Below are 57,671 nucleotides of genomic sequence, written 5' to 3'. Positions count from 1 at the left end.
TCCATGGCCCGCGACGGACAGCTGCCCTTCGCCCGCCGCCTCGCCAAGGTCAGCCCGCGCACCGGTATGCCCGGCGCACCCGCCCTGGCGGTCGGCGCCCTCGCGGCCGCTCTGCTCCTGCTGAACCTCGCCTCACCGGAGGCGTTCCTGGCCATCGGCACGACGTGCATCGTGATGCTGTACCTGGCGTACGCGATGGTGACGGGACCGCTGCTGATCCGCCGCCTGCGCGGACAGTTCTCCCCGACGGGCACGGACGAGACGGGCGCCGGGCTGTTCTCCCTCGGCCGCTGGGGCATCCCGGTCAACGCCCTCGCCCTCCTCTACGGCCTGGCGATGACCGCCGACCTGGCCTGGCCGCGCGCGGCGGTGTACGACCCGGTCGGCGGGCACTGGTACTTCCAGTGGTTCACCGCACTGTTCCTGCTGGTCACGCTGGTGCTCGGGGTCCTGTACCGGGCTGTGCGGGCACAGCGTGCGCGCGTGACGGTCGGCGGGACAGCCGTGGCGGTGTCCACGGAGTCGGCCTGAGGCGGCCCCGGCCCCCGCCCGCGGCGCCCGTACCCTTGACCCTGATGAGACGCCGTACCCCGCCCCCGCCCGCCCCGCTCCCCCAACGCGACGGTGTCGACCCGGTGCGGGTGCGGCTGCCGTTCGGCGGGGTGTGGGGGACCGTGCGGGAGCATCTCGTGGAGCGGCTGACGGGGGCCGGGCCCGGCGCGGTCGAGGCGATGTTCGACGCGGGGCTGGTCTTCGGGTCCGACGGGCGGGCGGTGGCACCGGACGCGCCCTACGAACCGGGGATGTTCGTGTGGTTCCACCGGGAGCTGCCCGCCGAGGTGCCGGTGCCGTTCCCGATGAAGGTCGTCCACCAGGACGCGCACATCGTCGTGGCCGACAAGCCGCACTTCCTCGCCACGACCCCGCGCGGCACGCATGTCGCCCAGACCGCGCTGGCCCGGCTCCGGCACGAGCTGGGCATCCCCACGCTGACCGCCGCACACCGGCTGGACCGCCTCACCGCAGGCCTGGTGCTGTTCACGGTCCGGCCCGAGGAGCGCGGCGCGTACCAGACGCTGTTCCGGGACCGCCGGGTCCGCAAGGAGTACGAGGCCGTCGCGCCGTACGCTCCCTCGCTCGCCCTGCCGCGGACCGTGCACAGCCGGATCGTCAAGGAGCGCGGGGTACCGGACGCACGGGAGGTCGAGGGCGAGCCGAACGCGCTGACCCGGGTGGAACTGGCCGAGCACCGGAACGGGCTGGGCCGGTACCGGCTCTTCCCCGAGACCGGGCAGACCCATCAGCTGCGGGTCCATCTGAACGCCCTGGGCGTGCCCATCCTCGGGGACCCGCTCTATCCGGAGGTGACCGCCCCCGGACCGGCCGGCGACTTCCGACGTCCGCTGCAACTGCTCGCACGTAGGCTCGAGTTCTCCGACCCGGTCACCGGGACGGAGCACACGTTCACCAGCGGGCGGACACTCCAGGCATGGTCCGCCCCGCAACGCTGGGCCGACGGCGAGCCGTAGTCACGCACCCGACCGGCAGCCGTGGCCGCGGGCCCCCTGCCAGAAGCCGTACCCGAATCACGCGACCGGCCGCTGCGAGCCCCCGGTCGGGCCCGCAACCGTCAACGCGCACCCGGCCAGGAGCGCGGCTACCGGCCACCCACAAACCACATCCACGCGGCCCGGCCAAAAGCCACTGCCCGACCGGCGCCGACCCTGGAAACCCGAACGCGGGCCAACAGCCGTGGCCGCAGGGCACCCGGCCAGAAGCCGTACCTGAATCACGCGGCCGACAGCTGCGAGCACCCACCGGCCGCAACCGTCAACACGCGCCCGGCCGGCAGTCGTAGTCACGCGACCCGGCTACGAGCCATGGCCGCCCGGCCCGGTCACGGCCCGCGGGCCGGCCGGCCCGCGGCCGTTTCCGCGGGGCCGGGCGGCAGCCGTCGGTGTGCAGGCGGCCTGCGGCGATGAGCGTGCCGTCGACGCTCAGTCGCCCCGCCACCAGCGCAGCAGGCGGTGCCAGAGGTTCCCGCGGCGAGCGGGCTCCGGTGCCGCGGGCGTGGGCTCGGGGGCGGGGGCCCGGGCGGGGGCCGGGGCGGTCGGGTGGGGTGCCGGGTCCGTGCGGAGGGTGCCGACCTGCCAGGTGGAGCGCTGGGGCGGGATGGGTGAGGGGCTGGGCGGCAGGCCCACGTCCTGCTGGGGCTTCGGTTCGAAGCGGACCGGCAGGGCCACCAGGTGCCGGGAGGCGATGGAGGACCGCCAGCGCAGGTCCTCCTCGGGGCAGTCCAGCTGGATGTCCGAGTGCCGCATCAGCAGGGCGTCCACGCCGACGTCGGCGATCGCACGGCCGATGTCCTGGCCGGGGCACTCGTGCGGACCGCCGCCGAAGGCGAGGTGGGAGCGGTTGCCCTGCATGTTCGCGGACAGGTCGGGCCGCACCCGCGGGTCGACGTTGCCCGGGGCGGGCGCGAAGAGCAGTCCGTCGCCCTTGCGGATGCGCTGGCCGCCCAGTTCGGTGTCCTGCTTGGCGAAGTAGCCGAAGACGGTGCTGAACGGCGGCTCGTCCCACAGGGACTGCTCGATCGCCTCCGGCACGGTCATCTGGCCGCCGTTGAGCTGGGCGCGGAAGCCCGGCTCGGTGAGGACCATGCGCAGCGCGTTGGCGAGCAGGTTGGCGGTGGCCTCGTAGGCCGCGAAGAGGACGAGGCGCAGGTGTTCGCGGACCTCGTCGTCGGTCAGTCCCGCGGGGTGGGTGATGAGGTGACTGGTGAAGTCGTCGTCGGGCCGGGCGCGCCGGCGGGTGGTGAGCCGGCTCAGCGCGTCCATGACGTAGGCATGGCTCTGGATGGCGGTCTCGGTGCCCTTGAGGGCGTCGCGGGCGGCCTGCACCATCCGGTCGTTGTACTCCTCGGGCATGCCGAGGATCTCGCACATGACGGCCATCGGCAGGTGCTCGGCGAACTGGGACACCAGGTCGGCCCGGCCCCGTTCGCAGAAGTTGTTGACCAGCTCCTGGGTGTAGCGGCCGATGTGGCGGCGCATGCTGCGGTGGTCGATGGTCGACATCGCGCCGGTGACCGCGGCGCGCAGCCGCTGGTGCTCGTCGCCCTCGGCGTGCGAGCAGATGGGCTGCCAGGCGATGTGCGGCATGAGCGGGTGCTCGGGCTTGACCATGCCCTCCTGCAGCGGGGTCCAGATCCGGCTGTCGCGGCAGTACTGGGAGGGGCTGCGCACCAGGTGCAGGTTCTCGGCGTGCCCGAGGACCACCCACATCGGTACGTCGTCGTGGAGCAGCACGGGCGCGACGGTGCCGTGCTCCTCCCGCAGGCGCTCGTAGAGGTCGCCGAGGTCCTCCGCGTCGGGGCCGTAGAGCCGGTGCAGTCCCCCGGGGCCGAGGCCGTGCGCCGGGCAGCCCGGCGGCGGGCCGGAGGTGGGGTCTGTGCCGGTCAGGGATTGGGGTTCAGGCGTCACTGTCGCTCCGGGACGGATGGTGTGGGGGTCGGTCGGTTGCCGGTCAGATGAGGGCGCCGGACAGGGCGAGCGAGTGCAGGAAGCGCATCAGGGTCATCAGCACGTCCCTGCTGGAGGCCCGGCGGCGCACGTCGCAGTCGAGGATCGGGATCTCCGGGGCCAGGTCCAGCGCGGTGCGCAGCTCCTCGACCGCGTAACGGGGCGCGTCCGGGAAGGAGTTGACGGCGACGACGAAGGGCACGCCGCGTTCCTCGAGGCGCCCCATGACGTCGAAGCTGACTTCCAGGCGCCGGGTGTCGACCAGGACGACCGCGCCGAGCGCGCCTTCGAACAGGCCGTTCCACAGGAACCAGAAGCGCTCCTGGCCGGGGGTGCCGAAGAGGTAGAGCACCAGCCTGTCGGTGATGCTGATGCGGCCGAAGTCCATGGCCACGGTGGTGGCCGTCTTGGAGTCGGAGCCGTAGTTGTCGTCGACCCCGATGCCGGCCTGGGTCATGGTCTCCTCGGTGGTCAGCGGTCTGATCTCGCTGACGGAGCCGACCATGGTGGTCTTGCCGACACCGAAGCCGCCCACGATCACGATCTTCACCGCGGCCTGGGCCGTGTGCGGGAGATGGTCCTCGGTACGTGGGCCGGGGACCGTGTCAGAGCCGTTGAAGTCCATGCATCACCGCTTCGAGGAGTGAACGGTCGGGGAGCGCCTGGCGGACGATCGGGGCGCGCGCCTGCACCAGTTCGGTCGTGATCAGCTCGGTGATCAGGACGGTCATCGCGCTGAACGGCAGGTTGAGGTAGGCCGAGAGCTCGGCCACGGACAGGGGGGCGGCGCAGAGCCGGAGCACTGCCGCCTCCTCCGGTGTGGCGGACGGCGGCGGGGCGGACCGGGCCACGATCAAGGTGACCAGGTCGAGTTCGGCCCGGCCGCCGTCGGCGGTGCCGGCGATGGTGTACAGCCGTTCCGGGTTCCTGGGCGTCTCCTCGCCGTCCGCCGGTTTGGGGGGTGGCGGCGGTGGGGGCGGCAGTTGTCGCGGCTGGCGCCTTTTGCGTCGCGGAGGAGTCATACGGTCTGCCCGTTCCTCCGGGGCGGACTGGTGAGGTGGGCGCCGATCCGGACGACGAGGTCGCGCATCATGCCGCTCATCCGGCCCGGTTCGCAGGTCACGTCGGCGAGCACGGCGAGGTAGGCGTTGGCGCCGGCGTTCATGAGGTAGAAGTAGCCGCCGTCGATCTCGATGACCACGAGCTTCATGTCACCGGCACCCGGGATCTCCTGGATGATGGCACCGGCCAGGCTCTGCACGCCCGCGCAGGCGGCGGCCACCCGGTCGGCGGCGTCGGGGTCGCCGCCGTAGCGGGCGATGCGCAGTCCGTCGGCGGAGAGGACCACGATCATCTCGATGCCCGGCACACCGTCGTTCAGCTGCTTGAGCATCCAGTCGAAGTTCGCTCGCTGCTGGATCACTTGAGGTTCCCCTCGTCGTCGGCCTCGGTGGCGTCGGTGGCCGTGTCCGAATCGTTGAGCAGGTGCAGATACGCGGTCGGGTTCCGCGTGAAGTCGGTCAACTCGGCCGCGGTGGCGTCCTCGGGCATGCCCTTCCTCAAGCCGTCCCAGAAGGCGTCGACCCACATGCCCGGTGGCCGGTCCATGAGCTTCTTGCGCTCGGGGTCGATCTCGGGCACGGGTTCCGGTTCGGGCTTGGCCTGCGACCAGATGGTCGGCCTGCCCTCGCGCTCGGCGCGCTCGATGGCGGCCTGTTCGGCGAGCCGCTGGCTGAGCGGGGTCTTCACCCGGCTGCGGCGCTGCGGCAGACCGCCCGGCGTCCACTCGGTGACCTCGGGGACGTCGTCCTCCATGGAGATCCCGGCGGGGATGCGGGGGCTGGTGGGGCGGCGCTTCTTGGGCGGGCGCTTCGGGCCCTCCACGGCGCCGAGTTCGGGCTGCGGCACGGCGGTGGCACCGATGCCGTGGGCGGCACCGACGCCGGGCTCGGTGGTGGTCATGACGCTCGGTACGACGAGGATCGCACGGACGCCGCCGTAGGCGGAGGCGCGCAGCGAGACCTGCATGTCGAAGGCCTTGCAGAGCCGGCCGACGACGGCGAGACCGAGGCGCGGGTTCGAGCCCAGGTTCTCCGCATCGTCGCCCGCCATGGCGTCCGTGATCGCCTTCTCGATGCGGGCGCGGGACTCCTCGCTGAGGCTGACGCCGGCGTCCTCGATCTCGATGACGAGACCGGTCTGCACCTCGGCGGCGGTGACGTGCACCTTGGTCGACGGCGGCGAGTAGCGGGTGGCGTTGTCGAGGAGCTCGGCGGCCGCGTGGATGATCGGCTCGACCGCGGTGCCCTTGATGTTGATGTTGACGATGGAGTTCAGCTCGATGCGCCGGTACTCCAGGATCCGGGACATGGCACCGCGCAGCACGCTGTACAGCGACACGGGCAGGGGCCACTGACGGCCGGGGCGGCCGCCGCCGAGCACGGAGATGGAGTCGGCGAGGCGGCCGATCAGCGAGGTGCCGTGGTCGAGGCGCAGCAGGTCGTCGAAGACCTCGGGGTTGCGGCCGTGGTCCTCCTCCATCTCGCGCAGTTCGTTGGCCTGCTGGTGGACGATGGCCTGGACGCGGCGGGCGATGCTGACGAAGGAGCGCTCGGTGGCGTCGCGCATCGAGATCTCGTGATCGGCACCGCGCAGCGCGTTGTACAGCAGGGTGCGCTGCGACTCGGGGATGTGGCGCGGTTCGGGGTCGAGGTCGATGGCCTTGCGCATCACCTCCCTGAGCGGTTCTCCGGCGCGCAGCCGACGGAGGCCGAGGGGCAGGACTTCGGTGGCGAGGCGGACGATCTCCTCGTCGTGGGCGGCGAGGCGGCGTTCCAGATACGCGGTGTGACGGGCGTGCTCGGCCTGGGCCTCGCGCAGCTTGCGTCCCCGGCGGACGGCTTCGGCGGCCGTGGCGAGGACCAGCAGCAGCGCCACGGCCCCGCACCCGCCGACGGCGATCCGGGCCGGGGCCGGCGCCAGGGCGACAGCGGCCCCGGTCGCGGCGGCCATCACTATGGCCGGCAGCAACAGCACACGCGCATAAGGACGTTCGCGGCCGCCGGGAGGCTTTTGAACACTCACCATGGATGCCTTCTGAGACGAGTCGGCTGGGTGTCGGGAGAGCTTGCGGGGGGAAGGTTCATGGAACTGGCGGGATCTTCCGGAAGTTTGGGAACAGGCGCACGAATTCACCTCAACTTGGTGCGCCGCGGGCGAGCTTAGTCCGACCGGATCATCGCCGTGTCATATTCAGCAAGCACCTGAAATAGCCCGCGCCCCAGGAGTACGCTCAGCTACATTTCCACGCTCGGCTGCCATTCGAACACGCGCCATGATGGCGCACAGGTGTACGAAAGTAACTCACCGTGATGAGTGAATGCGGCGCTCCGGCGGTCCTCAGACCCCCGCGATCCGCAGTGCCGCGTCGGCCGTGGCGCGGGCGAACTCCGCGACGGAGCGGTCCGGTTCCGAGCGGTGCACCAGGATGACACCCTCGATCAGACCGAAGACCAGATCCGTGCGCAGCTCCAGCTCGCTCTTGGCGAGCGCCCCGCCCACCGCGGTGGCGGCCAGCAACTGCCGGTAGGCGTCCTTGAGTTCCGCCCGTACGGCATGGAAGCCGGCGAACCGCTCGGTGCGCACCTCGGGCAGCAGGTAGAGCCCGCCGAGGTTGTGCGGGCCGCCGCACAGCAGCTGCACGTCGGTGCGGCACAGCTCCCACAGCCGGTCCTCGGCCGGAGCGTCGCGCTCGGCGTTCTCGGCGAGCAGCTCCCGGGCCCGGGCCAGCGAGGGCGTGACGGTGGACTCCAGCAACTCGGCGAGCAGTTCCTCCTTGCCGGAGACGTAGTGGTACATCGACGCCTGCCGCATACCGGCGCGCTCGGCGACGGCCCGGGTAGTGGTGGCCGCGTAACCGCGGGTGGTGAACAACTCGGCGGCCGCGGCGAGCAGTTCGGCGCGCGGCTCCAGGCCGCTGTCCGGCCGCTGCGCGGCCCGCGGCCGGCCGACCCGGCGACTGCTGCCCGTTCCCATGCGTTCGATCCTCGCACACCCCGCAGGACGGTCCCGCGTCCCGCACCACAACAACCGGCCCGGCCATCCCGGTGAGGGCTCGGTAACCACCCGGCAACGCACGCGCAATGCCGGGGACCCGGCCCGCCCCTAATTTCTGTCGCGCGACAGAAACTCACTTCTTCTTCCGGCGAGAGGTCCCGCGATGGCAACAGCGACCCCCTACGGAGCCCGTGCGCATGCCCGCGCCCAGGACGGCACCCGTGCCGAGGCGATGCCCGTCGTACCGGCCCGGGACTGGCCCGAGCCGCCCTGCGAGGCCGGCCGTCTGGTGTGGGCCGAGACGGTGGCGGGCGGCACCTGCACACACCGGGTGCTGGCGCGCGGCACCGAGCTGCGGCTGACCGATCCGCACGGGGACGCCTGCGCGCATCTGCTGCTGTACGTGGACGGCCGCCCCTGGGAGCGGCTGAACGCGGCCGACACGGTGAAGGTGCAGTGGAACGCCTACCTGGGTGAGGGGCGGCTGCTCCTGTCCGACCAGGGCCGGGTGCTCGCCAGTGTCGTCGCCGACACCTCCGGGCACCACGACGCGCTGTGCGGCACCTCCACCCTGGTCCGCAACACCGCGCGGTACGGCGACGGCACCCCGCAGGGCCCCTCCCCGGCCGGCCGCGAGCTGCTGAAGCTGGCTGCCGCCAAGAACGGCCTGGAGCCGCGCGACCTGCCGCCCTCCCTCTCCTTCTTCCAGGGCGTCGAGGTCCGGGACGACGGCGCGCTGGAGTTCACCGGCTCGGCCGGCCCCGGTGGCAGCGTCTCGCTCCGGGCGGAGCAGGACGTGACCGTGCTCATCGCCAACGTGCCGCATCCGGTGGACCCGCGCCCCGAGTACGTCAGCACCCCCCTGGAGGTCCTCGCCTGGCGGGCCGCGCCGACCCGGCCCGGCGACCCGCTGTGGGAGGCCACCCCCGAGGGCCGCCGTGCCTTCCTCAACACCGCCGAATTCCTCGCCTCAAGGGGGCTCGCATGAAGACCGTGGTTCCGGCCCGCGCCGCCTGGTCGTCCGTCGTCCGCGCCGGCGGCACGCTCACCCTCACCGACCTGCACGGCAACCAGGCCGTCGACTTCCTCGTCTACGACGCCCACGACACGTCCGTCCGCTACAGCGCCCCGGACACGATCCACGCGCAGGGCAACATCTTCCTGACCACCGGCAGCGTGCTGCTGTCCAACGAGCACACCCCGCTGATGTCCGTCGTCGCCGACGAGGTCGGCCGGCACGACACGGTGGGCGGTGCCTGCTCCAAGGAGTCCAACACCCTGCGCTACGGCCACCACACCTGGTCGCAGCACGCCTGCGTGGACAACTTTCTCGCGGAGGGCGCCAAGTACGGCCTGGGCAAACGGGACCTGGTCTCGAACATCAACTGGTACATGAACGTGCCGGTCGAGAAGGACGGCACGCTCGGCATCGTCGACGGCATCTCGGCGCCCGGCCTGTCCCTGACCCTGCGGGCCGAGCGGGACGTGCTCGTCCTGGTCTCCAACTGCCCCCAGATCAACAACCCGTGCAACGGCTTCGAGCCGACGGCGGTGGAGACGGAGATCCTGGAGAGCGGAGCCCGGCGATGACCTTCGACACGCTGCTGGTCGCCAACCGGGGCGAGATAGCCGTCCGGATCATCCGCACGGCCCGCGAACTGGGCCTGCGCACGGTCGCGGTGTACTCCGACCCGGACCGCTCGGCACCCCACGTCCGGCTGGCGGACGAGGCGGTGCGGCTCGGCCCGGCGCCCGCGAAGGAGTCGTACCTCGACGCGGACCTGGTGCTGAAGGCGGCCAAGGACACCGGGGCCGGCGCGATCCACCCCGGCTACGGCTTCCTGTCCGAGGACGCGGCCTTCGCCCGGCGCTGCGAGGACGCCGGGATCGTGTTCGTGGGACCGACGCCCGAGCAGCTGGAGCTGTTCGGCGCCAAGCACACGGCACGCGCCGCGGCCGAGGCGGCCGGGGTGCCGCTGGCGCCGGGGACGGGGCTGCTGGACGGCCTGCCGCAGGCCCTGCGCGAGGCCGAGCGCATCGGCTATCCGGTGATGCTGAAGGCGACCGGCGGGGGCGGCGGTATCGGCATGTCGGCGTGTCGCTCCGCCGCCGAGCTGACCGAGGCGTGGGAGCGGGTGCAGCGGGTGGCCGCCGCGTCCTTCTCCTCCGCCGGGGTGTTCCTGGAGCGGCTGGTGGAGCACGCCCGCCATGTCGAGGTGCAGGTCTTCGGCGACGGCGCCGGGAAGGTCGTCGGCTTCGGCGACCGCGACTGCTCCCTGCAGCGCCGCAACCAGAAGGTGGTCGAGGAGGCCCCGGCACCCGGACTGCCCACGCATGTGCGCCGGCAACTGACCAGGTCCGCCCGCGACTTGTGCGCCGCCGTCGGCTACCGATCCGCCGGCACGGTCGAGTTCGTGTACGACGCGGCCCGCGAGGAGGCGTACTTCCTGGAGGTCAACACCCGCCTCCAGGTGGAGCACCCGGTCACCGAGGAGGTCTACGGCGTCGATCTGGTCGCCTGGATGCTGCGCCTGGCCCGCGGCGAGACGGACGTCGTCCGCGACCCGGGCCCGCCGCGCGGCCACGCCGTCGAGGCACGCCTCTACGCCGAGGACCCCTCCCGCGGCCACCGGCCGAGCGCCGGCCTGCTGACCCGGGTGGAGTTCCCGGCCGGGGTGCGTGTCGACGGCTGGGTGGAGACCGGCACCGAGGTGACGACGTCGTACGACCCCCTGCTCGCGAAGGTCATCGCCTACGGCCCCGACCGCGCGCACGCCCTGCGCCGGCTGGACGAGGCGCTGGCCCGCACCCGCGTGGACGGCATCGAGACCAACCTCGGCCTGGTGCGGGCCGCGCTCGCCGCACCCGAGTTCCGGGCCGCCGCCCACGCCACGGCGACCCTCGCCGGCATCAGCGATCCCACCCCGCGCATCGAGGTGGTCTCCGGCGGGACGCTGACCACGGTCCAGGACTGGCCGGGCCGCACCGGACACTGGCAGGTGGGCGTGCCGCCGTGCGGACCGATGGACGACCGCTCCTTCCGCCTCGGCAACCGGGCGCTCGGCAACCCGGAGGGCGCGCCCGGACTCGAATGCACGCTCCAGGGACCGTCGTTGAGGTTCAGCCACGCCACGACGGTCTGTGTGACCGGCGCCCCGGCCCCGGTCACCGTGGACGGCACGCCTGCCGGGCAGTGGGAGCCGGTCACCGTGCCGGCGGGCGGGGTCATGGAGATCGGCGCGCCCCTCGAACACGGCCTGCGGACCTACGTCCTCTTCGCGGGCGGCGGCCTTGACGTACCTCCGTTCCTGGGCAGCGCGAGCACCTTCACGCTGGGCCGGTTCGGTGGTCACGGCGGCCGGGCGCTGCGCACCGGCGACGTGCTGCACGGCGGAGCGGTGGCCGAGGCCGAGCGCACCCCCGTGGCGGAACGCCCCGAACTCACCGGCCGGTGGCACATCGGCGCGGTCGAAGGGCCGCACGCGGCACCGGAGTTCTTCACCAAGGACGACATCCGCGACTTCTACGCGGCCGACTGGAAGGTCCACTTCAACTCGGCGCGCACGGGGGTCCGCCTCGTCGGCCCCAAGCCCCGCTGGGCCCGTGCCGACGGCGGTGAGGCGGGCCTGCACCCGTCCAACATCCACGACACCCCCTACTCGGTCGGCGCCGTCGACTACACCGGTGACATGCCGGTGCTGCTCGGCCCGGACGGTCCCTCGCTCGGCGGGTTCGTGTGCCCGGCGACCGTGCTGAGCGGCGAGCGGTGGAAGCTGGGACAACTCCGGCCGGGCGACACCGTCCGCTTCCTGCCCGTGGACGTGACGGGCGCGCCGCGCCCGGAGATCGCCGACGGCGGGGTGCTGGCCCGCGACGGGGACGTCACCTACCGTCGCAGCGGCGACGACAACCTGCTCGTCGAGTTCGGCCCGATGCAGCTGGACCTGGCGCTGCGTATGCGGGTGCACGCCCTGATGGAGGCGGTGACGGCGGCGGACCCGGCCGGGGTCAGGGACCTCACCCCGGGCATCCGCTCGCTGCAGATCCAGACGGATCCGCACGTGCTGCCCCAGCATGAGCTCCTCGCCGCGGTGCGGCGGATCACGGCGGCGCTGCCGCCCACCGCCGAACTGACCGTACCCTCCCGCACGGTCCATCTCCCACTGTCCTGGGACGACCCGGCCACCCGCGAGGCCATCGCCCGCTACATGGCGGGCGTCCGCGACGACGCCCCCTGGTGCCCGTGGAACATCGAGTTCATCCGCCGGATCAACGGCCTCGCGTCGGTCGAGGACGTGTACCGCACGGTCTTCGACGCGGAGTACCTCGTCCTCGGCCTCGGCGACGTCTACCTGGGCGCCCCGGTGGCCACCCCGCTCGACCCGCGACACCGGCTGGTGACGACGAAGTACAACCCGGCACGCACCTGGACCGCCGAGAACTCGGTCGGCATCGGCGGCGCGTACCTGTGCGTCTACGGCATGGAGGGCCCCGGCGGCTACCAGTTCGTGGGCCGTACGACCCAGGTGTGGTCGGGCTGGCAGCAGCGGGGCGCGTTCGAGCCGGGCTCGCCGTGGCTGCTGCGCTTCTTCGACCGGATCAAGTGGTACCCGGTGAACCCGGACGAACTCCTCGAACTTCGGGCCGACATCGTCTCCGGCCGGTTCGTGCCGCGCATCGAGGAGGGCACCTTCTCGCTCTCCGCGTACGAGACCTTCCTCGCCGCACACGCCGGTTCCATCGAGGAGTTCCAGGCCCGCCAGCGGGCCGCCTTCGCGGCGGAACGGGACGCCTGGGAGGCGGCGGGCGAATTCGCGCGGGCGGGCGCGGCGGCCGCACCGGCCGCACCGCCGGCCGAGATGGTGGTACCGCCGGGCGGGCGGCTGGTCGAGGCCGAGTTCGCCGCGTCCGTGTGGCAGGTGAACGTGGCCCCGGGCGAGGCGGTGACGGCGGGGCAGCCGCTGCTCGCCCTGGAGGCGATGAAGATGGAGTCCAGGGTGGCCGCACCGGCCGACGGCGTGGTGACCGAGGTCCTGGCCCGGCCCGGCGACCAGGTGGAGGCGGGGACGGCACTGCTCGTCCTGGCGCCGCCCGCGAACTGAACGAGGAGCACCCATGTCCCCCACCGCTGTCAGCCGTGTCAGGGCGGCCTACGCCCGCATCGAGGCCGTGGACCGGCCCGAGCTCTGGATCGGACTGCGCCCCCGTGAGGACGTCGAGGCGGAGGCCCGCACGGTCGACGAGCGGGTCGCCGCGGGCGAACGCCTCCCGCTCGCCGGGCGGCTGCTCGCCGTCAAGGGCAACATCGACGTGCGCGGTCTGCCCACCACCGCGGGCTGCCCGGCGTACGCCTACGCCCCTGCCGCCGACGCCCCGGTGGTGGCCCGGCTGCGCGCGGCCGGCGCGGTGGTGCTCGGCACGACGAACCTGGACCAGTTCGCCACCGGCCTGGTCGGCACCCGCTCCCCCTACGGCGCGGTCCGCAGCGCCCACGACCCGGCCCGGGTCAGCGGCGGCTCCAGCTCCGGCTCGGCCGTCGCCGTGGCCCTGGGCATCGCGGACCTCGGGCTCGGCACGGACACCGCCGGCTCGGGCCGGGTGCCGGCCGCCTTCAACGGCATCGTCGGCCTGAAGCCCACGCGTGGCCTGGTGCCGACGGCGGGCGTGGTCCCGGCCTGTGCCTCCCTCGACTGCGTGACGGTGTTCGCCCGCACGCTCCCGGAGGCCGGGCCGGCCCTCGCGCTCATGGCCTCGCCGCCCGACCGCGCCCTGCCGCCCCTGCCCCAGCGCGCCCCCGGCCCCTGGCGCATCGCGGTCCCTTCCCGGGACGCGCTCGGCGAGCTGGACGAGGGGTGGGCCGAGGCGTACGACCGTGCGGTGGAGCGGCTGAGGGAGTCGGGCGCGTCGGTGCGGGAGATCGACCTCGCGCCCTTCACGGAGGCCGCGGCGATGCTGTACGAGGGCGCGTTCGTGGCCGAGCGCTACACGGCTGTGGGCCCCTTTGTCGACACGTTGATCTCCCAGGGCGGGGACGGCCTGGACCCGACGGTCGCCGGCATCATCACCCGCGCCCGTGACGTCCCGGCCCACCAGCTCTTCACCGACCGGGCCCGCCTGGCCGGCCTGCGCACCCGGGCGCTGGCCGCACTGGCCGACGCCGACGCCCTGCTGCTTCCCACCGCGCCGGGCCACCCCACCCTCGCCGAGGTGGCCGCCGACCCACTGGGGGCCAACGCCCGGCTGGGCCGCTTCACCAACTCCACGAACCTCTTCGACCTGGCGGCGGTCGCCGTACCCGCGGGCGAGGTGGACGGCCTCCCCTTCGGCGTGATGCTGATCGGCCCGGCGTTCACGGACGACCGCCTGGCCACGATCGCCCGCACCCTGGAGCCGGAGACCCGCCTGGCGGTGGTCGGCGCCCATCTCTCGGGCGGGCCGCTGAACCCGCAACTGCTCTCTCTGGGCGCCCGCCTGGACCGTACGACGACCACGGCCCCGGTCTACCACCTGCACGCGTTGCCCACCGACCCGCCGAAGCCGGGGCTGGTGCACGTGGGCGAGGATGGTGCGGCGATCGAGACGGAGGTCTGGCGCCTCCCGGCGGAGGGCTTGGGCCGCCTCCTGACCGCGCTCCCCCGTCCGATGGCGCTCGGGAGCGTGGAACTGGCCGACGGCGGCAGGGTCCCGGGCTTCCTGTGCGAGCCGGACGCCCTGACGAACGCCGAGGACATCACGCGGTACGGCGGCTGGCGGGCGTACCTGGGCCGCTGAGCTGTGGCTGGGCACCCCGGACCGTCTGTGAGCAGGGCCGGGGCAGCCGGCCCGAGGGGGCGGGGAACCGCGCCGGGCAACCATGCACCACCCCGCCCGCAACCGGACATCACCCCACGGACGAGTAGGCCACCACGCCCCGCAGCAACTGATCAACCGCCTTGCGCGCGGCCTTCGCCACCGTCGAGCCCTCCGCGGCAGAGGCCGCGGAGATCTGCCCGAGGACGTCGATCACCTGCTTGCACCAGCGCACGAAGTCGCCCGCCGGCATCTCCGCCTCACGCAGCACCTCGTCGAGCCCCTTCCCGGAGGCCCACATGTAGGCGGCCCAGGCGAACCCGAGATCGGGCTCCCGCTGCCCCACCCCTTCCGTCTGGTTGATCCGGAACTCCTCCTCCAGGGCGTCCAGGCGGCCCCAGATCCGGACCATCTCGCCGAGCGCGGCCTTCGCCTTGCCGGAGGGCAGCTTGGGCGCCATGGCGTCGTCGCCGACCCGGGCCTCGTACACCAACGCCGAGACGCAGGCGGCGAGTTCGGCCGGCCCCAGGCCCTCCCAGACGCCCTCGCGCAGGCATTCGCTGGCCAGCAGGTCGAGTTCGCCGTAGAGCCGGGCGAGCCGCTTGCCGTGCTCGGTGACCTCGTCACCGCGCAGGTAGTCCAGTTCGGTCAGCAGGGCCACGATCCGGTCGAAGGTCCGCGCGATGGTGTTCGTACGGCCCTCGATACGGCGTTCCAGCTGCGAGGTGTCGCGCAGCAGGCGGTGGTACCGCTCGGCCCAACGGGCGTGGTCCTCACGGTCGTCGCAGCCGTGGCAGGGGTGGGCCCGGATCGCCGTGCGCAACCGGGCGATCTCACGGTCGTCGGCGGCCTGCGAGCGCTTCTTGCGAGCCCGCTCCGGCGGGATGTGCCCGGCCTTCGTGCGCAGCGCGGAGGCGAGGTCCCGGCGGGACTGCGGAGAGCGCGGGTTGAAGGACTTCGGGATGCGCATCCGGTCCAGCGCCTCGACGGGGACCGGGAAGTCGATGGACGCCAGCCGCTTGACCTGCCGTTCGGCGGTCAGCACCAGCGGGCGCGGGCCGTCGTGCTGGTCGAAGCCGCGGTGGCCGTTGGAGCGGCCGGCGGGCAGGCCCGGGTCGAGTACCAGCGCCAGACCGGCGTACTTGCCCGTGGGCACGTGGATGACGTCGCCCGGCTTGAGCCGCTCCAGGGCGACAGTGGCCTCCGCACGCCGCTGGTTCGCGCCCTGCCGGGCCAGTTCGGTCTCCCGGTCCTTCAGCTCGCGGCGCAGCCGCGCGTACTCCTCGAAGTCGCCCAGGTGACAGGTCATGGAGGCCTTGTAGCCCTCCAGGCCCTCCTCGTTGCGCTGCACCTGCCGGGAGATCCCGACGACCGACTTGTCGGCCTGGAACTGCGCGAAGGAGGTCTCCAGCAGCTCGCGCGAGCGGTGCCGGCCGAACTGCTCGACCAGGTTGACCGCCATGTTGTACGACGGCTTGAAGCTGGAGCGCAGGGGGTATGTGCGCGTGCCCGCGAGACCGGCCAGGTGCTCGGGGCTCATGCCCCGCTGCCACAGCACGACCGCGTGGCCCTCGACGTCGATCCCCCGGCGGCCGGCACGGCCGGTGAGCTGGGTGTACTCGCCGGGGGTGATGTCGGCGTGCTGCTCGCCGTTCCACTTGACGAGCTTCTCCAGCACCACCGAGCGAGCGGGCATGTTGATGCCGAGCGCCAGGGTCTCGGTCGCGAACACGGCCTTGACCAGGCCGCGTACGAACAGCTCCTCCACGACCTCCTTGAAGGTCGGCAGCATGCCCGCGTGGTGGGCGGCAATACCGCGCTCCAGGCCCTCCAGCCACTCGTAGTAGCCGAGGACGTGCAGGTCCTCGGACGGGATGGAGGCGGTGCGCTCCTCGACCAGCGCGCGGACCTGGTCCCGCGCCTCCTCGTCGTTGAGCCTGAGGCCCGCGTACAGGCACTGCTGGACGGCGGCCTCGCACGCGGCGCGGCTGAAGATGAAGGTGATCGCGGGCAGCAGGCCCTCGGAGTCGAGCCGCTCGATGACCTCCGGGCGGCCCGGCGTCCACACCCGCGAGCGCTGTCTGCGCTCCCGCTCCCGGTCGGCCTCGCGCATCGCGCGGCCACGCCTGCGGTCCTGGTACGACGGGCGGGTCGCCTCCATGCGGGCGAGGCGGACGAGGTCGGGGTTGACGGCCTTCTTGTGGCCCTCGCCCTCCTCGAAGAGGTCGTACATCCGGCGCCCGGCGAGCACGTGCTGGAACAGTGGCACGGGCCGGTGCTCGGAGACGATCACCTCGGTGTCGCCACGGACGGTGTCCAGCCAGTCACCGAACTCCTCGGCGTTGGACACGGTCGCCGACAGGGACACCAGGGTCACCGACTCGGGCAGGTGGATGATCACCTCCTCCCAGACGGCGCCGCGGAAGCGGTCGGAGAGGTAGTGCACCTCGTCCATGACCACATAGCCGAGGCCGAGGAGGGTCTGTGAGCCCGCGTACAGCATGTTCCGCAGCACCTCGGTGGTCATCACGACCACGGGGGCGTCGGAGTTCACGCTGTTGTCGCCGGTGAGCAGGCCGACCTTCGCCGCACCGTAGCGTCGGCACAGGTCGGCGTACTTCTGGTTCGACAGCGCCTTGATGGGTGTCGTGTAGAAGCACTTCTTGCCCTGCATCAGGGCGAGGTGGACGGCGAACTCGCCCACGATCGTCTTGCCCGAGCCGGTGGGGGCTGCCACCAGCACACCCTTCCCCGCTTCGAGTGCCTGGCAGGCCTCGATCTGGAAGGGGTCGAGGCCGAAGTCGTACATCTCGCGGAAGGACGCGAGGGCGGTGGCCTGCTCGACTGCCCGTCTCCGGGCTGCCGCGTACCGCTCGGCCGGTGAGAGGTCCTCTGTCATCGTGCTTTCGAGCGTACCGGGCCCCACTGACAACAGGACGATCATTATCCGGAACGTGGGCTGATCGGCAAAGACGGATGCCCCCGTCCTCGGGGGCATCGCGCGTCAGCTCGGGTCGGGTCGGGTCGGGTCGGGTCGCCTCAGGTGACGTCGTCGTAGCCGTTGACCCGGTCCGTACTCGCCTGCTCCGGGAGGGCACGGGTGGCCGAGACGGGCTCGATGGCGCCGATGTCCTCGGGCGTGAGATCCAGCTCGGAGGCCTCGTCGTCGGCGGGGCCGTCGGCCTCGCGGCGGGCCCGGCGCCGATCGTTGAGCAGGGCGATGGCCACGGCGATGAAGTAGAGCGCCCAGATCGGAGCCGCCAGTGCCAGCATCGTCATCGGGTCGGGGCTGGGCGTGGCCACGGCCGCGAACGCGGTGATGCCGACGACCATGCCACGCCACCAGCCCAGCATCCGCCGCCCGGACAGGACACCGGTGAGGTTGAGCATGACCAGCAGCAACGGCATCTCGAAGGCGAGGCCGAAGACCACGATCATGCGGGTGACCAGGTCCAGCAGGTCGTCCAGCGGCAGCAGGTTCTCGGCACCGCTCGGCGTGAGGTCGATCATCACCCGCGCCGTGGTGGGCAGCACATGGAACGCGAGGTAACCGCCGCCGAGGAAGAGCGGGAAGCCGAAACCGACGAAGGCGTAGGCGTACTTCTTCTCGTGGCGGTGCAGGCCCGGCGCGACGAACGCCCACAGCTGGTACAGCCAGACCGGCGACGCGAGCACGACACCGGCCATCAGGGCGACCTTCAGGGCCAAGGTGAACGGCGCGAGCAGGCCGCTGACGGTGATGTGGGCGCAGTGGACGTTCTTGGCGTCGGCCAGCTCACCGAAGGACTGGTGGCAGCCGATCTCGTCGAGTACCGGCTCGGTGATGAAGTTGACGATGTCCCTGTAGAAGAAAGCGGCCACGATCGTGACGACCACGATCGCCAGGACACCCTTCGCGAGCCGGTTGCGCAGCTCACGCAAGTGATCCGCGAGCGGCATCCGCCCCTCGGGATCCCTCTCCGTCTTGCGGGCAGACTTGACCAACCCACATCCTCATCTCGTGCAGCGGACCGGATGCTCCCGGCCCTCGCGTCAGCGCTGGGTCGTGTCCGTCGGCTCGTTGACCGGGCGGGAGCTGGTCACGTCGCCGGGAGCGGCCTGGATCGTGCGCTGAGCCGGAGCGGGCTCCTCAGCGGACTGGGCGGTGCCGGCGGCCTGCTTGCCGTCGTCCTTCATCGCCTTCGCCTCGCTCTTCAGGATGCGCGCGGACTTGCCCAGCGAGCGCGCCATGTCCGGGAGCTTCTTGGAGCCGAACACGAGGAGGATCACCAGAACGAGGAGCAGCAGGTGCCACGGCTCAAGTCCGTTGCGGAACATAAATCTTCACCTTCTCACCGAGGCGGGCACGTCCGACAGGTCGGACACTTGTCCGGACGTCATGCTGGCTGCGATCGTAACGCCCGGGGATGAACGCGGGACAATCCCCGGGCATACTCCCATTCCTGGACCGCGTCTTGTTCTCCGGGCCGCGATCAGCAGCGTACCTGGCCGGGCGGGCGGCATGACAGGGCGAAGTGACTCAAAGCGTGTGCCACGGGGCACACACGGCCTCCCGCCATGTGTCTCACAGCGTGTCCACGGCGCGGGCCGCGCTCACCGCCGCCCGCTCCAGGTCCTCGGCCGCTCGGTTGATACGGCGCGCGGAGTCCGACACCTGCTGCCCGAGGCGTCGCGCCTCCAGGAAGACCCGGACGGCGAGCACCCCCAGAACGGCGAGACTCAGGAAACCCACGGCTACCGCGAACATCGGCCAGAACATGACGTCGAGCCTAGACCGTCCTACACCGTGGAGTGCAGCCGCAGGGTCCTGACGCCGCCGCCGGTGAGCAGTTCGACGATGCGCTCTCCGGCGGGCTTGCGCACCGAGACGCCGCACTCGGGGCAGGTGAAGGAGTAGAACGTCGTCCGGCTCGTGGCGCCGATGGCGAGACGCAGGGCGCCGGCCGCGAGCTCGAAGCGGCCCCGGCAGTCCGGGCAGCCGGCCCTGAACACCACCGGGGCCACTCTCTTCATCCCGGCGAACGCGGCCGCCACCGTCATTTCCCTCGTACCGGACACCGGAGACTCGCTCAACGCCCTAGCTCCTCTTTTTCTGGTCGTCCTGCCCGTCCCGAACGCCGTGCCCCGCGCCCGGCGGGCTGTCGTAAGCCGCCAGTGCCTCGCGGGCCGCCCGGCGGGCGCTGTCGGCCAGCTCGGGCGGCGAGACGATCCTGCCGTCGGGGCCGAGGCGCAGGGCCAGTCGGCGCAGGGACGCCGGATCGGGGGTGCGCAGAGTGATACGCAGCCCGCCGTCGGGAAGCTCATCGGCGCTGTCGTGCGGGTAGTACTCGGCCACCCAGCGGCCACCCGGGCCGACCTCGATCACGACCTCGGGGTCCTCGGCGGCCGGCTGCACCAGGGCCTGGGACAGGTCCCGCAGTTCGATCTCCGGTGGCGCGGAGGGCTCGTCCAGGATCCTGATCTCGGCGACCCGATCGAGCCGGAAGGTGCGGCGCGCCTCGGAGCGGCGGCACCAGGCCTCCACATAGGTGTGGCCGACACTGACCAGGCGGATGGGATCGATCTCGCGCTCGGTGACCTCGTCACGCGCGGGTGAGTAGTAGCGGATCCACAGGCGGCGGCGCTCGGAGATGGCCCGGTCGACGTCGGCGAAGACCCCGCCCTCGGACTCGAAGGTCACCGAGAGTCGGGAGCTGGCGCCGGCCGCCTCACCGGCCGCCGTCTCCACCTTGGCCGTCGCCCGCAGCAGCGCCTGCCGGTCGCTCTCCCGCAGGCCGCGCAGGGCCGACACCGCGCGGGCGGCCACCAGCAGGGCCGTGGCCTCGTCGGCGGCGAGCCGAAGCGGCTCGGCCGCCTCCTCGCCGAGCGCCGCCGGGTTGTGCCACCAGATGCGCTCGCCGTCGGTGTCGATGTCCAGCAGGTCGCCGCCGCGGAAGCTGGTGCCGCACATGGGCAGCAGATCGAGGTCGGAGACCAGCTCGTCCTCGGTGATGCCGAAGGCGCGCGCGACGTCCGCGATCCGGGCGCCGGGGCGCTCCCTGAGGTAGGTGACCAGGGAGAGCATCCGCCGGGTCTGGTCGATGGCGTTCACGGGCCTGACCGGTTTGCCTGCCATGGTTGTGCTCCGCTCCCCCTCAGCCCTTGGCCACGGCACGCAGCCGGTCCACCACGTCGGCCCGCAGCTCCGCCGGCTCCAGGACCACCACGTCCGGCCCGAACTCCACCAGCCAGGCATCCAGGCCGTGCCCGTACGGAATCTCCAACTCGTCCCAGCCGTCGCCGAGTTCCCGGACGTCGGCGGCCTTCGCCCGGAGGGGGTAACCGGCGCCGGAACGCAGCCGGATCAGCGCCGTACCGTCGGCGATCTCTCCGGCCCAGCTCGCGACGGTCTCGCGGACGGTGACCACGTCGGGGACGGGCGCGGTGAAGGCGCTTCCGCGCGAGCGGACCTTGCCGGTGATGCGGGAGAGCCGGAAGACGCGCTCGGCGCCCCGGTCGCGGTCCCAGCCGGCCAGGTACCAGTGGCCGCGCCAGCACTCCAGTGCCCACGGCTCGACGTGCCGGGGCTCGGGGTGGGCGGCGGAGGCCTTGCGGTAGTCGAAGACGACCGGGCGGCGGTCGCGGCAGGCGAGCATCAGCGGCTCGAAGGCGGCCTCGTGCACGGGGATGCGCGGCTCCAGGGCGCCGTGCGCCTCGTACGGGTCGACGTCCTCGGGCAGGCCGGCCGCGCGCAGCTTCTGCAGGGCGCCGCTGGCCGCGCCGGCCAGACGGGCCTGCTGCCACACCTTGGCGGCCAGGCCCAGGGCGGCGGCCTCCTCGGCGTCCAGGGTGATGGGAGGCAGGCTGTTGCTGTCGCGGCGGGCGAGGTAGCCCACCTCGCCGTCGAGGTTCTCGACGGTCGCGATGACCAGGCCCAGCTCCCGCAGGTCGTCCTTGTCCCGCTCGAACATCCGGTTGAAGGAGTCGTCGCTGCCGGCTTCCAGGTAGGCCTCGATGGACTCGCGCAGCTCGCGCTTGCTGAGCGGCCGCCGCGTCCCGAGCAGACACAGCGCGAGGTTCATCAGCCGCTCGGCCTTGGCAATGGCCATCGACGCCCTTCACCTTCCCTATGGTGCCTACGGACGATGACCGTACCCCCCCGAAGGGGCGTGGCAAAGCCGAGGACCCATGCCCGGACAGGCATGGGCCCCAGGTGATCGGGTCCGGTCGGATCCCGCCAGCTGTACGACGGTCAGACGGCGACCAGGTCGACCACGAAGATCAGGGTCTCACCGGGCTTGATAGCCGGGGTCGGGCTCTGGTTGCCGTAGGCGAGGTGCGCCGGGATGGTCAGCTGGCGGCGGCCGCCGACCTTCATGCCCTGCACGCCGAGGTCCCAGCCCTTGATGACACGGCCCGCGCCCAACGGGAAGCGGAACGGGGTACCTCGGTTCCAGCTGGCGTCGAACTCCTCGCCCGTGCTGAAGGCCACGCCGACATAGTGGACGGTGACGGTCTGGCCCGCCTGCGCCACCTCGCCGTCGCCCTCCCAGATGTCCTTGATCTCGAGGTCCGCCGGCGGCTCGCCGCCCGGGAAGTCGATCTCGGGCTTCTCGATGCTCACTTCATCTCTCCTTGTTACGTGGCCTGCGTCGGGGACAGTCTCACAGACCGGACGGGTCAGACCGTGCCGAGGATGTCCACCGTGAAGACCAGGGTGTTCTTGGCCAGCTCGCTCTGCGGGCTCGCGCCGTAGCCGAGCGAGGGAGGGATCACCAGCAGCACCCGGTCGCCCACGTGCTTGCCGACGAGGCCCTTGTCCCAGCCTGCCACCACGGAGCCGTTGCCGATCTGGAAGGCGGTGGCGCCACCGTGGTCCCAGGAGGAGTCGAACTTCTTGCCGTCCTCCCACTTGACCCCGGTGTACTGGGCGATGAGTCCCTGACCGGCTTCGACCTTCTTGCCGTCGCCCTTGATCAGGACCTGCTCCTTGAGGTCCTTGGGAGCCTTCTCGCCCTTGGGGACGGTGATGTTCGCGGCCTTCTGCGAGGGGGACTTCACCTCGGGCATGCCCGGCTCGGAGGGGGCCTGCTCGCCCTTGACCTCGGCCTTGGCATCGACGCTCGCGGCACCGACCGGGTCGACGACCCAGATCAGCACGTCCTTGGCGGAGATCCCGGAGGAGGTGTTCAGGTTCTGGCCGATCAGGTCGCCCGCGGTGCCCTGCACCAGGACGCGGCTGCCGGGCTTCTTGCCCTTCACCGCGTCGAGGACCTTCTGGGGGAGCTGCTGGCTCGGCTTGCCGATCTGCTCGATGGACTGCCGCCGGGGCACCTTGCCACCCGCCGGCGCCGCGGCCCAGGTGCCGCCGAGCTCCTGGCCACCGCCCCACTTCTCGACGGTCCAGTCCATACGGACGAAGTCCGATCCCTTGATCGGGGTTCCGCTGCCCGCCGAGACCGTCTTGACGACGGTCTTGTCGGACGGCTTGCCGTCCTTCGGTACGGAGATCTCGGGCTTGGCCCCGACTTTCCCCTTGACCTCGGCCACGCCTCCCGCCGCGTCGCCGTTGTTCCCGTCGTCCGATCCGCACGCGGCGGTGAACAACAGGGCGGGAACGGCCAGCAGCGCGGCCACGAGTCGTTTCGTGTTGTAGTTCATCAGTCCAACTGGGATCGGGGGTGGGGGCAACGCCAGCCACTCTACGGCGTACCCGCACCGCACTCCCCACACCGCGCGGCACGCCGCCCCCCGCTTCCGCCGGCACACGGGCGGAATCGGGCGGAAAAAAAACACCGATGCCCGAAGGCGCGAAATCCTCCGGGCATCGGCTTGGCGATCGGGTCGGCGGACGAGCCGCACGCCTCACATTCCGGCGATCAGCTTCTCCACCCGGTCGTCCACCGAACGGAACGGGTCCTTGCACAAGACGGTGCGTTGTGCCTGGTCGTTGAGCTTGAGGTGCACCCAGTCGACCGTGAAGTCCCTGCGCTGCTCCTGTGCCCGGCGGATGAAGTCCCCGCGCAGCCGGGCCCGAGTGGTCTGCGGCGGGACCGACTTGCCCTCGAAGATCTTCAAGTCGTTGCAGATCCGGGCGGCCTGGCCCTTCTTCTCCAGCAGGTAGTACAGGCCACGGCGGCGGTGGATGTCGTGGTAGGCGAGGTCTATCTGGGCGACCCGCGGGTGCGACATGGTCATGTTGTGCTTGGCCCGGTACCGCTCGATGAGCTTGTACTTCATGACCCAGTCGATCTCGGTGCCGATGCGGTCCAGTTCCTCGGTCTCGATCGCGTCGAGGGTACGGCCCCACAGCTCCAGGACCTGCGCCACGGTGCCGGTGCGGATGCCGCGGCGGTCGCAGAAGTCCACGGCCTTGTCGAAGTACTCGCGCTGCACCTCCAGCGCGGAGGCCTCCCGGCCGCTGGCCAGGCGCACCTTGCGCCGGCCGGTGATGTCGTGGCTGACCTCGCGGATCGCCCGGATCGGGTTCTCCAGGGTGAGGTCGCGCATCACGGTGCCCGCCTCGATCATGCGCAGCACCAGGTCGGTGGCGCCGACCTTGAGCAGCATGGTCGTCTCGGACATGTTCGAGTCGCCCACGATGACGTGCAGGCGGCGGTAGCGCTCGGCGTCCGCGTGCGGTTCGTCGCGGGTGTTGATGATGGGCCTGGAGCGGGTCGTCGCCGAGGAGACGCCCTCCCAGATGTGCTCCGCGCGCTGGCTGACGCAGTAAACGGCGCCGCGCGGAGTCTGCAGGACCTTGCCCGCGCCGCACAGCAGCTGCCTGGTCACCAGGAACGGGATGAGGATGTCCGCGAGCCGGGAGAACTCCCCGTGCCGGGCCACCAGATAGTTCTCGTGGCACCCGTAGGAGTTGCCCGCCGAGTCGGTGTTGTTCTTGAAGAGGTAGACGTCGCCTGCGATCCCCTCCTCGTGCAGGCGTCGTTCCGCGTCCACCAGGAGTCCTTCGAGAATGCGCTCGCCGGCCTTGTCGTGGGTGACCAGTTCGGTCACGTTGTCACATTCGGGTGTCGCGTATTCCGGATGTGACCCCACGTCGAGATAGAGCCGGGCGCCGTTTCGCAGAAAGACATTGCTGCTGCGGCCCCATGACACGACACGGCGGAAGAGGTACCGCGCCACCTCGTCAGGAGACAGGCGGCGCTGTCCCCTGAACGTGCACGTGACGCCGTACTCGTTCTCCAGCCCGAAAATGCGGCGGTCCATGAGTGAACATTACGCCCGATCCCCTGAGCTGAAACGGGGTTCGACGGCACGATTTGGATCATTTTCCGATGAAGCCGCAACGACCTCGCCCCGCACGGGAGCTGCGAGGACCCGTCCGGTGGCGAGCAGGACCAGCAGGGACACGGCCCCGGCCACGCCCGGGACCGCGAATCCCCACAGCGGGCCACCGGCCTGGACCACCGGGCCCGCGAGGCCCGTTCCGACCGAGGCACCCACGGTGAACGTGGTCACCAGCCAGGAGAACGCCTCGGTGACCGTGCCGCTCGGCGCGTGCCGGTCGACGATGATGAACGCACAGGCGATGCAGGGGGCGAGGAAGACTCCGGAGACCACGGAGAGCAAGACCATGGCGACGGCGCCCGGCATCAGCGGCAGCGGCAGGTAACACACCGCCAGAAGGGCCACCAGGACCCGCAGTCGCCGCTCGGGCGTTCCGCCCCACTGGCGCGCCCCGTAGACGGTGCCGCCGATGAGCGCCCCCAGGCCGAGCGCGGCCATCAGCCAGCCGTAGACCGCGTCGCCGCCGTGGGTGTCGGCGTACGGCACCGAGGCCACGGTGATGGAGCCGAGCGCGATGCCGACGAACAGGAAGGCGCCGAGCAGCGCGAGCAGGCCGGGCGAGCGCAGGGCGCCCAGCCAGTGCGCCTCGCGGGGCGCCGAGCGCCACGCGCGCGAGGGCGGCGAGACCACCACCGAGAGCGCGCCGAGGACACCGACGGCGTTCAGCACCAGCAGGGCCGCGCGCTCCGACCACAGCGCGACGCACAGGGTCACCAGCAGGGGGCCGACGGTGAACATGATCTCCTGCGCGACGGCGTCCATGGCGTACGCGGTGTGCACCTGCTCCTCGCGGCGCAGCACGGACGGCCACAGGGCGCGCAGACCGCCCTCCAGGGGCGGGGTGCACAGGCCGGCGGCCGCGACGGCCACGTAGGCGAAGGGCAGCGGGCCGGTGCCACAGAAGGCGAAGGCCGTCATGGCGAGGGCCGACAGCACGGCGGCGGGCAGCTGGACGCGCGGCTGCCCGTGGAGGTCGACGAGCCGGCCCAGCACCGGCTGGCCCACCGCGTTGGCGACGCCGTACACGGCCGCGAGGGCGCCCGCCAGGCTGTAGGTGCCACCCTCGGCGCGGACGAACAGCACCAGGGCGATCGCGGCGGTCGCGTTCGGCAGCCGGCCCACCAGGGTGCCGGTCAGCAGCCGGGCCGCGTGCCTCGCCCTGAGGATCTCCAGGTATCCCGCGGCCAATGTCCCGCCTCCAAGTGTTACGTATAACCCCGCCTCTCATACGTACCATGTGCGCTGTTCACACGTCCAGACGAAGGAGCAGGGGCCACGGTGGCACGCAGCAGCACGCGCCCGACCAGCCGTGACGTCGCGCAGGCAGCCGGGGTCTCCCAGGCCGCCGTCTCGCTCGTGCTCGGCGACAAGTGGCGCGGCCGGGTCTCCGAGGCCACCGCCGAGCGGGTCCGCGAGGCCGCGCGCGACCTGGGCTACCGGCCCAACCTCGCCGCCCGCAACCTGCGCCTGGGCCGCACCCGCACGGTCCTGCTCGTGGTGCCGGCCCTCACGACCGAGTTCTTCGCCGGCGTCTACACGGGCGCGGCGCGGGTGGCGGCCCGGCACGGCTTCGGAGTCGTGCTGTACCCCTCCCCCGAGGGCATCGGCCCGGCCCGCGACCCCTTCGCCTCCGCACAGGCCGCCCTGGACGGCGTCATCGCCTCCTCCATGGCCGCCGACGCCCTCAGCGCCATCCGCGGCGACCAGCTGCCGCTGGTCATGCTCGACAGCGACCCGGACGGCAGCCTGGGCGCGGCGACGGTGAACCTCGACATCGCCGACGGGGTCCGGCAGGTCGCCGAGCACCTCCTGAACCTCGGCCACCGCCACATCCTGCACCTCGCCGCCGACGTGCCCTCCTGGACGTTCGAGATGCGCGCGCGGGAGCTGGCCGCCCGCCTGGCCGCCGTACCGGGAACGCACATCCGAACGGCGCCGGCGCCGATCTCCATCGACGGAGCCCTGGCGGCCACCCAGGCAGCGCTCACCGCGGCCGGCCCCCGGCCGACAGCGGTGGTCTGCGACGACGACAAGCTCGCCGCCGGCGCCTACAAGGCCCTGCGCCGCCTCGGCCTCAAAGTGCCGGACGACATGTCGGTGACCGGCCTGGACGACCTGGCCCTCGCCACAGCACTCGACCCCGAGCTGACGACGGTACGACTGGACGCCGAGCTGTTCGGGGAACGCGGCATGGAAGCCCTGCTCGCGGTCCTGGAAGGCCGGGACCCCGAGGCCGGCGACATCCCCGTGGAGCTCGTCGTACGCGGCTCCACGGCACCGCCGGCAGCACGCTAGACCGACGCGATGCCAGGCGCCGTACAGCACCCGGCTCCACGCCACCGCCGACGGCACGCTAGGCCGCCCGCGGTGCCAGGCGCCGTACCGTCTCCTCCAGGCGCGGCAGGGCCCGCTGCCCGGCCAGCGCGACGGCGATCCCCGCGACCACACCGGCCCACGCCACCGGACCGAGCGGGGTGCACCCGAACGCACCACTGACGCCCGGCGTCTCGATCAGCACGACGAGGGCCACCGCCGAACCCAGGGAAGTGAACCTCACCAGCGGACTGTCACGGCGGTCGAGCAGGGTCTGCGCGAGCTGGGTCCCCACCACCCCGCACAGCGCCATCGTGCTGGAACGGCGGGCCGTACCAGGAGTGAAGCGACCGATCAGCCAGGCCGTCAGCGCACCCACGGACGTCGTCAGCGCCCGGTGCCGGATCTGACGGATCAGCGGCTCCCCCAGGACACCACCGGCCACGTCCTCCGGCGAGCGGGGCCCCGTCTGCTCGGCGGCCTCCTCGCCGGCCCTCGGCGTCACCGCCACCGCCATGGCGGGGAACAGGTCCGTGAACAGGTTCACCAGCAGCATCTGCCGGGTGGACAGCGGCGCCCGGCCCGACAGCAGCGTGCCCAGCAGACCGAAGCCCACCTCGCCCGCGTTGCCACCGATCAGGATCGCGATGGCGTCGGCGACACTGTGCCACAGGGCCCGCCCCTCGCCGACCGCGGCGATCAGCGCCGTCAGGTCCTCGTCGGTCAGGACGATGTCGGCGGCGTTGCGCGCGGCCGCCGAACCGCGGGCATTGATGCCCACGCCGATGTCGGCCGCGCGGATCGCCGCGGCGTCGTTGGCACCGTCCCCGACCATGCCGACCACCCGCCCCGCGTCCCGCAGCGCCTCCACGACCTGAAGCTTCTGCTCGGGTGCCACCCGGGCCACCACTCCCGCGTCACGCAGGATCCGCGCGCGGGCCGACCGGTCCGCCGCGGCCAGTTCGTCCCCGGTCACCACGACCGGCTCCTCCGGCCAGCCCAGATCGCGGGCGATGGCCCGGGCGGTCTGAGGGTGGTCACCGGTGAGCATCACGGGCCGCACCCCGGCCTCGTACAGGCCCCGCACCAGCGCCGGGGACGTCGCACGCGCCACGTCCGAAAGCCCCAGCAGACCCGTGAAGCACAGCTCCCGCAGCGGCTCTTCGAGCGCGTCCGCCTCCCGCTCGCCCTCGTCGAGCCGTCGCTCGGCCACCGCGAGCACCCGCAGCCCTTCCCCGGCCAGGGACTGCGCCGCGTCCGAGGCGTGCGGCGGGAGCTCCGGGCACGCGGGCAGAACGGTCTCGGGCGCACCCTTGACCACGAGCACACGAGTGCCGTCCGCGCCCCGGCCCACGGCCGCGGCGTAACCACGGGCCGCCTCGAACGCCAGGCCCGCCAGCTGATTCCAGTCCGGATCGGGGCCGGCCGCGTCGAGAACCGCCTCGTCGGTGGCGTGCACGGGCCGACCCGACCCGCCGTTCAGCCGGGGGCAGGCCCGCGCGGCGGCCCGGACGGTGTCCGCCACCGCCTCGTCGCCCACCGCGCCCACCGCGCCCTCGGCGTCGGACACCCGCACCAGACGCAGCCGGTTCTCGGTAAGGGTGCCCGTCTTGTCGAAACAGATGGTGTCCATGCGGCCCAGCGCCTCCAGCGTCCGCGGGGTGCGCACGAGGACACCGCCGCGGCTCAGCCGCCGCGCCGCCGCGAGCTGCGCCACCGTGGCCACCAGCGGCAGCCCCTCCGGCACGGCCGCCACCCCGACGGCCACCCCGCCGCTGACCGCCTCACGGATCGGCGTCCCACGCAACAGGGCCAGGCCGGTCACCGCGGCACCACCCGCGAGCGTCAACGGCAGCGCCTTGCGAGTCAGCTCCTGCAACCTGGCCTGTACCCCGCCGGCCGGAGGCGTGCGAGCCGCCAGGTGAACCGCGCGGGCCGCCTCAGTACGGTCACCCGTGTCCACGACGACGGCTCGCGCCTGCCCCGCCACGACCGTGGTGCCCTCGAAGACCATGCAGTGCCGGTCGGCGACCGGAGCATGCGGAGTCGGGTCGGTCTGCTTCTGCACCGGCAGGGACTCACCCGTCAGCGCCGACTCGTCGACCTCCAGACCGTCCTCCCACAGCAGCCGGGCGTCGGCGGGCACCACGTCGTCGCCCTTCAGCTCGATCACGTCACCCGGCTCCAGCTTCCCGGCGTCCACCGTCCGCGTGCCACCGGCCGGCGCCTCGGCCGCCGGGGGCGCCAACCGCGCCTTCTGCTTCTGCTCGTCGAGCAGGCCCGACAGCGCCCGCTCGGCCCGCAGCCGCTGGACACCCCCGACCAGCGCGTTCAGATCCAGCGCCCCGACAACCAGCAGGGCGTCCACGACGGAGCCGAGGATCGCCGACGCCGCCGAACCGACGGCCAGGACCGGCGTCAACGGGTCGTGCAGTTCGCCACGCACCGCCCGGCCCAGCTGCACGCTCGACCGCACGGGAGCGAGAACCGGATGCCGCGAGACCGCCCGCGCGGTCCTGCGCGCCCCAGCAGTCATCTGCTGAAACTGCGTGGGCGGTGCGGCGACCGGATCCCGCTCCAGCCGCTCCCAGGCCTCCTGCGGACCCAACTCGTGCCAGTGCACACGCGGGCGCGGATGCGGCGCCCTGGCCGTCGACACGGACAGGGCCGCCCGCGCCCCGGAGAACAGGGCACTCGCGGCACCCACGTCGACCGGCGTATGGCGCAACCCGGGCAGCAGAGAGTGGCGGACCTGCCCGCTCTTGGACTCGCCGATCGCCACGAGGAGCCCGGAGAGCGCGGCACCGGACCGAGCCAGCATCTGCGACCGCCGGCCGACGGTCCGGGCGGCCGGAACCGCCCTCAGCACCCGCCACACGTCGTGCAGCCCGTGCAGCGCCAGGACGTCCGCGCCCCACACCACCGCACCGTCCCGGTCCGCGAGGGCAATGGCGAGATCACCGGCGCGCAGTCCCGCCAGGACATCGCGCTCGTCCGCGGACCCCATTCGCGCGACGGTGATGACGGCTCCCCCCTCCTGACGCAGCTCATACACCACGTCGTCCAACGGCCGCCGCGCATCAACGACCTGATCGGGAAGGCCGGCGAAGTCCTCCAAGGCGGGATCGTCCACCACCACGACCCGCAGCCCCGCCCGGCGTGCCGCGTCCAGCACCGGCTCGGTCCACGGATCCGCCTGCCCGTCCGCGGTGCGCAGGGCACTCGGATGCAGAACGACCGCACGGGCCATCTCCAGCTGCCGCAGCCGCTCCGGATCCCGGACCAGGACACCGGTCCGGGCCAACGCACCGCCCAGGACCGCGTGGAAGGCGGCCGGCCCATAGCGCGCGGCCTTCGGCGAACCGGACAGAACGGCCTCAGCGGCCTCGGACGCATCGTGCTTGACCAGAAGAGTGGCCGCCGCACCCACCAGGCTGCCCGCAGCGGCATGCGCCGCGTACTCCTGGGCCGGCGTGACATGCAACGGGGGTCGCTGCGAGGCGTCCGCGTCGACACTCACCCGGTCCGGTGCGCACAACTCGTCGTGAACCGCGTCGAACGCCGCGGCCCGGGCCACCGCCTCCGCCAGCTGGCAGGTACGCAGCGCCCCGTCGAGCACCAGCGAGGTGGGAGTCTGGCCGGCGCCGTGCGCCGCGGCGTTCGCACACGCCAGCGCCAGATCCATCCCCGACCCGCCGAGCCCTTTGCGCAGCGCGGCCCGGACGGCCGGGTTCTCCCGCAACAACGTCACCGCCGCGGTCACGGCACGCGGCGTCGGCGGCAGCCGCAGCGCGTACGCCGTGAGCGCGACACCGCTGCCGATGACGTCGGCGGCGAGCGCGGCCGCGGCCACCCGCACACCCACCGGATCGCCAGGATGCGGAATCTCCTCCGAAACCGCGTCCGCCAGGAGCAGCCCATGGCGCTGCGCCACGTCCTCCGCCCACTCCACCACCTGGTCGCTCAGCCGGTCCTCGGCAGCGGTCACCACCAACCGGGCAAGCCCCTCGTCCCAGTACGCGAGCAGCACATCCGGATGCTCCGCCAGGACGGCGGCGACCCGACGGGCCAGACGAGCCGTCTCATGCCGCCCGGCCTCGTCGTGCGCCGGCCGCAGGGCCAGGTGCAGCCGGGCACCGGCCCGCCACCGGCCCGCGCCGCCCGGCAGAGCATTGCCCGCGACCCGGGCCACCCGCACCGTGGCATCCGCGGTGCGCACCCCCGCACGTGCCGTACCGGCCACCGCACCCGCGGCCGCGCCCACGACGGGGGCGGCCGCCCGCGCGAGCAGCCTGGGCGCCGCCGGCAGCAGACGCGCGGCGGCGGACGGGACGGTCAGCAGTGTGAAAGTCATGGACCATCCTCAGTGGCTGGTACGACTGGGCCGCGCCGTGGGACCGAGCCGGCCCCCGGACGCCGTGCTCCCCGCCGGCCCCGGCTTGTCCTCACTGGCCGGACCCGCGTGCGTCGCGGCCCGCAGCACGGCTTCGTCGTCCGGCTCCACCGGCATACGCTCCGCCGCCCCACCGGGGCCGGCCGCGACGCCTCCCGCTGCCTGCTCGGTCCGGCCGGGCCGCGGCTGCGTCAGCCACGCCACCGCCGCACCGGTGATCGCGATAGGCCACTCCACCACTCCCGCCACACCGAGCACCCCGGCCCCGGTGTACACGGCCATCCGACGGCCCCGCGGCGACACGGCACCGACCTTGTTCAGCGTTCCCTCGGCGGCCCTGCTCACCATCCCGGCACCGGGCAGCCGTCCCAGCGCCGAGGCCGCGCCCCGCACCGGAGCGGTGAGGACCGAGGAGGACTTCTGCTCAGCCATGGCTCTTTACACCTCCGGGACAAACGTCCTGCCGTCATCCCCGAGTGCCCACGACAGCGCAGGTCATCCGCCGAAGACCCGGAAGCCCGTCCCCGGAACCAGAACGCCCCGCGCCCCGGCCGGACGGCCGGGGCGCGGGGCGTGACGCCGTCGCGGCAGCGAGTTACTCCTCTTCGGAACTCTCCGCCTCGGTGGACGCGCCGTCCGCCTCGAGGAGGCGGCCCAGTTGGCGGCCCACGATGCGCTTGAACTTGCGCTTCTGCGGACGCGTACGGTCCAGCACCGCGACCTCCAGGCGCTCGGCGGGAATCTCCCGCTCGCTGCCGTTGGTGTCCCGGGACAGGGCCTGCACGGCCAGCTTCAGGGCCTCGGCCAGCGACATCCCGTCCCGGTGACGCTGGTCCAGGAAGCTGCTGATCTGCTCGGCGTTGCCGCCCACCGCGACCGAGCCGTGCTCGTCCACGATGGAACCGTCGTGCGGCAGCCGGTAGATCTGGTCACCGTCAGGAGTCTCCCCGACCTCGGCGACGACCAGCTCCACCTCGTACGGCTTCTCGGCAGCGGAAGAGAAGATCGTGCCCAGCGTCTGGGCATAGACGTTGGCCAGGCCCCGGGCAGTGACATCGTCACGGTCATAGGTGTAACCGCGCAGATCGGCGTAGCGGACACCGCCGATGCGGAGGTTCTCGTACTCGTTGTACTTGCCGGCGGCCGCGAAACCGATCCGGTCGTAGATCTCGCTGAACTTGTGCAGCGCACGGGACGGGTTCTCGCCGACGAACACGATGCCGTCGGCATACTGCAGCACAACCAGGCTGCGGCCACGGGCGATGCCCTTGCGGGCGTACTCCGCCCGGTCGGCCATGGCCTGCTGGGGTGAGACATAGAACGGCGTCGACACCGGTTATCCGTCCCTTTCTGTCATGGTCACTGGATCACCTTGAAAAGAACCGGGCCCGCGCTCAGAGCAGAGCGGCCTTGGGGCCGTCCGGCTCCTCCAGGCGCCGCTGGAGCACCGCACGGGAGAGCTCGGAGGACTCGTCGTCGGTGAGCCGGCGGAAACCGTCCTCGGTGATCACGGTGATGATCGGGTAGATCCGGCGGGCGACATCGGGACCACCGGTCGCCGAGTCGTCGTCTGCCGCGTCATACAGGGCCTGGACCACCAGGGTCGCGGCCTGCTCCTCGGTCAGGTCGTCACGGAACAGCTTCTTCATCGCACCCCGCGCGAAGATCGAGCCGGAGCCCGTCGCCGCGAAGTTGTGCTCCTCGGAGCGGCCGCCCGTCACGTCGTAGGAGAAGATCCGCCCCCGCTCGCGGTCCAGGTCGTACCCCGCGAACAGGGGCACCACGGCCAGTCCCTGCATGGCCATGCCGAGGTTGGAACGGATCATGGTCGACAGTCGGTTCGCCTTGCCCTCCAGGGACAGCTGGGCGCCCTCGACCTTCTCGAAGTGCTCCAGCTCGAGCTGGAAGAGCTTGACCATCTCAACGGCGAGACCGGCGGTGCCGGCGATACCGACGGCCGAGTACTCGTCCGCCGGGAACACCTTCTCGATGTCCCGCTGCGCGATGACGTTGCCCATGGTGGCGCGACGGTCACCGGCGAGCACGACGCCACCGGGGAAGGTCACCGCCACGATGGTCGTGCCGTGCGGCGCCTCGATCACCCCCTGGGTGGGCGGCAGCTGCCGGTTGCCGGGCAGCAGCTCGGGCTGGTGCTCCGACAGGAAGTCCATGAACGAAGAGGATCCTGGCGTCAGGAAGGCAGCTGGCAGACGCCCGGTGCTACGAGTGTTGGCTTCCACGCGTTTCCTTCCACGTGTGCAGCAGCCCGCCTTGTGACCTCGGGCTGATCCTTGAACTGCCCCAGTGCAGCGTTGCAGCTGAAGCACAGTACGCCACGGACCCTACCCGTCTCATGGCAGTGATCCACATGTGCGGGCACAGCGGCCAAACATATGCAACAGACGCCGCCTTGAGCGGCGATCGACTCGTCGCGCTCGTTCTCGGTGAGACCGTACTGGCGCTTCAGGTGGTCCTGCCGCCCGCGCGCGGCGCGGCACGCCTTGCAGCGGGTCGAGAGGCCATCGGAAGCAGTTGCGTTGCGATGCCGTTCGCTGTGCGGCTCGACCTCGCCGCACGTCCGGCAGAGCTTGTGCCCGGACGGCACGTCCGTCTCCTCCCGAACCGGCTTGCCCGTGGCCTCTTGGCGGCGCCGGTAGTGCGCGGCGCTGTACTCCGCCACGCACTCCCGGCAGTGCACCTGGAGGCCATCGCGCCGATTCCTGTCTCTCGCAAAGGCTGCAAGAGGCAAGTTCCGCTCGCACTTCCTGCAGTGCTTCGCGTTCGGCTCGCCAGCCACCCCCGCCCCCAGCCACCTTCGATCCGAAGGAGAAGCAGCAATCAGCCTTTACTCTCCGCCTTTTTGCACGAATGACCGAACGAAATCCTCGGCGTTCTCCTCGAGTACGTCATCGATTTCGTCCAGGACGGAGTCCACGTCGTCGCTCAGCTTCTCGTGCCGCTCCTTGAGGTCCTCCGACGCCTGTGCGTCCTGCGCCTGCTCCTCGACCTCCTCGGTGGAACGCGTCGCCTTCTGCTGGCCACCGCCGGTGTCCTTCGTTGCCATAACCCTCACCCCGCTCAGTTCGCCCGACATGGTCGACGGGTCGGCATTCCTGCCGATCGGTGATGATCAGACCCTACAAGCCGGGTCCGACATCGGCCCCGCAGTTTCGCCAACGTGCGGGGGCCACCTCGATGATTCCCGGGCGGCGGGGTTTCCACCCTGCCCGGCCGGGGCGGTACGAGTACCCGCTGGTCACGCTCAGCCGCCCGACAACACCCTGACCAGGTCTTCCGCCGTGCGGCAGCGGTCCAGCAGCTCCTTGACGTGATTTCGCGTTCCGCGAAGCGGTTCCAGGGTTGGAACGCGCTGCAGCGAGTCCCGGCCGGGGAGGTCGAAGATGACCGAGTCCCAGGAGGCGGCGGCGACGTCGTCGGCGTACTGCTCGAGACAGCGTCCGCGGAAGTAGGCGCGCGTGTCCTCCGGCGGCTTCCTGCGGGCCCTGTCGACCTCGGACTCGTCCAGCAGCCGCTTCATGCGCCCGCGGGCCGCCAGGCGGTTGTAGAGGCCCTTCTCGGCGCGTACGTCGGCGTACTGCAGGTCGACCAAGTGCAGGCGGGCGGCGTCCCAGTCGAGACCGTCCCGGCGGCGGTAGCCCTCCATCAGCTCCCGCTTGGCGACCCAGTCCAGCTCGCCGGCCAGGCTCATCGGGTCGTGTTCGAGCCGGTTGAGCGTGTCCTCCCAGCGGGAGAGCACGTCCTTGGTCTGGTCGTCGGCGTCCGCCCCGAAGCGCTCCTCCACGTACTTGCGCGACAGCTCGAAGTACTCCATCTGCAATTGGACGGCGGTCAGTGTCCGGCCGCTGCGCAGTGTGATCAGGCGCTTGAGGGAGGGGTCGTGCGAGACCTGGTGGAGCGTGCGGACGGGCTGGTCCACCGCGAGGTCCACGGCGATGAAGCCGTCCTCGATCATGGACAGGACCAGGGCGGTCGTGCCCAGCTTGAGGTAGGTGGAGATCTCGGAGAGGTTGGCGTCACCGATGATCACGTGCAGGCGGCGGTATTTCTCGGCGTCCGCGTGGGGCTCGTCGCGGGTGTTGATGATCGGGCGCTTGAGGGTGGTCTCCAGTCCGACCTCGACCTCGAAGTAGTCCGCGCGCTGGCTGAGCTGGAAGCCGTGCTCGTGTCCGTCCTGGCCGACGCCGACGCGGCCCGCTCCGGCGAAGACCTGACGGGAGACGAAGAAGGGGGTGAGGTGGCGCACGATGTCCGAGAAGGGGGTCTCCCGCTTCATCAGGTAGTTCTCGTGCGTGCCGTAGGAGGCGCCCTTGTTGTCGGTGTTGTTCTTGTAGAGGTGGATCGGCTGGGCGCCGGGGAGCTGTGCGGCCCGCTCGGCGGCCTCGGCCATGATCCGCTCGCCGGCCTTGTCCCAGAGGACGGCGTCGCGGGGGTTGGTGACCTCGGGTGAGCTGTATTCGGGGTGGGCGTGGTCCACGTAGAGGCGGGCACCGTTGGTGAGGATCACGTTGGCGAGGCCGATGTCCTCGTCGGTGAGCTGGCTGGCGTCGGCGGCCTCCCGGGCGAGGTCGAAGCCTCGCGCGTCCCGCAGCGGATTCTCCTCCTCGAAGTCCCAGCGGGCCCGGCGGGCCCGGTGCATCGCCGCCGCGTAGGCGTTGACGATCTGGGACGAGGTGAGCATGGCATTGGCGTTCGGGTGGCCGGGGACGGAGATCCCGTACTCCGTCTCGATGCCCATTACTCGCCGTACGGTCATGCGGCCCTCCTTGCCCGGCGGCACCCTCGGTCGTGGGCGCCGCTCAAGTACCGCTGGCGCTCCGGTGCGTGTGCGGTGCCCGTCCCCGCACTGCGCGACTCGGCGGTAGAAAAGAGCCTAGAACGCCTTTGCGCTGGTGGGGAGATCATTTGCGTCATTGCCTGCTCCGGTCGTGGCCTGAAAAACAGACGGCTGCGGGTACCCGCCGAGGGCACCCGCAGCCGCCCTGCTCTTACAGGTACTGACCGGTATTCGCCACCGTGTCGATGGAGCGTCCGGTGTCCGCGCCCTGCTTTCCGGTGATGAGGGTACGGATGTAGACGATCCGCTCGCCCTTCTTTCCGGAGATCCGGGCCCAGTCGTCGGGGTTGGTGGTGTTGGGCAGGTCCTCGTTCTCCTTGAACTCGTCCACGCAGGCCTGGAGCAGGTGGGAGACGCGGAGGCCCTTCTGGTTCTTCTCGAGGAAGTCCTTGATCGCCATCTTCTTGGCGCGGCCCACGATGTTCTCGATCATGGCGCCGGAATTGAAGTCCTTGAAGTAGAGGACTTCCTTGTCGCCGTTGGCGTAGGTGACCTCCAGGAAGCGGTTCTCCTCGGATTCGGCGTACATGTGCTCGACCGCCGTCTGGATCATGCTCTGGACGGTCGTTTCCTTGCTGCCGCCGTGCTCGCCGAGGTCGTCCGCGTGCAGCGGGAGGCGCTCGGTGAGGTACTTGCCGAAGATGTCCTTCGCCGCCTCGGCGTCGGGACGCTCGATCTTGATCTTCACGTCGAGTCGGCCGGGGCGCAGGATGGCGGGGTCGATCATGTCCTCGCGGTTGGAGGCGCCGATCACGACCACGTTCTGCAGGCCCTCCACGCCGTCGATCTCGGCGAGGAGCTGGGGGACGATGGTGTTCTCCACGTCCGAGCTGACGCCGGAGCCGCGGGTGCGGAAGAGGGACTCCATCTCGTCGAAGAAGACGATGACGGGGGTGCCCTCGCTGGCCTTCTCACGTGCACGCTGGAAGACGAGGCGGATCTGCCGCTCCGTCTCGCCGACGTACTTGTTGAGCAGCTCGGGGCCCTTGATGTTGAGGAAGAAGCTCTTGCCGGCGGCCTGGCCGGTCACTTCGGCGACCTTCTTGGCGAGTGAGTTGGCCACGGCCTTGGCGATGAGTGTCTTGCCGCATCCGGGGGGTCCGTAGAGCAGGACACCCTTGGGCGGACGCAGCTCGTGCTCCTTGAAGAGGTCGGGGTAGAGGTACGGGAGCTCGACCGCGTCGCGGATGGCCTCGATCTGGTTGCCGAGGCCGCCGATCTGCTCGTAGCCGATGTCGGGGACCTCTTCGAGGACGAGTTCCTCGACCTCGCTCTTGGGGACGACCTCGTAGACGTAGCCGGAGCGGGGTTCGAGCAGGAGGGCGTCGCCGGGGCGGATGGTGACGTCCAGCAGCGGCTCGGCGAGCCGTACCACCCGCTCCTCGTCGGTGTGCCCCAGCACGAGGGCGCGCTCGCCGTCCTCGAGGATCTCCTTGAGGGTGACGATGTCGCCGACGCGCTCGTATTCCATGGCGTCGACCACGTTGAGGGCTTCGTTGAGCATGACTTCCTGGCCGCGCCTGAGGTCGTCGAGCTCGACGCTGGGGCTCACGTTCACGCGGAGCTTGCGGCCGCCGGTGAAGATGTCTGCGGTGCCGTCCTCGTTGGCCTGCAGGAAGACACCGAAGCCGGCCGGCGGCTGGGCAAGCCGGTCGACCTCTTCCTTGAGGGCCACGATCTGGTCGCGGGCCTCGCGGAGGGTGTTGGCCAGTCGTTCGTTCTGCGCGGACACGCCGGCCAGGTTCGTCTGCAGCTCGACGATCCGCTCTTCGAGAATCCTCGTGTGTCGCGGAGAGTCGGCGAGCTTGCGTCGCAGGACGGCGATCTCCTGCTCAAGGTAGGCGATCTGCCCGGCCGGGTCGTCGGACCCTCGTCCCGGGCGGATGCCGCGGTTCATGTCGTCGTCGTGGGCTGCCACGGTCCTCACCTCCTCCAAGGGGAGCTGGACGCTTCCAGACCCTACCTGGGTGGGTGTCGATTGAAACCCCTAGATCACAAAGACTGTCAAGGTGTGTCGTCGGTCACCCGGTGCGCTCCCTCTCGCACGGAGGGAATACCCACTCAACGTGATTCAGAAGCGGCTTGTTCCATGTCCGGGACGGTCAAAACCCTTCAGGAGTGGCTGGAGTTGTCCGTTCCGGGCCGGTCGTCCGGTACGCGGGCAGACCTGAGGGCGCTCTGCCGTGTATCACGCAGAGCGACGGTACAGGCGGTCGGCGTCACGTTCGGGGCGGCCTGAAGTGTTCGCCCCGGCCCCGGGGCTCCCTTCCCCGGTCGGGCGCTGGTACCCGAGGCGGCGAGGGAGAAAACCCTCCTCCCTCGCCGAACACGGGCGGAAAGCGGGCGGAGGTAGGGTCGAGGTGTTCAACAGCCGCTGGAGCGGACCCGGCTGGACTTGGGACCGGGAGCACCGCCCGGCGAACCGACGGCAGGAGAGATGACCGTGCAGCAGGAGGCCCCGTGCGGCGAGGCGCTGGAGGTCTGGATCGACCAGGACCTGTGTACCGGCGACGGGATCTGCGCCCAGTACGCCCCGGAGGTGTTCGAGCTGGACATCGACGGGCTGGCCTATGTGAAGGGCGCGGGCGACGAGCTGCTCCAGGACGCGGGGGCCACGGCGCCGGTGCCGTTGCCGCTGCTCACGGATGTGGTGGACTCGGCGAAGGAGTGTCCCGGCGAGTGCATCCACGTACGCCGGGTTTCGGACAAGGCCGAGGTGTACGGGCCCGACGCGGTGTGAGTTCCGGACGACGGCCGGCTCTCACGCGGGTGTGAGTGCCGGTAGCCGTCCGGTGCGCGGGCGCGTGGGGGTGCCGGTCGGCCGCCGGAGTGTCACACGCTGTGGGCCGCTGCGGGGCTGGACCGGACGAACGCGCTGCCGTTCCACTGCCACTTGGCCGGGGTCTTCACGTCGGGGCAGCAACTGGGTACGTCGGCGGTCGAGTAGCCGAGCAGGGTGGCGCTGACGGCCCGGGCGCGCAGGGCGAACTCGGTGACGGTGAGCCGGTCCTTGGGGTCGACGAGTGTGGCGACGACGCGGGCCGTGCCGCCGTCCTTTCCCCGGGTGAGGACGTAGACGCCGTCGGGCGGGGTGCCCATGGCGGCGTCGCAGTGGACGACGGCGACGGTTTCCGGCCTGCCGTCCCCGTCCAGGTCGCCGGTGGCCTTCTTCACCACCACCGCCTTCACCGGTCCGCACTGGAGGGGGAAGTGCACGCCCGTCGTGCCGGGCGGTGCCATGGCGGCGGGGGCGGATGTGGCCTCGGTGCCGGTGGCCGGCTGCGCGGCCGTGGCCGAGCCGGGCTGTACGACGGAGGTCAGGGCGATCACACCGGCCACGGCGGTGGCGGTGGCGACCCAGTGGATGGGCCGGGTGTGCGTGAGGGCGAGCTCCGGAACGGCGGATTGCTGCACTAGGAGTGTCTCCTGTGAGGGCTGTGCCGGTGAGGGGGTGGCCAGCATGGTGCCACACGTCACAGTGCGGGGGAACGGCGGGGTCGGTGCGGGATTCCCGCACACGAAGAGCACGCGCGCGTGGGGGCGTACCCATCCCGTGTCGTGTCAACGGACGGGCGCCGTGCCCGGGTTCCCCTGATCGGTGGGGAACTCGGGCACGGCGCCCGTGCGTTGTGCTCGGCGGAGGGCCGGTCAGCGGCCGCCGCCGTCGGCGTTGGGTCCGGCGTAGTCCTCGCCGTAGGCGCCCTTGGCGGGGCGGCGCCGGCGCATGGGCGGCTCGACGCCGTCGGCGAGGCGACGGGCGGTCAGCAGGAAGCCGGTGTGGCCGATCATCCGGTGGTCCGGGCGGACGGCCAGGCCCTCGATGTGCCAGTTGCGGATCATGGTCTCCCAGGCGGTCGGCTCGTTGAAGCAGCCGATCTCCCGGATGGATTCGACGGTCCGGGCGAGCTGGGTGGTGGTGGCCACGTAGCAGCACAGGATGCCGCCGGGGACCAGCGCCTTGGAGACGGCCTCCAGGCACTCCCAGGGGGCGAGCATGTCGAGGATGACACGGTCGACGTCGGTGTCCGAAAGGTTGTCCTGGAGATCGCCGACGGTCAGCTGCCAGGCGGGGTGCGGGCCGCCGAAGTAGCGCTCGACGTTCTGCTTGGCGATCTCGGCGAAGTCCTCGCGGCGCTCGTAGGAGTGCAGCATGCCCTGGTCGCCGATGGCGCGCAGCAGGAAGCTGCTGAGCGAGCCGGAGCCGACGCCGGCCTCCACGACGCGGGCGCCGGGGAAGATGTCGGCGAAGGCGAGGATCTGCCCCGCGTCCTTCGGGTAGACGACGGCTGCCCCGCGGGGCATGGACAGGACGTAGTCGGGGAGCAGGGGGCGCAGCGCGAGGTAGGCCACGTTGCCGGTGGTGCGGACAACGCTGCCCTCGGGAGCGCCGATCAGTTCGTCGTGCGGGAAGGAGCCCTTGTGGGTGTGGAAGTTCTTCCCTGCTTCGAGCGTGAACGTGTAGTGGCGGCCCTTGGGGTCGGTCAGCTGTACCTGGTCCCCGACCTTGAAGGGCCCGCGCCTGCGGGCGGCACCGGTCGGTTCGGACATGTGAACAGACTACCGGCCTTTGCGGAGGCCGCCGACCACTACGAGGTGGGCCTGGCCATGGCCTTCACGAAGGCCCGTTCGACGTCCGCGGCGGACAGGACGCCGTAGATCTCGCCGGTCTGCTCGACGACCAGGTACTCGGTTGCGGGGGTGGCCCGCAGGGCGTCCAGCAGGTCCTCCCCGGCCAGCTCGGCGGAGACCCGCATGCCGTCGGTGAGCTCCTGGGCGAGGCCGCTGACGGCCACCCAGGGGCGGCGGTGCTCGGGTACGCCGACGATGGCGGCCTCGCGGACGAGGGAGAGGGGGCTGCCGTCGGCGTCGACGACGACCAGGGCGCGGGCGCCGGCGGCGTTGGCGCGGCGCAGGGCCTCGGAGAGCGGCGTGTCGTTCTCGACCGGTACGGCCCGCCGGGTCAGGTTGCGGGCCCGCAGCTCGGGGAGGTGCTCGCGCAGGCGGGCCATGCGCAGGCTGTTGCCGGCGCCGGTCCAGATGATCGCGGCGAGGATGGCGGCGAGCAGGGCATCGGTGACGGTGTCCATGCCGCTGATGTCCTCGTTGCCGCCGCCGAGAGCGCCGGACTGGTTGAGCAGCGGCAGGCCGACGAGGACGGAGATGGCGAGGGCGCGGCCCACCCAGGCGGCGGCGACGGTGCCGCTCATGGGCCTGCCGGTGATCTTCCAGACGACGGCGCGGAGCATCCGGCCGCCGTCCAGGGGCAGGCCGGGCAGCAGGTTGAAGGCGGCGACGATGAGGTTGGAGACCATCAGGCCGGCCAGCAGGACGCCCGGGACGGTGTCGGGCTCCACCGGCGTCATGGCCAGGTAGAACAGTCCGGCCAGGACGAGTGAGAGCAGCGGCCCGACGAAGGCCAGGACGAACTCCCGTCCCGGGGTCTCGGCCTCCTTCTCGATCTCGGAGACGCCGCCGAAGAACTGGAGCTGGATGCGTCGGACGGGGAGTTTGAAGCGGATCGCGGCGACCGTGTGGGCCAGCTCGTGGACCAGCACGGAGGCGTAGAAGGCGACGGCGAAGAAGAGGGACACCAGGTAGCGGGCGGCGCCCAGTTCGGGCAGCACGCGGTCGAGCTGGCCGCCGAAGACCCAGGTGATCAGCGCGGCGACGAGGAACCAGCTCGGCGCGACGTACACCGGCACGCCGAAGGGGCGGCCCATGAGCAGCCCGCCGCCGGGTTCCTTGGGCCGCGGCTGGGGCGGCTCGCCCTTGGCGATCCCGGAGTGCGCGAGGGAACGGTGCTCGTCGGTGTCGGTACGGCTGCCGGCGGCACTCTCTTCGCCGCCCTCGGTCCGCGGGCCCACGGGCCGCGCGTCCCGACCGGTGACGGTTCCCGGTTGCTCACCGGCCGTGGGCTGCGGGCCGTCAGCACGCGCGTCCTCGCCGGCCTCCGGCTTCGGTTCGGCAGCCCGCCCGTCCCCGTCGCCCCTCAGCTCCTGGCCGGCAGCCTGTACGTCTTCATCCGCCGTCGACCGGTGGCCGACGGCACGCGCATCCACACCAGTCCCGTGCTCTGGACCGCCGGCTCGCGCGTCCCCGTCGGCCCCCGGCACCTGGCCCGCAGCTCGCGCGTCCTCGCCGACCTCCGGTTCCTGGGCGACGGCTCGCGCGTCCTCGCCCGTACCCGCCTCCGGGTCGGCGGCTCGCGCATCCTCGTCGGCCCCCGCCTCCGGCTCGGCCGCTCGCGCACCCCCGTCGGCTCCCGCCTCCGGACGGGCAGCCCGGGCCTCCTCGTCCACCCCAGCCTCCGGATGGGTAGCTCGCGCGGCCTCATCGGCACCCGGCTCCTGGCCGACGGCTCGCGCGTCCTCGCCCGTACCCGCCTCCGGGTCGACGGCTCGCGCACCCCCGTCGGCCCCCGCCTCCGGACGGGCAACCCGGGCCTCCTCGTCCACCCCAGCCTCAGGGTCGGCGGCTCGTCCGTCCTCGTCGGCCCCCGGCTCCGGGTCGGCGGCTCGCGTGTGCTCGGGGGTGGCCGGGTCGGGGTGTGGGGCCCGGCCCGCGGGGGGTGGGGGTGTCGGGACTTCGTGGGGCTCCGGGCCGGGGTGGTCGGTGGGTCCGGTCGCCGGGGCCCTAGGACCTGCGGGGCGCTCGGCCGGCTCGTCGTTGCCGGACCGCGGCTGCCCGCTCCCGCCGCTCACGTCCACGGTGTCCCCTCGTTCGAAGCGTCTTCCACGCCTTGCCGGGCGGAAGGTCTCGGGTCGATGGTATGCGGCCGTGGTGGCACGTTCCGCCCCGGCACCCCTTGTGTTTGCCCCGCGGACGCGTGGCCGACGCGGCCCGCGGCTGGGTGACTGTCAGTGCCGGGCCGTATGGTCTGGGGTCATGGACAGCAGCATCGAGGACGCGGGGACCTTGCCACCGGAGGGCGTGCCACCGGAGGCGGGCGTGGCACCGGAGGTGGAGGCGGCGGTCGTCATGGCCCCGGGCGAGGCACCCGTCGGCGTGGCCGACGGGAGCGCGCCCGAGCGCGTGGCCGTGGCGCCCGCCTCGCTGTCACCGTCCCGGGCCAGTGACTTCATGCAGTGCCCGTTGCTGTACCGGTTCCGGGTGATCGACCGGTTGCCGGAGAAGCCGAGCGAGGCGGCGACCCGGGGGACGCTGGTGCATGCCGTGCTGGAGCGGCTGTTCGACGCGCCCGCCGTTGAGCGGACCGCGCCGCAGGCCAAGGCGTTGATCCCGGGGCAGTGGGACCGGCTGCGGGAGAGTCGGCCGGAGGTCGGCGAGTTGTTCGCCGATGATCCGGAGGGTGAGCGGCTGGCTCGCTGGCTCGGTGAGGCCGAGCGGCTCGTGGAGCGCTGGTTCACGCTGGAGAACCCGTCGCGGCTGGAGCCAGCCGAGCGGGAGCTGTTCGTGGAGGCCGAGCTGGAGTCGGGTCTGTGCCTGCGCGGGATCATCGACCGCGTCGACGTGGCGCCCACAGGTGAGGTGCGGATCGTCGACTACAAGACGGGGAAGGCGCCGCGGCCCGAGTACGCCGAGGGCGCGCTGTTCCAGATGAAGTTCTACGCCCTGGTGGTGTGGCGGCTGAAGAACGTCGTCCCGCGCCGGCTCCAGCTCGTCTATCTCGGCAGTGGGGACGTGCTGACCTACGACCCCGTCCTCGCCGACCTCGAGCGCGTCGAGCGCAAGCTGCTCGCCCTGTGGGAGGCCATCGCGCAGGCCACCGAGACCGGTGAGTGGCGGCCCCGGCCGACGAAGCTGTGCGGCTGGTGCGACCACCAGGCGCACTGCCCGGAGTTCGGCGGGACTCCCCCGCCCTATCCGCTGCCGGTGAGGGCGCCCGAGTCGGGTTCCGTCTCGCAGGGCAGAATGGGGCCGGACTAGCGAAGGAGTGTCACGTGGCCATCCGCGTCCTACTGGTCGACGACCAGCCGCTGCTGCGTACCGGTTTCCGGATGATCCTGGAGGCCGAGCAGGACCTCGCGGTCGTGGGCGAGGCCGGCGACGGCCTGCAGGCCCTCGACCAGGTGCGAGCCCTGCAGCCGGATGTTGTGCTCATGGACATCCGGATGCCGCGGATGGACGGGGTGGAGGCGACCCGGCAGATCACGGGGCCGGGGCGGGACGGCCCGGCGAAGGTGCTCGTGCTGACCACGTTCGACCTGGACGAGTACGTGGTGGAGGCACTGCGGGCAGGGGCCAGCGGGTTCCTGCTCAAGGACGCGCCCGCCAATGAGCTGGTGCAGGCGATCCGGGTCGTCGCGGCCGGCGAGGCCATGCTGGCGCCGAGCATCACCCGCCGCCTGCTGGACAAGTACGCCACGCATCTGCCCTCCGGCGAGGAGCCCGTGCCGGACACCCTGCACACCCTCACCGACCGGGAGGTGGAGGTGCTGAAGCTGGTGGCGCGCGGGCTGTCCAACGCGGAGATCGCCGCGGACCTGTTCGTCAGCGAGACCACCGTCAAGACGCACGTCGGGCACGTCCTGACCAAGCTCGGCCTCCGGGACCGGGTGCAGGCCGCGGTGTACGCGTACGAGAGCGGTCTGGTGCGCCCCGGCGCGCAGTAGGACCCGTACGACGACGGACCCCATGGCGCGAAGGGCGCCCCCCTCACGCGGGGGGCGCCCTTCGCGCCAACCGGCCGGACGGCCCGTCAGCTCTTGCTGAGTTCCCAGAACCGGAACACCGTGGAGGCGTCCAGGCAGTACTCCAGGCCGTAGACGCCGTCGCGGGTGACCGCGTACTGCTTCGCCTGCCAGACCGGCAGCACGGGCAGTTCGTCGGCGACGATGTCCTGCAGCTTCCCGAAGTCCTGGTCGGTCGCGGCACGGTCCCTCTGAGCGGCCGTGCCGGGGATGAGGGTGCCGGTGATCGCGCTGTTGCTGTAGCGGTTGCCCAGCACGTTGCCCTTGCCGAAGAAGGGCGCCGTGAAGTTGTCGGCGTCCGGGTAGTCGGGCACCCAGCCCTTCACGTAGACGCCGTACTTCCCCTTGGCGATGTCCTTCTCGTACTGGCCGAAGGCGACGGACTTGACGTCGGCCCGGAACAGTCCGCTCGCGTTGAGCTGGCCGGCGATGGCCTGCAGCTCCTCGTCGGTGGCGGGGCCGTAGCGGGACGGCGTGGACCAGAGGGTGAGCTTCACCTTGCCGGTGATGCCCTCGGCGCGCAGCGCGGCGGCGGCCCTGTCCTTGGAGGGGCGGGCGCCGTAGGTGTCGAAGAAGGCCGTGTTGTGGCCCGCGATGCCCGCCGGGATGATCGAGTACAGCGGGGTGGCCGTGCCCCGGTAGATCTTGCTGACCAGGGCGTCGCGGTCGAGGAGGTAGGCCATGGCCTTGCGGACGCCGAGCTTGCCGGCCACCGGGTCGTCCATGTTGAAGACCAGGTGCTGGACCTCGGCGCTGCTGCCCTCGATGACGTCGATGCCCTTGCTGCCGTCCTGCTGGTCGAGGTCGGCGATGTCGGTCGCGGTCAGGCCACGGTAGGCGACGTCGATGTCGCCGTTCTCGAGGGCCTTCTTCAGGGCGGTCCGGTCGCCGTGGAAGAACTTCAGGGTGACGCCGGAGTTCTTGATCTCGGCGGTGCCCTTGTAGGCGGGGTTGACGGAGAAGACGGCCTGATTCTTGTCGAAGGAGTCCAGCTTGTAGGGCCCGGAGCCGACGGCCTTGTCGTCGGTGCGCAGGCCGTTCGCGTCGTACTGCCGGTGGTCGACGATGGAGCCGGCGCCGGAGGCGATCTTGCTGGGGAAGGTGGCGTCGGGGACCTTCAATTTGAAGACGACCGTCTTCGCGTCCGGTGTGTCGACCTTGTCGAGCATCGGGAACATGACCGCCGGACCGGCGGCGTCGTCGATCTTCAGCATGCGGTCGAAGGAGAACTTCACGTCCTCGGAGGTGAGGGCGTCACCGTTGCTGAACTTCAGGCCGTCCTTGAGGGTGCACTGGTACACCATGGCCCGGGTGCCGGTGAAGGCGCACTCCTTCGCCGCCTCGGGCTGGGGCTGTGTCGCTCCCTTGGGGAAGCCGAGCAGCGACTGGAAGACGTTGTTGAACAACAACCAGGAACCGGGGTCGTAGCCGGAAGCCGGGTCCGTGGCGAGGACGTCGTCGGACATTCCCATCACCACGGAGGAGCCGGTACCCCCGGAGTCACCGGTCTCCGAGCCGCAGGCGGTCAACAGGCCGGAGGCCAGGGCCGCCACGATGGGCAGGACTGGCCACTGGTCGCGCATGTTCATATGTGCCTTGTCGTCGGTTCGTCGATCCGGGGCCGCCGTCCCGGGCCCCGGACAGGGAGAACGTCAGCCGCTCACACCGCGGCCGAGCTCCCACAGCTGAAGCGTCGAGGAGGAGTTGAGGGCGTAGGAGACGCCCGTGATGTTGTCCCGCGCGGCGACGTACTGCTTGCCCTGCCACAGCGGCAGCACGGGGATGTCCTCGGCCACGATGTCCTGAATCGCGGTCAGGTTCTTGGCGGCGTTGAGCCGGTCGGCCTCGCGGCGGGAAGCCGGGATCAGCGTGCGCTGGATGGTGCCGTTGGAGTACGGCGAACCGAGGAAGTTGCCCTTGTCGAGGAAGGGCGCGAGGAAGTTGTCGGCGTCCGGGAAGTCGGGGAACCAGCCCATGCCGTAGACGTCGTACTGGCCCTTCTGCTCGGCGGGCCGGAAGGTCGCCCAGGGGTGGCCCTGGATGGAGACGTCGAACAGGCCGCTGCCGTTGAGCTGCTTCTGCAGGATCTCGAACTCCTGCTTGGTGGCCGAGCCGTAGTGGTCGGTGGTGTAGTGCAGCGTCAGCTTCACCGGGGTGGTGATGCCGGCCTTGGTGAGCAGGTCCTTCGCCTTGGCGGCGCTGGGGTTGCCGTACGTGTTGAAGAACGAGTTGGAGTGGCCGGTGAGGGTCGCCGGGACCAGCGAGTACAGCGGCTCGGCCTGGGTGCCGTACACCTTGGAGACGAGCTCGCCGCGGTTGATGACCTGGGCCACGGCCTGGCGGACGGCCTTGTTCTTCACGGTGGGCGCGTTGGTGTTGAAGGCCAGGTAGCGGATTTCCAGGCCCTGCATGTCGACCAGGTCGACGTTCGCGTCGGAGCCGCTGTCCAGCTTGTTGATCTGCGCCGGCGACATGGCGCGGGTCATGACGTCGATGTCACCCTTGTCGAGCGCGCTGCCCATGGTGTCCGCGTTGTCGTAGGTGCGCAGCACGACCTGGTCGTTGTGCACCTTCACGCTGCCCTTGTAGGTGGGGTTCTTGGTGAAGGTGGCGCTGACGATCGCGTTGTCCTTGACGTCGGCCTTGAAGGTGTAGGGGCCGGAGCCGTCGACCTCGAAGCCGTCCCGCAGCTTGCTCTTGGTGTAGTCCTTGGGGTCGATGATGCCGGCGACCGGGGTGGACAGCTTGTAGGGGAAGGTGGCGTCGGCCGTCTTGAGGTGGAAGATGACCTCGCGCTCGCCCTGGGTCTCGACCGTGTCGACGGTGTTCAGCAGGGTTGAGACACCGCTGTCGGCCTTGAGGTGCAGGGCGCGGTCGATGGAGAACTTGACGTCCTCGGCCGTGATCTTGTCGCCGTTGGCGAACTGCAGGCCGTCCCGCAGCTTGCAGGCGTAGCGCTCGTTGCCGCTGTCGGTGAAGGAGCAGCTCTCGGCGGCCTCCGGCACGGGGTCGCCCTCGCCCTTGGGCTGGGTCATCAGGGTCTGCACCGTCTGGCGCAGGATGTTCCAGGTGCCGACGTCGTAGGCGTAGGCCGGGTCGAGGGGCGCCGGCGCGTCGCTGGTGGCGGTGAACCGGTCGGTGGTGCCGACGACGATGGCGTCCCCGCTCTTGCTCCCGCTGTCGGTCCCGCCGCACGCGGCGAGAACCGGCGTGAGCAGGCCGACCACTGCCGGCAGCACCAAAGTCTTGCGGTTCATGCGGGAGTTTCTCCAGAGCTGTTCGAGTCCGTGTACCCGGCATGCATGGGTGGTGCGGCGGATCACGGGGGTTGCGGCGATGTTCTCGCGATGAGATTAGTCCGCGCGCGTAGGAGGGTTAACAGCCGCGCGAGTTGAGCCCTCATCACGCAGTGAAACCGGGTGTGGACGCACCGAAAACCCGACAGCGGCAGGATTCGTACAGCGTCCCATCAATCGGGACACAAGGTCCCACTTATCGGCCTCGAGCTGGGGCGATCAGCACACTCGGCTAGCGATGTCGAGCCGGTCAAGGGTGGTGAACGTCACATTCCCTCGGGACCGGGCGTTACCGGGATTCGGCCGGGCGGCCCCCTTGGAATGGCGCCTGGGTGTACTTCCCCGGAATTTTGTCCAACGCGTCCAATGAACATTGCAGTCCCCCTCGCGCTTCGGGCAGGGGGTACCCCCCGTGAACGGCTAGCGCATTTCCGTCATCAGACCGCGCAGGAATGCCAGGTCGACCTCCTCGAGGGAGGTCACGACGGTGCGCCGCTCGGCCGGGACGATGGGGGCGACGGAGGGTACGGCGACCACATGGCAGCCTGCCGCCTCGGCGGCGGCGACGCCGGTCGCGGTGTCCTCGACGACGGCGCATCTGGCCGGGTCCACGCCGAGGCCGGCGGCGGCGAGCAGGTACGGGTCCGGGTAGGGCTTGGTGCGCGAGACCTCGTCACCGGCGATGGAGAGTCCGAAGTGATGGGAGCCGAGCACGCTCAGCACCCGGTCGATGATGCGCCGGTGGGAGGCGGACACCAGGGCGGTGGGGACGGCCTGCTCGTGGAGTTCGGCGAGCAGCCGGGCGGCGCCGGGCATCAGCGGCAGATGACGGCCGATGCGGGCCTCGAAACCCTCGTTGAGCAGGACCGACAGTTCGGCGAGGGTGATGTCGGCACCGGTGGCCTCGATGAGGAAGCCGGCGCTGCGGGTCATGGGACCGCCGACCACGACGTGCCGCCAGGAATCGTCGAGGCTGTGGCCGAGGGCGGCGAAGACCTCGACCTCGACGTCCCACCAGAAGCCCTCGGTGTCCACCAGGGTGCCGTCCATGTCGAGGAGCACCGCCTGCAGGGCGGAGCCGTCGGCCTGGGGGGCCTCCCCTGCTCGAGCGGCGTCGAGGGCTTGGGGAAGGGTTCCGGGCGCGGGGACCGTGCTGGTCATCCGGGCGCACCTCCTTGGGGGACGGCCAGGCCGGTTCCCGGACAGGGAACCGGCCTGCAGTGGACCGACCAGTGTACGGCTCCGGCGAACGAATCGCCTCGTTTATCCCGCGCGCGCCGGGGGTAGTCATGTAGGACCTCCCATGCAGGCCAGGGGGCCTTTTCGGGTGCCCTGCAGCTGCCCGCCCCGGTGCCTCCGGCCCGCTGTCCGGACGTGGCGTTCCACACACCGAGACACGGTCGAGAGCATGCGGGCCCAGTGCCGGGGCAGCCGCACGAGCGCCGCGCGCCGCCGGACACACCGCGTCACCGGACACCCCGCGTCACCGGACGACCCGCACCGGGCACTCCGCGCCCGCGAGCCGACCGGACGCGTATCGGCCGACCCGGCACACACCGCCCGTCCGGCCGGAAGCGCCCCGGCCGGCCAGAACCCAGGCCGCGGCACGCCCGGGCGACCGTAGGTACACGGCAGCCGACGGCTCCGGAGCGGCTCTTCCGCCGAGCCCCGGAAGCGTCAGCGGGCGTTGAAGTACTTCGCCTCGGGGTGGTGGATCACGATCGCGTCCGTGGACTGCTCGGGGTGCAGCTGGAACTCCTCGGACAGGTGGACGCCGATCCGCTCGGGCTGCAGGAGTTCCGCGATCTTGGCGCGGTCCTCCAGGTCGGGGCAGGCGCCGTAGCCGAGGGAGAAGCGGGCGCCCCGGTACTTCAGGGCGAACATGTCCTCGATGTCGGCCGGGTCCTCGCCGGCGTAGCCGAGTTCGGCGCGGACGCGGGCGTGCCAGTACTCGGCCAGCGCCTCCGCCAACTGGACGGACAGGCCGTGCAGTTCGAGGTAGTCGCGGTAGGAGTTCGACTCGAACAGCTTGGCCGTCTCCTCGCCGATGCGGGAGCCGACGGTGACCACCTGGAGGCCGACGACGTCCGCCTCCCCCGACTCCTCCGGACGGAAGAAGTCGGCCAGGCAGAGCCGGCGCCCGCGGCGCTGGCGCGGGAAGGTGAAGCGGGTGCGCTCGTTGCCCCGCTCGTCCAGGATGATCAGGTCGTCGTCCTTGGAGACGCACGGGAAGTAGCCGTAGACCACAGCCGCTTCGAGCAGGTTCTCCGTCTGGAGCCGGTCGAGCAGCCCGCGCAGGCGGGGGCGGCCCTCGCTCTCCACCAGTTCCTCGTACGACGGCCCGTCCCCGGTGCGGGCCTGCTTCAGGCCCCACTGGCCCTTGAACAGCGCGCCCTCGTCCAGCCAGCTCGCGTACTCCTTGAGCTGGATGCCCTTGATGACGCGGGTGTCCCAGAACGGCGGGGTCGGCACGGGGTTGTCGGTGGCGACGTCGGAGCGGACGTGGCCCTCCTCCGGGCGCTCCTCGACCTCGACGGCGGCCGCGGCGCGGACCCGGCGCTGCTTCAGCTCGGGCAGCTGTGCCCCGGGCACGCCCCGCTTGACGCCGATCAGGGCGTCCATCAGACGCAGGCCCTCGAAGGCGTCGCGGGCGTAGCGGACCTCGCCCTCGTAGATCTCGTGCAGATCCTGCTCGACATAGGCCCGAGTGAGGGCGGCGCCGCCGAGGATGACCGGGAAGCGGGCGGCGAGGCCGCGCTGGTTCAGCTCCTCCAGGTTCTCCTTCATGATCACCGTGGACTTCACCAGGAGGCCGGACATGCCGATGACGTCGGCCCGGTGTTCCTCGGCGGCCTCCAGGATCGCGGAGACCGGCTGCTTGATGCCCAGGTTGACGACGTTGTAGCCGTTGTTGGACAGGATGATGTCGACCAGGTTCTTGCCGATGTCGTGCACGTCGCCGCGCACGGTGGCCAGCACGATGGTGCCCTTGCCCTCGGCGTCCGACTTCTCCATGTGCGGCTCGAGGTGGGCGACGGCCGTCTTCATCACCTCGGCGGACTGGAGCACGAACGGCAGCTGCATCTGGCCGGAGCCGAAGAGCTCGCCGACGACCTTCATGCCGTCCAGGAGGGTGTCGTTGACGATGTCCAGGGCGGGCCGGTCCTGGAGGGCCTCGTCCAGGTCCGCCTCCAATCCGTTGCGCTCGCCGTCGATGATGCGGCGCTTGAGCCGCTCCTCCAGCGGCAGCGCGGCCAGCTCCTCCGCCTTGCCGGCCTTGAGCGACTTGGCGGTGGCCCCCTCGAAGAGCTGCATGAGCTTCTGGAGGGGGTCGTAGCCCTCGCTGCGCCGGTCGTGGATCAGGTCGAGGGCCGTCTGGACCTCTTCCTCGCTGAACCGGGCGATCGGCAGGATCTTGGAGGCGTGCACGATCGCCGAGTCCAGGCCCGCCTTGACGCACTCGTCCAGGAAGACGGAGTTCAGCAGGATGCGGGCGGCCGGGTTCAGGCCGAAGGAGATGTTCGACAGGCCCAGCGTGGTCTGCACCTCCGGGTGCCGCTTCTTCAGCTCGCGGATCGCCTCGATGGTGGCGATGCCGTCCTTGCGGGACTCCTCCTGACCGGTGCAGATGGTGAAGGTCAGAGTGTCGATGAGGATGTCCTCCTCGCGGATGCCCCAGTTCCCGGTCAGGTCGTCGATCAGCCGTTCGGCGATCTCGACCTTCTTCTCCGGGGTGCGGGCCTGGCCCTCCTCGTCGATGGTCAGCGCGATCAGGGCGGCGCCGTGCTCCTGGGCCAGCTGGGTGACCTTGGCGAAGCGGGAGTCGGGGCCGGCGCCGTCCTCGTAGTTGACGGAGTTGATCACCGCGCGGCCGCCGAGCTTCTCCAGTCCCGCCCTGAGCACGTCGACCTCGGTGGAGTCGAGGACGATCGGCAGGGTGGAGGCGGTGCCGAAGCGGCCGGCCAGCTCCTCCATGTCGGCGACGCCGTCGCGGCCGACGTAGTCCACGCAGAGGTCGAGCATGTGCGCGCCCTCGCGGATCTGCTCGCGGGCCATCTCCACACAGTCGTCCCAGCGGCCCTCGAGCATGGCCTCGCGGAACTTCCTGGAGCCGTTGGCGTTGGTGCGCTCGCCGATGGCCAGGTAGGAGGTGTCCTGCCGGAAGGGGACCGACTGGTAGAGGGAGGCGGCGCCGGGCTCGGGGCGCGGGTGGCGCTCGGGCGGGGTCAGGCCCTGGACGCGCTCGACGACCTGGCGCAGGTGCTCGGGGGTGGTGCCGCAGCAGCCGCCGACGAGCGAGAGGCCGTACTCGCGGACGAAGGTCTCCTGGGCGTCGGCCAGCTCCGGCGCGGTCAGCGGGTAGTGGGCGCCGTCCTTGCCGAGGACCGGCAGGCCCGCGTTGGGCATGCAGGACAGCGGGATGCGCGCGTTGCGGGCGAGGTAGCGCAGGTGCTCGCTCATCTCGGCCGGGCCGGTGGCGCAGTTCAGGCCGATCATGTCGATCCCGAGCGGTTCCAGCGCGGTGAGGGCGGCGCCGATTTCCGAGCCGAGCAGCATGGTGCCGGTGGTCTCGACCGTCACCGACACGATGACCGGCAGGTCCAGGCCGAGGGCCTGCAGGCCCCGGCGGGCGCCGAGGACGGCGGCCTTGGTCTGCAGCAGGTCCTGGGTGGTCTCCACGAGCAGCGCGTCGGCGCCGCCGGTGACCAGGCCCTCGGCGTTGCGCTGGTAGGCGTCGCGCAGAGTGGTGTAGGGGGCGTGGCCGAGGGTGGGCAGCTTGGTGCCGGGGCCGATGGAACCGAGGACCCAGCGGGGGCGGCCGTCCTTCGCGGTGAACTCGTCGGCCACCTCGCGGGCCACCCGGGAGCCGGCCTCGGACAGCTCGTGCACGCGTTCGGGGATGTCGTACTCGCCGAGCGCGGAGTGGTTGGCCCCGAAGGTGTTGGTCTCGACGCAGTCGACGCCCACGGCGTAGTACGCCTCGTGGACGGAGCGGACGATGTCGGGGCGGGTGATGTTGAGGATCTCGTTGCAGCCCTCGAGGTTCTGGAAGTCCTCGAGGGTGGGCTCCTGGGCCTGGAGCATCGTGCCCATCGCTCCGTCGGCGACCACCACACGGGTGGCGAGCGCGTCTCGGAGCGCGGACGCACGGGTCCGGCTGTCGGCGGAAGGGGTCGTTGGCAACGAGGCCATGAAGGGGCTCCCTGAGGTGCGACGGCTGTCGGCTATGCGGCTTTCCCAGCAGGGCCGGGTAAGGGGCACGGCGCCAGAGTAACCGGGAGTGGGCTTGGATGGGCACCGGCGTCCACGAGACGGACGCCGGTGGCGGACCCGGACGGCCCAGGCGCCGCGGGCAGGCCCCCGGTGATGTAACAGCTGTCGCCCAACCATTAGCGGGAGGTCGACATGGACCGGTAGTGTTCGACATTGCCGAACAGTGTCCAGCGCGCTGTTCGTCGGCGGGTCGAAGGAGACGGAGGCAGGACGGCGATGGCACGGAACATCCAGTCGCTCGAACGGGCGGCCGCGATGCTGCGGCTGCTCGCGGGCGGCGAGCGACGGCTCGGCCTCTCGGACATCGCCTCGTCGCTCGGCCTCGCCAAGGGCACCGCCCACGGCATTCTGCGCACCCTCCAGCAGGAGGGGTTCGTCGAGCAGGACGACGTCTCCGGCCGCTACCAGCTGGGCGCCGAGCTGCTGCGCCTGGGCACCACGTACCTCGACGTGCACGAGCTGCGGGCACGGGCCCTGGTGTGGACCGACGACCTGGCGCGCTCCAGCGGGGAGAGCGTGTACCTGGGCGTCCTGCACCAGCAGGGCGTGCTGATCGTCCACCACGTCTTCCGGCCCGACGACAGCCGGCAGGTGCTGGAGATAGGGGCCATGCAGCCGCTGCACTCCACGGCACTGGGCAAGGTACTCTCCGCGTACGACCCGGTGGCGCACAGCGAGGCCATGGAAGCCGACCGCAAGCCCTTCACGGACCGCACGGTGTGCGACCTGGAGGCGTTCGAGCACATCCTCGACATCACGCGCGCGCGGGGGTACGCGGCGGACGTGGAGGAGACCTGGGAGGGCGTGGCCTCCGTCGCCGCACCCATCCACGACCGGCGCCGTATGCCCGTGGGCTCGGTCGGCATCACGGGAGCCGTGGAACGGCTGTGCCGGGACGGCGAGTTGCGCCCCGACCTGATCGCGGCGGTACGGGACTGCGCCCGCGCGGTGTCCCGGGATCTGGGCGCGGGGCGGTTCTGAGCGGCGGGTGATCCGCCCCTGACCAGCAGGTGAGTCCATCGGGGGACGACCGGGACGCGAGGCGGCGTTCCGGTTCTCGCCATACCCTTAAATGGACATAAGGGGCGAGAACGTACGTCAGCGTACGAAGAGTGATAACCGACAACGATCAATAACGATCCTGTTTTCGATAACAGAACCCTTGACGCATGCGTAACGCCGAAGCAAGACTCCCGTCCATCGGTCGGCATTGTCGAACACCTACCGGCAATACGCGCTAGGGTGTGGCAACGCCAAGGGCCGGATTCGCTCTCACCCCCGAGGGCGCCAACCCCCGGAGGGACCCGGGGTTCGGCTTCCCTGGACGAAGGACAAAGGAGTCGCGGGTGTCCAGCTCCGACATCTTCATCGGCGAGACCATCGGTACCGCCATACTCATCCTGCTCGGTGGCGGCGTCTGCGCCGCCGTGACGCTGAAGGCCTCCAAGGCCCGTAACGCCGGTTGGCTCGCCATCACCTTCGGGTGGGGTTTCGCCGTTCTGACGGCCGTTTACACCTCGGCGCCGCTCTCCGGCGCCCACCTGAACCCGGCCGTGACGCTCGCGCTCGCGATCAAGGACAAGGACTTCAGCAACCTGCCCACCTACTGGGGCGGCCAGCTGCTCGGCGCCATGATCGGCGCGGCCCTGGTCTGGCTTGCCTACTACGGCCAGTTCCACGCCCACCTCACCGACAAGGAGATCGTCGGCGGTCCGGGCGCGCAGGCCACGGCGGCCAAGGCCGTCGAGGCCCAGGAGAAGGGCGCCGGCCCGGTCCTGGGCGTCTTCTCCACCGGTCCGGAGATCCGGAACGTGGTACAGAACCTCGCCACGGAGATCATCGGCACCGTCGTGCTGGTGCTCGCCGTCCTCACGCAGGGCCTGAACGACAAGGGCAACGGCCTGGGCACCCTGGGCGCCCTGATCACCTCGCTCGTGGTCGTCTCCATCGGCCTCTCCCTCGGGGGGCCGACGGGCTACGCGATCAACCCGGCGCGTGACCTGGGCCCGCGTATCGTCCACGCCCTGCTGCCCCTGCCCAACAAGGGCGGTTCCGACTGGAGCTACGCCTGGATCCCGGTGGTCGGTCCGCTGATCGGCGGCGCGATCGCTGCAGGCATCTACAACGTCGCCTTCGCTTAAGAAGCACCACGCCTTCGAGCACGCGCACGCGCCGTACGTACAGCCCCATCACCACGGATCTTTTCAGGAGCACACAGTGACCGACGCCCACACCGCAGGCCCGTTCATCGCGGCCATCGACCAGGGCACGACTTCCTCGCGCTGCATCGTCTTCGACCGGGACGGCCGGATCGTCTCCGTCGACCAGAAGGAGCACGAGCAGATCTTCCCGAAGCCGGGCTGGGTCGAGCACAACGCCAACGAGATCTGGACCAACGTCCAGGAGGTCGTCGCCGGAGCCATCCAGAAGGCCGGCATCACCCGCGACGACATCAAGGCCATCGGCATCACCAACCAGCGCGAGACCACCGTGCTGTGGGACAAGAACACCGGTGAGCCCGTCCACAACGCCATCGTCTGGCAGGACACCCGTACCGACGCCCTGTGCCGGGAGCTGGGGCGCAACGTCGGCCAGGACCGCTTCCGCCGCGAGACCGGCCTGCCGCTGGCCGCCTACTTCGCCGGGCCCAAGGCCCGCTGGCTGCTCGACAACGTCGAGGGCCTCAAGGAGCGCGCCGACGCGGGCGACATCCTCTTCGGCACCATGGACAGCTGGGTCATCTGGAACCTGACCGGCGGTGCCAACGGCGGCCGGCACGTCACCGACGTCACCAACGCCTCCCGCACCCTTCTCATGAACCTGCACACCATGCAGTGGGACGAGAAGATCGCCGAGTCCATCGGCGTCCCGCTGGCGATGCTGCCGGAGATCCGCCCCTCCGCCGAGGTCTACGGCGAGGTCGCCGGCGGCAAGCTGGGCGACCTGCTCGGCGGCATCCCGGTCGCCTCGGCGCTCGGTGACCAGCAGGCGGCCCTGTTCGGCCAGACCTGCTTCTCCGAGGGCGAGACCAAGTCCACCTACGGCACCGGCACCTTCATGGTGATGAACACCGGTGACAAGATCATCAACTCCTACGCCGGTCTGCTGACCACGGTCGGTTACAAGATCGGCGACCAGCCGACGGTCTACGCCCTCGAGGGCTCGATCGCGGTCACGGGCTCCCTGGTGCAGTGGATGCGCGACCAGATGGGCCTGATCTCCACCGCGGCCGAGATCGAGACGCTCGCGCTCTCGGTCGAGGACAACGGCGGCGCCTACTTCGTACCGGCCTTCTCCGGCCTGTTCGCCCCGCACTGGCGCTCCGACGCCCGCGGTGTGATCGCCGGCCTGACCCGGTACGTCACCAAGGCGCACCTGGCCCGCGCGGTCCTGGAGGCGACCGCCTGGCAGACCCGGGAGATCGCCGACGCGATGGTCAAGGACTCCGGCGACGAGCTGGTGACCCTGAAGGTCGACGGCGGCATGACCTCCAACAACCTGCTGATGCAGACCCTCGCCGACGTTCTGGACGCACCGGTGGTGCGCCCGATGGTCGCCGAGACCACCTGCCTCGGCGCCGCCTACGCCGCCGGCCTGGCCGTCGGCTTCTGGTCCAGCACCGACGAGCTGCGCGCCAACTGGCGCCGGGCCGCCGAGTGGACCCCCCAGATGGACGCGGACATCCGCGACCGTGAGTACAAGAACTGGCTCAAGGCCGTCGAACGGACCATGGGCTGGATCGAGGACGAGAGCTGACCGGCTCAAGACAGCTCGCACAGCTCTGACGAGGAGTAAGTACCCGACATGACCAGTCAGTCCACCCTGCAGTCCGTGCCTGCCCTGGGGACGCACCCGGCCTCCGGCTCGAACCCGAGCCGGGCCGAGACCAGGGAGCAGCTCTCCAAGGCGTCGTACGACCTTCTTGTGATCGGCGGCGGCATCCTGGGCATCTCCACCGCCTGGCACGCCGCGCAGTCCGGGCTCAGGGTGGCGCTGGTCGACGCCGGCGACTTCGCCGGCGCCACCTCCTCCGCCTCCTCCAAGCTGCTCCACGGCGGTCTGCGCTACCTGCAGACCGGCGCGGTGAAGCTGGTGGCGGAGAACCACTTCGAGCGCCGTGCGGTCTCCCGCCAGGTGGCCCCCCACCTGGCGAACCCGCTCACCTTCTACCTCCCTGTGTACAAGGGCGGGCCGCACGGCGCGGCGAAGCTCGGCGCGGGCGTCTTCGCCTACTCC

46 protein-coding genes (2 of these 46 running past the window's edge) are annotated in these 57,671 nt (G+C 71.2%); 14 read left to right on the top strand and 32 right to left on the bottom strand.

Annotated features, from left to right (window positions below):
- Positions 1-531, top strand: the 3' portion of a protein-coding gene (locus ACFZDC_RS18280) for an amino acid permease (RefSeq protein ID WP_391324909.1). Its footprint begins 993 nt before the window's first position; the window shows 531 of its 1,524 coding nt (coding positions 994-1,524); its start codon lies beyond the left edge, outside the window; its stop codon occupies positions 529-531.
- Positions 532-575: 44 nt separating this feature from the next.
- Positions 576-1,529: a pseudouridine synthase gene (locus ACFZDC_RS18275; protein ID WP_391324907.1), complete on the top strand. Its 954-nt coding sequence runs from the start codon at positions 576-578 to the stop codon at positions 1,527-1,529.
- 468 nt (positions 1,530-1,997) lie between these two features.
- On the opposite strand, the gene ACFZDC_RS18270 is transcribed toward ACFZDC_RS18275, so the two are convergent.
- From ACFZDC_RS18270 to ACFZDC_RS18245, 6 genes are all read right to left on the bottom strand, one after another.
- Complete coding sequence (locus tag ACFZDC_RS18270) at positions 1,998-3,482, bottom strand: cytochrome P450 (RefSeq protein ID WP_391324905.1); 1,485 nt, start codon at positions 3,480-3,482, stop codon at positions 1,998-2,000.
- Positions 3,483-3,525: 43 nt separating this feature from the next.
- Positions 3,526-4,146 carry an ATP/GTP-binding protein gene (locus ACFZDC_RS18265; protein ID WP_391324903.1) on the bottom strand — a complete coding sequence of 207 codons (621 nt, stop codon included), beginning with the start codon at positions 4,144-4,146 and terminating at the stop codon, positions 3,526-3,528.
- The gene (locus tag ACFZDC_RS18260) at positions 4,127-4,543 is read right to left on the bottom strand and encodes a DUF742 domain-containing protein (RefSeq protein WP_391324901.1); all 417 of its coding nucleotides are present in this window, start codon (positions 4,541-4,543) and stop codon (positions 4,127-4,129) included. The genes ACFZDC_RS18265 and ACFZDC_RS18260 overlap by 20 nt, the downstream gene beginning before the upstream one ends.
- Complete coding sequence (locus tag ACFZDC_RS18255) at positions 4,540-4,944, bottom strand: roadblock/LC7 domain-containing protein (RefSeq protein WP_391324899.1); 405 nt, start codon at positions 4,942-4,944, stop codon at positions 4,540-4,542. Before ACFZDC_RS18255 ends, ACFZDC_RS18260 begins: the two co-directional genes overlap by 4 nt.
- Positions 4,941-6,608, bottom strand: a complete 1,668-nt coding sequence (locus ACFZDC_RS18250) for an ATP-binding protein (protein WP_391324897.1) — start codon at positions 6,606-6,608, stop codon at positions 4,941-4,943. Before ACFZDC_RS18250 ends, ACFZDC_RS18255 begins: the two co-directional genes overlap by 4 nt.
- 312 nt (positions 6,609-6,920) lie before the next feature.
- A complete protein-coding gene (locus ACFZDC_RS18245) occupies positions 6,921-7,556 on the bottom strand; it encodes a TetR family transcriptional regulator (protein ID WP_391324895.1) in 636 nt (211 codons plus the stop codon).
- A gap of 184 nt (positions 7,557-7,740) precedes the next feature.
- Between ACFZDC_RS18245 and ACFZDC_RS18240 the strand changes: the two genes are divergently transcribed.
- From ACFZDC_RS18240 to atzF, 4 genes are read left to right on the top strand one after another with little or no spacing between them, the layout of a single operon-like run.
- Positions 7,741-8,565: an urea amidolyase associated protein UAAP1 gene (locus tag ACFZDC_RS18240; protein WP_391324893.1), complete on the top strand. Its 825-nt coding sequence runs from the start codon at positions 7,741-7,743 to the stop codon at positions 8,563-8,565.
- Positions 8,562-9,167 carry an urea amidolyase associated protein UAAP2 gene (locus ACFZDC_RS18235; RefSeq protein ID WP_391324892.1) on the top strand — a complete coding sequence of 202 codons (606 nt, stop codon included), beginning with the start codon at positions 8,562-8,564 and terminating at the stop codon, positions 9,165-9,167. The genes ACFZDC_RS18240 and ACFZDC_RS18235 overlap by 4 nt, the downstream gene beginning before the upstream one ends.
- Positions 9,164-12,679, top strand: a complete 3,516-nt coding sequence (locus ACFZDC_RS18230; RefSeq protein WP_391324890.1) for a 5-oxoprolinase/urea amidolyase family protein — start codon at positions 9,164-9,166, stop codon at positions 12,677-12,679. The genes ACFZDC_RS18235 and ACFZDC_RS18230 overlap by 4 nt, the downstream gene beginning before the upstream one ends.
- A 13-nt stretch (positions 12,680-12,692) precedes the next feature.
- Complete coding sequence (gene atzF, locus ACFZDC_RS18225; RefSeq protein ID WP_391324888.1) at positions 12,693-14,348, top strand: allophanate hydrolase; 1,656 nt, start codon at positions 12,693-12,695, stop codon at positions 14,346-14,348.
- 109 nt (positions 14,349-14,457) lie between these two features.
- Here atzF and ACFZDC_RS18220 read toward each other — a convergent pair whose 3' ends face one another.
- The 11 genes from ACFZDC_RS18220 to ACFZDC_RS18170 form a co-directional block, all read right to left on the bottom strand.
- A complete protein-coding gene (locus ACFZDC_RS18220; RefSeq protein ID WP_391324886.1) occupies positions 14,458-17,310 on the bottom strand; it encodes a DEAD/DEAH box helicase in 2,853 nt (950 codons plus the stop codon).
- Positions 17,311-17,405: 95 nt separating this feature from the next.
- On the bottom strand, positions 17,406-18,350 hold the full coding sequence (gene tatC / locus ACFZDC_RS18215; RefSeq protein WP_391324885.1) for a twin-arginine translocase subunit TatC: 945 nt from the start codon (positions 18,348-18,350) through the stop codon (positions 17,406-17,408).
- Between the two features lie 48 nt (positions 18,351-18,398).
- A complete protein-coding gene (gene tatA / locus ACFZDC_RS18210; protein ID WP_391324883.1) occupies positions 18,399-18,683 on the bottom strand; it encodes a Sec-independent protein translocase subunit TatA in 285 nt (94 codons plus the stop codon).
- Between the two features lie 247 nt (positions 18,684-18,930).
- Entirely contained in the window at positions 18,931-19,125 is a 195-nt protein-coding gene (locus tag ACFZDC_RS18205; RefSeq protein WP_391324881.1) for a hypothetical protein, read from the bottom strand.
- 20 nt (positions 19,126-19,145) lie between these two features.
- Entirely contained in the window at positions 19,146-19,406 is a 261-nt protein-coding gene (locus tag ACFZDC_RS18200; protein ID WP_391325107.1) for a hypothetical protein, read from the bottom strand.
- A 37-nt stretch (positions 19,407-19,443) separates the two neighbouring features.
- Positions 19,444-20,481: a WYL domain-containing protein gene (locus ACFZDC_RS18195; protein ID WP_391324879.1), complete on the bottom strand. Its 1,038-nt coding sequence runs from the start codon at positions 20,479-20,481 to the stop codon at positions 19,444-19,446.
- A gap of 19 nt (positions 20,482-20,500) precedes the next feature.
- Positions 20,501-21,454, bottom strand: coding sequence for a WYL domain-containing protein (locus ACFZDC_RS18190; RefSeq protein ID WP_391324877.1), 954 nt, complete (start codon positions 21,452-21,454; stop codon positions 20,501-20,503).
- A gap of 143 nt (positions 21,455-21,597) precedes the next feature.
- Positions 21,598-21,969 carry an FKBP-type peptidyl-prolyl cis-trans isomerase gene (locus ACFZDC_RS18185; protein WP_391324875.1) on the bottom strand — a complete coding sequence of 124 codons (372 nt, stop codon included), beginning with the start codon at positions 21,967-21,969 and terminating at the stop codon, positions 21,598-21,600.
- A gap of 56 nt (positions 21,970-22,025) precedes the next feature.
- Positions 22,026-23,006 (bottom strand): FKBP-type peptidyl-prolyl cis-trans isomerase, encoded by a 981-nt coding sequence (locus tag ACFZDC_RS18180; RefSeq protein ID WP_391324873.1) that lies wholly within the window; start codon positions 23,004-23,006, stop codon positions 22,026-22,028.
- Positions 23,007-23,210: 204 nt separating this feature from the next.
- Positions 23,211-24,572 (bottom strand): Pup--protein ligase, encoded by a 1,362-nt coding sequence (gene pafA, locus ACFZDC_RS18175; RefSeq protein ID WP_073899688.1) that lies wholly within the window; start codon positions 24,570-24,572, stop codon positions 23,211-23,213.
- 9 nt (positions 24,573-24,581) lie between these two features.
- Entirely contained in the window at positions 24,582-25,841 is a 1,260-nt protein-coding gene (locus ACFZDC_RS18170; protein ID WP_391324871.1) for an MFS transporter, read from the bottom strand.
- Positions 25,842-25,931: 90 nt separating this feature from the next.
- Between ACFZDC_RS18170 and ACFZDC_RS18165 the strand changes: the two genes are divergently transcribed.
- Positions 25,932-26,948: a substrate-binding domain-containing protein gene (locus tag ACFZDC_RS18165; RefSeq protein WP_391324869.1), complete on the top strand. Its 1,017-nt coding sequence runs from the start codon at positions 25,932-25,934 to the stop codon at positions 26,946-26,948.
- Between the two features lie 58 nt (positions 26,949-27,006).
- On the opposite strand, the gene ACFZDC_RS18160 is transcribed toward ACFZDC_RS18165, so the two are convergent.
- From ACFZDC_RS18160 to arc, 8 genes are all read right to left on the bottom strand, one after another.
- Positions 27,007-31,320 (bottom strand): HAD-IC family P-type ATPase, encoded by a 4,314-nt coding sequence (locus tag ACFZDC_RS18160; RefSeq protein WP_391324867.1) that lies wholly within the window; start codon positions 31,318-31,320, stop codon positions 27,007-27,009.
- Positions 31,321-31,329: 9 nt separating this feature from the next.
- A complete protein-coding gene (locus ACFZDC_RS18155) occupies positions 31,330-31,791 on the bottom strand; it encodes a hypothetical protein (protein ID WP_391324865.1) in 462 nt (153 codons plus the stop codon).
- A 163-nt stretch (positions 31,792-31,954) separates the two neighbouring features.
- The gene (gene prcA, locus ACFZDC_RS18150; protein ID WP_391324863.1) at positions 31,955-32,692 is read right to left on the bottom strand and encodes a proteasome subunit alpha; all 738 of its coding nucleotides are present in this window, start codon (positions 32,690-32,692) and stop codon (positions 31,955-31,957) included.
- Positions 32,693-32,753: 61 nt separating this feature from the next.
- Positions 32,754-33,599, bottom strand: a complete 846-nt coding sequence (gene prcB / locus ACFZDC_RS18145; RefSeq protein WP_391324861.1) for a proteasome subunit beta — start codon at positions 33,597-33,599, stop codon at positions 32,754-32,756.
- Complete coding sequence (locus tag ACFZDC_RS18140; protein ID WP_391324859.1) at positions 33,551-34,156, bottom strand: endonuclease domain-containing protein; 606 nt, start codon at positions 34,154-34,156, stop codon at positions 33,551-33,553. The genes prcB and ACFZDC_RS18140 overlap by 49 nt, the downstream gene beginning before the upstream one ends.
- A gap of 48 nt (positions 34,157-34,204) precedes the next feature.
- Positions 34,205-34,423: a ubiquitin-like protein Pup gene (locus ACFZDC_RS18135; RefSeq protein ID WP_020939002.1), complete on the bottom strand. Its 219-nt coding sequence runs from the start codon at positions 34,421-34,423 to the stop codon at positions 34,205-34,207.
- Positions 34,424-34,621: 198 nt separating this feature from the next.
- Complete coding sequence (dop, locus tag ACFZDC_RS18130; RefSeq protein ID WP_391324857.1) at positions 34,622-36,133, bottom strand: depupylase/deamidase Dop; 1,512 nt, start codon at positions 36,131-36,133, stop codon at positions 34,622-34,624.
- A gap of 232 nt (positions 36,134-36,365) precedes the next feature.
- Positions 36,366-38,132: a proteasome ATPase gene (gene arc / locus ACFZDC_RS18125; RefSeq protein WP_391324855.1), complete on the bottom strand. Its 1,767-nt coding sequence runs from the start codon at positions 38,130-38,132 to the stop codon at positions 36,366-36,368.
- A gap of 519 nt (positions 38,133-38,651) precedes the next feature.
- Between arc and ACFZDC_RS18120 the strand changes: the two genes are divergently transcribed.
- On the top strand, positions 38,652-38,954 hold the full coding sequence (locus ACFZDC_RS18120; RefSeq protein WP_391324853.1) for a ferredoxin: 303 nt from the start codon (positions 38,652-38,654) through the stop codon (positions 38,952-38,954).
- A gap of 92 nt (positions 38,955-39,046) precedes the next feature.
- Here ACFZDC_RS18120 and ACFZDC_RS18115 read toward each other — a convergent pair whose 3' ends face one another.
- The 3 genes from ACFZDC_RS18115 to ACFZDC_RS18105 all read right to left on the bottom strand — a co-directional run bounded on the left by ACFZDC_RS18115 (position 39,047) and on the right by ACFZDC_RS18105 (position 42,273).
- A complete protein-coding gene (locus ACFZDC_RS18115; protein WP_391324851.1) occupies positions 39,047-39,628 on the bottom strand; it encodes a hypothetical protein in 582 nt (193 codons plus the stop codon).
- Between the two features lie 234 nt (positions 39,629-39,862).
- The gene (locus ACFZDC_RS18110; protein ID WP_391324849.1) at positions 39,863-40,762 is read right to left on the bottom strand and encodes a tRNA (adenine-N1)-methyltransferase; all 900 of its coding nucleotides are present in this window, start codon (positions 40,760-40,762) and stop codon (positions 39,863-39,865) included.
- A 38-nt stretch (positions 40,763-40,800) separates the two neighbouring features.
- Complete coding sequence (locus tag ACFZDC_RS18105) at positions 40,801-42,273, bottom strand: site-2 protease family protein (RefSeq protein ID WP_391325105.1); 1,473 nt, start codon at positions 42,271-42,273, stop codon at positions 40,801-40,803.
- A gap of 826 nt (positions 42,274-43,099) precedes the next feature.
- On the opposite strand from ACFZDC_RS18105, the gene ACFZDC_RS18100 reads away from it, so the two are divergent.
- Together ACFZDC_RS18100 and ACFZDC_RS18095 are read left to right on the top strand one after the other, a co-directional pair.
- Positions 43,100-44,101 carry a PD-(D/E)XK nuclease family protein gene (locus tag ACFZDC_RS18100; protein ID WP_391324848.1) on the top strand — a complete coding sequence of 334 codons (1,002 nt, stop codon included), beginning with the start codon at positions 43,100-43,102 and terminating at the stop codon, positions 44,099-44,101.
- Positions 44,102-44,115: 14 nt separating this feature from the next.
- Complete coding sequence (locus ACFZDC_RS18095; protein WP_010045368.1) at positions 44,116-44,787, top strand: response regulator transcription factor; 672 nt, start codon at positions 44,116-44,118, stop codon at positions 44,785-44,787.
- Positions 44,788-44,873: 86 nt separating this feature from the next.
- Here the strand turns inward: ACFZDC_RS18095 and ACFZDC_RS18090 are convergent, their stop codons facing one another.
- The 4 genes from ACFZDC_RS18090 to metH all read right to left on the bottom strand — a co-directional run bounded on the left by ACFZDC_RS18090 (position 44,874) and on the right by metH (position 53,354).
- The gene (locus ACFZDC_RS18090) at positions 44,874-46,454 is read right to left on the bottom strand and encodes an ABC transporter substrate-binding protein (RefSeq protein ID WP_391324846.1); all 1,581 of its coding nucleotides are present in this window, start codon (positions 46,452-46,454) and stop codon (positions 44,874-44,876) included.
- Positions 46,455-46,517: 63 nt separating this feature from the next.
- Positions 46,518-48,122 carry an ABC transporter substrate-binding protein gene (locus ACFZDC_RS18085; protein ID WP_391324844.1) on the bottom strand — a complete coding sequence of 535 codons (1,605 nt, stop codon included), beginning with the start codon at positions 48,120-48,122 and terminating at the stop codon, positions 46,518-46,520.
- Between the two features lie 459 nt (positions 48,123-48,581).
- On the bottom strand, positions 48,582-49,322 hold the full coding sequence (locus ACFZDC_RS18080) for an HAD-IA family hydrolase (protein ID WP_391324842.1): 741 nt from the start codon (positions 49,320-49,322) through the stop codon (positions 48,582-48,584).
- Positions 49,323-49,838: 516 nt separating this feature from the next.
- Entirely contained in the window at positions 49,839-53,354 is a 3,516-nt protein-coding gene (gene metH / locus ACFZDC_RS18075; protein ID WP_391324840.1) for a methionine synthase, read from the bottom strand.
- 297 nt (positions 53,355-53,651) lie between these two features.
- On the opposite strand from metH, the gene ACFZDC_RS18070 reads away from it, so the two are divergent.
- The 4 genes from ACFZDC_RS18070 to ACFZDC_RS18055 all read left to right on the top strand — a co-directional run.
- The gene (locus ACFZDC_RS18070) at positions 53,652-54,416 is read left to right on the top strand and encodes an IclR family transcriptional regulator C-terminal domain-containing protein (RefSeq protein WP_391324837.1); all 765 of its coding nucleotides are present in this window, start codon (positions 53,652-53,654) and stop codon (positions 54,414-54,416) included.
- 365 nt (positions 54,417-54,781) lie between these two features.
- On the top strand, positions 54,782-55,576 hold the full coding sequence (locus tag ACFZDC_RS18065; RefSeq protein ID WP_391324836.1) for an aquaporin: 795 nt from the start codon (positions 54,782-54,784) through the stop codon (positions 55,574-55,576).
- A gap of 76 nt (positions 55,577-55,652) precedes the next feature.
- Positions 55,653-57,191: a glycerol kinase GlpK gene (gene glpK / locus ACFZDC_RS18060; RefSeq protein ID WP_391324834.1), complete on the top strand. Its 1,539-nt coding sequence runs from the start codon at positions 55,653-55,655 to the stop codon at positions 57,189-57,191.
- 48 nt (positions 57,192-57,239) lie between these two features.
- On the top strand, positions 57,240-57,671 hold the 5' end (the start) of the coding sequence (locus tag ACFZDC_RS18055) for an FAD-dependent oxidoreductase (RefSeq protein ID WP_391324832.1). It continues 1,185 nt past the right edge of the window; the window shows 432 of its 1,617 coding nt (coding positions 1-432); its start codon is at positions 57,240-57,242; its stop codon lies beyond the right edge, outside the window.

Source organism: Streptomyces sp. NPDC007905 (genome assembly GCF_042959345.1).
Lineage (GTDB): Bacteria > Actinomycetota > Actinomycetes > Streptomycetales > Streptomycetaceae > Streptomyces.
This window is presented reverse-complemented; position numbering and strand designations above follow the sequence as displayed.

What these genes read in the sequence shown, in the direction of transcription:
- ACFZDC_RS18275 (WP_391324907.1), top strand. Translation starts at nt 576, where the DNA reads ATGAGACGCCGTACCCCGCCCCCGCCCGCCCCGCTCCCCCAACGCGAC.
- ACFZDC_RS18265 (WP_391324903.1), bottom strand. Translation starts at nt 4,146, where the DNA reads ATGGACTTCAACGGCTCTGACACGGTCCCCGGCCCACGTACCGAGGAC.
- ACFZDC_RS18260 (WP_391324901.1), bottom strand. Translation starts at nt 4,543, where the DNA reads ATGACTCCTCCGCGACGCAAAAGGCGCCAGCCGCGACAACTGCCGCCC.
- ACFZDC_RS18250 (WP_391324897.1), bottom strand. Translation starts at nt 6,608, where the DNA reads ATGGTGAGTGTTCAAAAGCCTCCCGGCGGCCGCGAACGTCCTTATGCG.
- ACFZDC_RS18245 (WP_391324895.1), bottom strand. Translation starts at nt 7,556, where the DNA reads ATGGGAACGGGCAGCAGTCGCCGGGTCGGCCGGCCGCGGGCCGCGCAG.
- ACFZDC_RS18240 (WP_391324893.1), top strand. Translation starts at nt 7,741, where the DNA reads ATGGCAACAGCGACCCCCTACGGAGCCCGTGCGCATGCCCGCGCCCAG.
- ACFZDC_RS18235 (WP_391324892.1), top strand. Translation starts at nt 8,562, where the DNA reads ATGAAGACCGTGGTTCCGGCCCGCGCCGCCTGGTCGTCCGTCGTCCGC.
- ACFZDC_RS18230 (WP_391324890.1), top strand. Translation starts at nt 9,164, where the DNA reads ATGACCTTCGACACGCTGCTGGTCGCCAACCGGGGCGAGATAGCCGTC.
- atzF (WP_391324888.1), top strand. Translation starts at nt 12,693, where the DNA reads ATGTCCCCCACCGCTGTCAGCCGTGTCAGGGCGGCCTACGCCCGCATC.
- ACFZDC_RS18220 (WP_391324886.1), bottom strand. Translation starts at nt 17,310, where the DNA reads ATGATCGTCCTGTTGTCAGTGGGGCCCGGTACGCTCGAAAGCACGATG.
- tatA (WP_391324883.1), bottom strand. Translation starts at nt 18,683, where the DNA reads ATGTTCCGCAACGGACTTGAGCCGTGGCACCTGCTGCTCCTCGTTCTG.
- ACFZDC_RS18205 (WP_391324881.1), bottom strand. Translation starts at nt 19,125, where the DNA reads ATGTTCTGGCCGATGTTCGCGGTAGCCGTGGGTTTCCTGAGTCTCGCC.
- ACFZDC_RS18200 (WP_391325107.1), bottom strand. Translation starts at nt 19,406, where the DNA reads ATGACGGTGGCGGCCGCGTTCGCCGGGATGAAGAGAGTGGCCCCGGTG.
- ACFZDC_RS18195 (WP_391324879.1), bottom strand. Translation starts at nt 20,481, where the DNA reads ATGGCAGGCAAACCGGTCAGGCCCGTGAACGCCATCGACCAGACCCGG.
- ACFZDC_RS18190 (WP_391324877.1), bottom strand. Translation starts at nt 21,454, where the DNA reads ATGGCCATTGCCAAGGCCGAGCGGCTGATGAACCTCGCGCTGTGTCTG.
- ACFZDC_RS18180 (WP_391324873.1), bottom strand. Translation starts at nt 23,006, where the DNA reads ATGAACTACAACACGAAACGACTCGTGGCCGCGCTGCTGGCCGTTCCC.
- pafA (WP_073899688.1), bottom strand. Translation starts at nt 24,572, where the DNA reads ATGGACCGCCGCATTTTCGGGCTGGAGAACGAGTACGGCGTCACGTGC.
- ACFZDC_RS18160 (WP_391324867.1), bottom strand. Translation starts at nt 31,320, where the DNA reads ATGACTTTCACACTGCTGACCGTCCCGTCCGCCGCCGCGCGTCTGCTG.
- ACFZDC_RS18155 (WP_391324865.1), bottom strand. Translation starts at nt 31,791, where the DNA reads ATGGCTGAGCAGAAGTCCTCCTCGGTCCTCACCGCTCCGGTGCGGGGC.
- ACFZDC_RS18135 (WP_020939002.1), bottom strand. Translation starts at nt 34,423, where the DNA reads ATGGCAACGAAGGACACCGGCGGTGGCCAGCAGAAGGCGACGCGTTCC.
- dop (WP_391324857.1), bottom strand. Translation starts at nt 36,133, where the DNA reads ATGACCGTACGGCGAGTAATGGGCATCGAGACGGAGTACGGGATCTCC.
- ACFZDC_RS18120 (WP_391324853.1), top strand. Translation starts at nt 38,652, where the DNA reads ATGACCGTGCAGCAGGAGGCCCCGTGCGGCGAGGCGCTGGAGGTCTGG.
- ACFZDC_RS18110 (WP_391324849.1), bottom strand. Translation starts at nt 40,762, where the DNA reads ATGTCCGAACCGACCGGTGCCGCCCGCAGGCGCGGGCCCTTCAAGGTC.
- ACFZDC_RS18100 (WP_391324848.1), top strand. Translation starts at nt 43,100, where the DNA reads ATGGACAGCAGCATCGAGGACGCGGGGACCTTGCCACCGGAGGGCGTG.
- ACFZDC_RS18090 (WP_391324846.1), bottom strand. Translation starts at nt 46,454, where the DNA reads ATGAACATGCGCGACCAGTGGCCAGTCCTGCCCATCGTGGCGGCCCTG.
- ACFZDC_RS18085 (WP_391324844.1), bottom strand. Translation starts at nt 48,122, where the DNA reads ATGAACCGCAAGACTTTGGTGCTGCCGGCAGTGGTCGGCCTGCTCACG.
- ACFZDC_RS18080 (WP_391324842.1), bottom strand. Translation starts at nt 49,322, where the DNA reads ATGACCAGCACGGTCCCCGCGCCCGGAACCCTTCCCCAAGCCCTCGAC.
- metH (WP_391324840.1), bottom strand. Translation starts at nt 53,354, where the DNA reads ATGGCCTCGTTGCCAACGACCCCTTCCGCCGACAGCCGGACCCGTGCG.
- ACFZDC_RS18070 (WP_391324837.1), top strand. Translation starts at nt 53,652, where the DNA reads ATGGCACGGAACATCCAGTCGCTCGAACGGGCGGCCGCGATGCTGCGG.